Here is a 55455-nt window from a genome sequence, read left to right as displayed (position 1 = left end):
GGTACGCCGAGTAGCCGGTGATCTTCAGTTCCCCGGTGACCCGGGGCGCGGCCGGGTCGGTCAGGTCGACCGCGTAGAGCGGATCGGTGAGCCGGAACGTGACCACGTACGCGGAGCCGCCGAGGAAGCGCACGGAGTAGATCCGCTCGCCCGGGCCGAGGCCGGTGACCGCGCCCGTCCGGACCAGCGTGTGCCCGTCGGGACGCAGCACGTGGACGGCGGACTCCGAGTTCGGCCGGGTGCCCCAGGCGTCGCCCGTGGTGGTGGCCACCCGCAGGTGCCCCTGCCACTCGGAGAGGGCGTACTGGTTGATGAGCGACCCGGGCACCGAACCGGAGGCCACGTAGCGGGGACGACCGGGCGCGCCGGTGTCGAACCGGTGGATCTCGGTGACCTGCGGGCCCGGCCGCCGGACGTCCCCACGGAACGAGCCGGGCCTGGGCGGCACCGGCCGTTCCCCGGCGAGGTAGAGACTGCTCCCGGTGCCGTAGACGGTGGTGGCGTCGGCGGCGACGCTGACCGGGTCGCCGTCGCCGAGACGGTCGCCGGCGAGGTCGAAGCTCAGCACGGTCAGCATCGACGTGCCGGACCAGGCGGGCGGCCGGCTCAACCGGTCGCAGCCGACCCGGCCGGTGTGCCGTTCCGCCCCGGCCGTCCACTCGTACGCCGGCAGCCACGCCTCCACTCCGGCGGCGGCGATCACCGCGCGGTTGGCGGCGGTCCGCGTCGCGTCGGTGCCCCGTTCGGCGTACGGGAAGACCAGTTGGGGGCGGCTGCGGACCACGACCCGGGCGGTGGCCCCGGTCTGCCGGGCGTCGACGAGGCTGCCGTCCATCCGGTAGGTGCCGAGCACCCGCGGCGTGCCCGCGAGGTCGACCAGGATCAGGCGCGGCGCGGTGCGGGCCCGCGCGGCGCGGGTCGTCGACTGGAGTTCCGCGCCGATCTGGGTCAGCACCAGCGCCCGGTCGCCGTGCAACAGCAGGGTCGCCTGCTCACCCCACGTCAGCTCCGGCAGCGTCCGCGTGAGGTCGAGGCGGCCCGTCTCCCGGCGGGCGGCCGGGTCCACCACCCGCAGCACGCCCCGGGTGACGGTCACGATCCGCCGCCCGTCGGTCTTGACCAGGTCGGGTTCGTCCGCGCCGGCCTCGTGCACGTTGGTCGTGGAGTGCTCCTGGGCGGGCTGGGCGGACTGGGCTGACGCCCGGGACCCGGACGCGTCCTTGGCCACGTCGCCGAAGGCGGCCCCGGTGCGCCAGCCGTTGCCGAAGCCCCACGGGCCCACGGACGCGTCGGCGGCGGCACGGAGCCCGCCCAGCGCCTGGGCGCAGGAGTCGTAGGAGACCAGCACGGGCGCGGTCGTCGGCTGCCTCGGGCCCGGTGGGTCGGGCGGCGCCGCCGGGATCGCGCTGCCGCCGAGCAGGGTGAGCGCGGCCAGCGTGCCGACCGCGAAGATGTGGGCTCCCCGTGTCATGGCCGGTTCGACGCGCCCGGCCGGCGGGTGGTTCCGGCCCTCCGCCGACCTTCCGCGCCGCGTTTCCCGCCGGGCCTGCCCCGGTCAGCGGGGCGAGGGGCCGACGCCGGGGGAGTCCACGAGCCGGGAGAGCACGATGGTGCTCCGGGTCGAGGTCACGAAGGACTCGGCCCGCAGCCGTTCCAGCGCCGCCTCCAGGTGCCCGATGTCGGCGGCCCGCAGGTGTACGAGCGCGTCGGCCTCGCCCGAGACGGTGTACGCGCCGACCACCTCGGGGTGCCGGCGGGTGGCGACCCCGATCTGGGCCGGGGTGGTCCGGCCGGCGCAGAACAGCTCGACGAACGCCTCGGTGGTCCAGCCGACGGCGGCGGGGTCGACGACGGCGGTGAAGCCCCGGATCACGCCGGCCGCCCGCAGCCGGTCCACCCGCCGTTTGACCGCCGGAGCGGAGAGCGACACCCGCTGACCGATGTCGGCGTACGAGGCGCGGGCGTCCGCGACGAGCAACGCAATGATCCGCTGGTCCACGTCATCTATCTGCAACGTTCCGCCTCTGGGAAGCAACGGTTGTGGCTGTTACCAAAGTTCGAGGGTACCTACCCTTGGTCATCGTGAACCAGCAGCGAGTCGCGCGAAAGCGGACATATCTCATGTGCTCGCCCGAGCACTTCGCGGTCGAGTACGCGATCAATCCGTGGATGGACGTGACCACCCCGGTCGACTCGCAGCTTGCGGTCAAGCAGTGGGACCGGCTGCGGGAGAGCCTGGTCGGTCTCGGCCACGAGGTGCACCTGCTGACCCCCGAACGGGGCCTGCCCGACATGGTCTACGCGGCCAACGGGGCGTTCGTGGTCGACGGCACGGTCTACGGCGCGCAGTTCAAGCACGAGCAGCGGGCCGCCGAGGCCGCCGCGCACCGGGCGTTCTACGAGTCGCAGGGCTGGCGGTTCATCGCGCCGATCGAGACCAACGAGGGCGAGGGCGACTTCGCGTACCTGCCGGAGGCACACGGCGGGCTGATCCTCGCCGGGCACGGCTTCCGCACCGAGCTGCCGGCGCACGCCGAGGCGCAGGAGGCGCTCGGCCGGCCCGTGGTGTCGCTGCGCCTGGTCGACCCGCGCTTCTACCACCTGGACGTCGCGCTCGCCTCGATCGACGACGAGAACGTCGTCTACTACCCGGGCGCCTTCTCCGCCGCCAGCCAGCGGGTGCTCACGCAGCTCTTCCCCGACGCGGTGGTCGCCGACGCCGAGGACGCCCTGGCCTTCGGCCTCAACCTGGTCAGCGACGGGCTCAACGTCGTGCTGAACAGCGAGGCGACCCGCCTGGCCGGGAAGCTGAAGGCGGCCGGCTACCACCCGGTCCCGGTCGAGCTGGCCGAGCTGAAGAAGGGCGGCGGCAGCGTGAAGTGCTGCATCGCCGAACTCCGCCACTGACCCGCCGCTCCGCCGCCCCACCGCCACCGGACGCGTGGGGGTGGGGCGGGGTGGTGGTTCAGCCGAGCGTGGCCAGCTCGGTCACCAGGACGTTGGACAGCACCTGGCCGTCGAGCTGGACCTCGCGCAGGTACCACCGCTGCTGCGGCGTACGGGGCTGGTTGAACTGCCACAGCCCGCGCGGACTGTCGATCTGGCCGATCTTGCCGAGGGCCAGGTTGACCTGCTGCGGGGTGGGTGACCCGCCGGCGATCCGGATCGCCTGGTCGAGCACCTGCGCGGCGTCGTACGAGGCCATCGCGTAGGTGGTCGGCGAGGTGCCGTGCTTCTTGCGGTACGCCGAGGCGAACCGGCGGTTGGCCGTGTTGTTCAGGTCGGACGAGTAGTTCAGCGCCGTCTGGATGCCCAGCGCGTCCTCGGCCTTGACGCTGCTCAGCACGGCGCCCTCGGTCAGGAAGCCGGGGGCGTAGACCTTGCCGGTGAACCCCTCGATGCGCAACTGCTTGATGAACTCGACGGCGGCCGGCCCGGCGAAGAAGCAGAACACCGCCGTCGGGTTCCGGCCCAGCGCCTTGCGGATGTCGGCCCGGTACGCGGACTTCGACGGGTTGGTGAAGACCTCCGTCGAGACCACCGCGTCCTTGATCCGGGGGTCGGACTCGCCGAACTCCTGCCGGAAGCCCCGCACCACGTCCTGGCTGCCGACGCTGTCCGGCGCGATGATCGCCAACCGCGCCGACGGCTCCAGCTGTTCGCGCAGGTAGCGGCCCAGCGCCCGGCCGGCCTCGTCGAGCACGTACGACGTCCGCCAGATGTAGACGACGCTCTGGAGGCTGGACGGCGAGGCGTTGGAACCGATCAGGGGCACCCGGGCCTGTTCGACGGTGTCCCGGATGCCGGACATGACGTTCGCGTCGACCACGCCGGTGAGGGCGAGCACGCCCTGCTTCAGCAGCCCCTCGACGGCGGCCTTGCCGGTCTTGACGCTCTCGCCCTCGTCGGCGGTGAGCAGGGTGGTGGGGTGCCCGCCCAGCAGCTTGTCGTTGAGATCGAGGAAGAGCTGGAAGCCGTTGGTGATCTCGTCGCCGATCGCCTTGAGGCCGCCGCTGGTCGGCGCCACGAGGCCGATCTTGATCGGGCTTCCCGTGCCCGCCTCGCCGTCGGCGTCGTCGGTGCCGCACCCGGCGACCAGTCCGGCCGTACCGAGAGCGGCCAGCAGTTGGAGGGCCCGCCTGCGGTTCATCTGCGACACCGAGTTCCTTCCGGGGAGCGTTGCAGGGCGGATCACGCCCCCTCGGCGTTCTACCCGGTCAGCGACGCTGCGTCAATGCTTAGCGATCTTTCCGCAGCGATCGGAAAGCAGCCGTGATCTCTGGCCATGCGGCGGACTCCGGATCGATGAGCCCGAAATGCTCGCATTCCGGCAGCTCAACGAGGTGAACGTCGCCGCCCGCCGCCCGGCCGGCGGCGACGAACTCCCGACTCATCCCGACCGGGACGTGCTCATCGAGTGAGCCATGCGCAACTACTGTCCGTGTCGGAATGGGCACCAATGAACGTGGATCCGCTGCGGCGTACCGCTCGGGGTGGTCCGCCGGGCCGCCGCCCAGCAGCGCGGCCACCGCCCCCTCGTCCAGATCCAGCCGGTACGCCTCCGCGAGGTTCGACACCGGGGCCAGCGCCAGCACGCCGCCGACGGCGTCCGGGGCGGTCGCCGCCACGTACAGCGCCAGGTGTCCCCCCGCCGAGTGGCCCACCAGCAGCGGCGGCCCGGCGGCGACCCGGCCGGGCAGCGCCTCGGCCGCGAGCCGGGGCAGCTCCGTCACGCCGGCCAGCACGTCGGTCAGCGTCGCGGGCCAGCCGCCACCCGGCTGCCCCGTCCGGCGGTACTCCACCTGCGCCACCGGGTGGCCCAGCTCGGCCAGCGCGGCGGCCAGCGGGTCGGTGTGCCGCCGGTCGTACCCGGCCCGCCAGAAGCCGCCGTGCACCACGACGACCAGCTGCCGGGCCGGGCCCGACCCGGCGGGGACGCGCAGGTCGGCGAGCTGGTCCGGGTGGTCGCCGTAGGAGACGGTGACGTCGGGGGCCGGAGCGGGGCGGCTGAGCACGTCGCGGGGGTCGGCGGGCATGGCGCGACCGTAGCGCGGATCACGCGCGGATCCGCCGCCGGGATCGGTCCCCGGGCGCATGGGCGCTCGCGGCTGGGTAAAGATGGGTCCCATGACCGAAGCGCACTCCGCTGGACAGAACGACGAGCCGGGCCAGGATGGCACCGGTCACTCCGGAACGGTGGTGGTGGTCGGCCCGGACGGGCGGCCCGTCGGCACCGTGCAGACCGACGAGGCACACGGCGAGGACCCGACCCGACTGGTCGAGCAGCCGGCCAAGGTGATGCGGATCGGCAGCATGATCAAGCAGCTGCTCGAGGAGGTCAAGGCCGCCCCGCTCGACGACGCCAGCCGGCACCGGATGCGGGAGATCCACCAGCGGTCGATCGTCGAGCTGAAGGAGGGGCTCGCCCCCGAGCTGCGCGAGGAGCTGGAACGCATCTCGCTGCCCTTCACCGAGGAGAAGGCGCCCAGCGAGGGCGAGCTGCGCATCGCGCACGCCCAGCTCGTCGGCTGGCTGGAGGGCCTGTTCCACGGCATCCAGGCGGCCCTGGTCGCCCAGCAGATGGCCGCCCGGGTGCAGCTGGAGCAGATGCGCTCCGGCCGGCAGGCGCTGCCCAGCGGCCCCGGCGCCGGAATGCTGCCGGGCATGCCGGGGATGGGCCAGCCGCCGCAGGGCGGCGAGGGGCACAGCACCGGCCAGTACCTCTGACCGCGCGGCCGGCCGGGGACGCCGGCCGGCCGCTCACCCCACCCCGAAGACCTTCTCCAGGTACGCCGCCACGCCGTCCGCCGAGTTCGCCGCCGTGACCTCGTCGGCGATCTCCAGGACGGCGCGGTGCGCGTTCGCCACCGCCACTCCCCGCCCGGCCCAGGTCAGCATCGGCACGTCGTTCGGCATGTCGCCGAAGGCGAGCACGTCCCGGGCGTCGATGCCGAGCCGCGCGCAGTACCACGCCAGCCCGGCCGCCTTGGTCACGCCGGCGGCGGAGATCTCCACCAGCCCCGAGTACGACGAGTGGGTCGCCTCGGCCAGCCCTTCGAGGGCCGCGGCCACCAGCGCGACGAACGCGTCCGGGTCCTGCTCGGCGGACCGGGCCAACAGCTTCACCGCCGGTGCCGCCAGCAGCTCCTCGGGGGTCTCGACCGCCCGGATCGCGTCGTGGTCGGCGTCCCAGCGCAGCGGGTAGTGCGCCTCGTGCCGCATCTGCCGGCTGTCGACGATCTCCACCGCGAAGCTGATCTCCGGCACCTCGGCGCGCAGCCGCCGGGCCACCTCGGCGAGCAGTTCCGGGGCGAGCGGGTCGGCCCGCTGCACCTCGTCGGCGACCGGGTCGTAGACCACCGCGCCGTTGGCGCAGATCGCCGGCAGCGGCTCGGCGAGCTGCTCGTACACCATCTTCAGCCAGCGGATGGGGCGGCCGGTGACCAGCACGACGGGCGTGCCCCGCGCGGACAGCCGGGCCAGCACGTCGGCGGTGTGCGGGCTGAGCGTGCGGTCGTCCCGGAGCAGGGTGCCGTCGATGTCGGTGGCGATCAGCCGTGGTGCCTCTCCCATCAGCGGGACAGTAGCCGATCGAGGTACACCGCCACCCCGTCGTCGTCGTTGCGCAGGGTCACCTCGTCCGCGGCGGCGCGGACCATCGGGTGGGCGTTGGAGACCGCGACCCGGGCCCAGCCGGCCCACTCGAACATCGGCAGGTCGTTGGGCATGTCGCCGAAGACCAGGACGTCGGCCGGGTCGACGCCGAGGCGCTGCGCCACCACGGTCAGCCCGGTTGACTTGTCGACCCCCGGCGGGCAGATCTCGACGAAGCCCAGCCCCGCCTGGGTGAGCGTGGCGACCTCCGGCGCGACGATCCGCCGGGCGACCGCGAGCAGTTCGTCGACGTGGTGGTCGGCGGTCCGGACGAACGCCTTGATCACGTCGCACGAGAGGCACTCGTCGCGACTGCGCGCCTCGAACTCGTGCTGGTAGGGCCAGCTCGGGTGGTAGTCGCCCCAGAGCGGGGCGCCGTGCTCGTCCGACGCCTCGACCATCACGGTCAGCGGCCCGACGGCCGCCTCCAGGTCGGCCAGCAGCGCGGTCAGCACCTCGGCGGAGAGGCGCTCGTCGCGCAGCACCACCGGCCCGGCCGGGTCGCTCTGGTCGACGACCCGGCCGCCGCCGGCCATCACCAGGAAGTCCGCGGCCCGGATGTCGTTGCGGGTCATTCCGGCCAGCCGGGGCCCGCGACCGGTAGCGCCGACCACCGGGATACCGGCGGCCCGCACCCGGTCGAGCACCGCGTGCGTGTACGCCGAGACGGTGTCGTCGCTGCGGACGAGCGTCCCGTCGAGATCCGTGGCGATCAGCTTGGGCAGGCCCGGGCGGGTCATCGTTCCTCCTTCGCCCGCCGCCGTCGCAGCCAGCCGTCTCGGTCCTCGGTGCCTCGACCCTGAGTGACGGCGGGCAGCAAACGTACCTCGCGCAACGGGCCCCCACCATGGCGTTGCGGCGAATGCCGTGCCAACGGTCGACGGCCCGCCGGTGTCCCCCTCCGGGGCCCTGCCGCGGGCCGTAGGGTGGGACGGGTGGGAGAGCGCGACTGGCCGGTGGCGGAGGCCGTCGACACCGAGCGGCTGCTGCTGGAGCCGCTCCGCGTCGACCACGCCGAGGAACTCGCCCCCCTCCTGGACGACCCGGCCCTGCACGAGTACATCGGGGGCAGCCCGGCCACCCCGGAGCAGCTCCGGGAGCGGTACCGCCGGCAGACGGTCGGGCGGTCGCCGGACGGCCGGGAGGGCTGGCTCAACTGGGTCGTCCGGCACCGGGACAGCGGCGAAGCGGTCGGCACCGTGCAGGCCACCGTGCGGCTCGACGGTGACCGGCCGGTCGCCGAGCTGGCCTGGGTTGTCCTGACGCCGCACCAGGGCCGCGGCTACGCCGGCGAGGCCGCCGCCGGCCTGGTCGGCTGGCTGGCGGAGCGCGACATCCGGGCGCTGGTCGCGCACGTGCACCCCGACCATCGGGCCTCCGCCCGGGTGGCCGAGCGGCTCGGCCTGCGGGCCACCGACGAGCGAGCGGACGGCGAGGTCCGCTGGGTGGCCCCCTGAGGGACGCCGGGAGCCCCGGCGATCGGGCACGGGAGGTGCCGAGGTCGTCCTCGTCGAGCCGGCGGGCTGACGTTCGTCACCCTGGTCGTCGGCGAACTGGCCCCAAGAGCGGTCAGTCCGGGAGTTCGGGGCGGGCGAAGGGGGCGGCCGGCCCGACGGTGAGGTCGGCCGGCGCGGGCGGCCCGTCGTCCGTGAGGTCCCGCGACCTGCGGCGGCGCCAGCCCACCGGCTCCGTCCCGGCTCCGCCGTCGGCCCCGGCTCCGCCGCCGGCCTCGGTCCCGCCGTCCGCTTCGGCTCCGCCGTCCGCCTCGGTCCCGCCGGCGGCCTTCCCGGCGAGCCGGGCCGTGCCGGCCGGGGCCAGCTTCAGCGCCGCCGCGAAGAGCGCACAGGCCAGGAACGCCGTCACCAGGCCCCGGCCGTACTCGACCTGGAACCCGTCGTCCGTCGAGTAGAAGAAGACGCGTTGGGCGGCCTCGTCGAGCGAGGCGGTGGCCGCGACCAGCAGCCCCAGCAGCGCCCCGGCCACGGCCAGCCCGGCGAGCCGGGCGTTCGGACGCACCGCGGGAGTGCCGCGCAGCGCGAGCACCACCGCGCAGACCAGGGCGAACAGCCCGACCAGGTAGCCCACCCCGAACCCGCCGACGTCGGACACCCCGCCCGGCACCCGCAGCGGCGTGTTGCCCTGCGGGCCGCCGTTGGGGATGGTCATCACCTGCCACTCGCCGAGCATCGAGGCGAGGGCGGCCACCGCGCCGAGCGCCGCGAGCAGCACGGGGAGCCGGGGGTCCCGGCGCAGCCCGGAGAACGTACGCCCGAACCGCCCCGGCCTGTCCGGCTGCGCGGTGCCCCACTCCAGGACGGCGGCACCGTCGGACCGGTGTTCCTGCCGGGGAATGGGGGAACTCTGGGACATCGGCCACCCTTCCGCGTTCGCGGGCCTGCCCCGAATCATGACACAGTACGCACCCGGTGACGCGGAGCGTGAACGGTCGCCGGAGGGTGCCCGTTGGGCTAGCGTCGGGTGCATGCCTATCCGTACCGCTTCCGCACAATGGCAGGGCAACCTCACCGAGGGGTCCGGCACGATCCGCACCGGCAAGGGCGGGCTGGAGGGGAACTACTCCTTCAAGTCCCGTTTCGAGGAGGGTGAGGGCACCAACCCCGAGGAGCTGATCGGCGCGGCCCACGCCGGCTGCTTCTCGATGGCGTTCTCCAAGGCACTCGCCGAGGCCGGCTCGCCGCCCACCTCCGTGGAGACCACCGCCAAGGTCCACCTCGACAAGACCGACGCCGGGATGGCGGTGACCCGGATCGAGCTGGACACCGTCGGCCAGGTGCCCGGCATCGACGAGGCGCAGTTCACCAAGCTCGCGGAGACCGCCAAGGAGAACTGCCCGATCTCCCGCCTGCTCGCCCCGGGCGCCCAGATCAGCCTGACCGCGCGCCTCGCCTCCTGACCGTCCCCGTCGTCGGCGTCGACCGCCACGGGGATCACGCTCCCCGTGGCGGCCCGCCGAGCCGGACCGGCGGCCCGACCGGCGCGGGCGGGCCGTGTCGTCGGGCAGAATGGGCGGGGTGCCGGTGGAGATGAGTCGCGAGCGCTTCGAGGAGCTGGTCGGCGACGCGCTCGACGAGGTGCCCGAGGAACTCCTCGCCCTGATGAGCAACGTCGTGATCCTGGTGGAGGACGACCCGCCCCCCGGCGAGGACCTGCTCGGCCTCTACGAGGGGCACGCCCTCACCGACCGCGGCTGGGACTACGCCGGCGTGCTGCCGGACCGCATCCTGATCTACCGCAATCCCATCCTGCGCATCTGCGACGACGACGAGGACGTCGTCGACGAGGTGGCGGTGACGGTGGTGCACGAGATCGCCCACCACTTCGGCATCGACGACGCCCGCCTGCACGAGCTGGGCTGGGGCTAGCGGGCGGCGGTTGCCCCGGTCGCCTACCGTCGGTCCAGGTACCGCGAACTCAGGAGGCACTTCCAATGCGCAGCGAGCTGTTCTCGGCGGAGAACCTTGAGAAGGAGTCCGCGCAGCCCGGCATGCGGCTGCAGAACTCCAAGATGTTGAAGGTCGAACTCAACGGCGAGATGATGGCCCGGGTCGGGTCGATGGTCGCCTACCAGGGGCAGGTGCAGTTCCAGGCGCTCGGCTCCGGCGGGCTCGGCAAGTTCCTCAAGCAGAAGCTGACCGGCGAGGGCGTCCCGCTGATGAAGGTCTCGGGCCGGGGTGACGTCTTCCTCGCCGACTTCGCCAAGGACGTGCACATCATCGACCTGGAGCCCGGCGACGCGCTCTCCATCAACGGCTCCAGCGTGCTGGCCTTCGACTCCACCCTGCAGTACGACATCCGGATGGTCGGCGGGGCCGGCATGGCGTCCTCGTCGGGCCTGTTCAACTGCGTCTTCAGCGGTTACGGCCGGATCGCCATCACCACCAAGGGCACTCCGGTGGTGCTCAGCGTCGACGCCCCCACCTACGTCGACCCGCAGGCGGCGGTCTGCTGGTCGGCCAACCTCCAGACCGGCTACCACCGTGCCGAGCAGCTCGGCCTCGGCACGCTGCTGGGCCGGAGCACCGGCGAGGCGTTCACGATGAGCTTCGCCGGCCAGGGCTTCGTCGTCGTCCAGCCCTCCGAGGAGCCGCCCGTCATGGGCAGCGGCTCCCAGGAGCAGCAGGGCGGTCTCCTCGGCGGCCTGCTCAGCTGATTCACGCCCCGCACCACCTCGCACCGCCCCCGCCCGCGTCGACCGGCCCCGCCGGATCCGACGCCGGTCGGGGGCGGTGCCGTTGCGGGGCCCGCAGTCGGCTCCGGGCCTGCCGTCAGCCGAGGTCGCCGGCGCGCAGGCGGGCCAGCCAGGCGGCCGCGTCGGCGTAGTCGGCGTCCGAGAGGCCGGCGGGGGCCGGGATCGGGCGGTCGCCCGTCCCGGGGAACCGGTGCCGGGGGTACGAGCCCAGGAAGCGCACGTCGGCGCAGACCCGGCGCAGCCCCTGCAACGCCTCGCCGAGGCGTACGTCCGCCACGTGCCCGGCGCAGTCGAGGAAGAAGACGTAGCGGCCGAGCGCCTCGCCCGTCGGGCGGGACTCGATCCGGCTCATGTTGACCCCGCGGACGGCCAGCTCCATCAGCACCGACAGCAGCGCGCCCACCCGGTCGTGCGCGATGTAGACCGCCAGGGACGTCACGTCGTCGCCCGTCGGCGGCGGGGGCGGCCCGGGGCGGGACACCAGCGCGAAGCGGGTCACCGCGTCCGGGTGGTCGGCGATCTTGTCGGCGAGCACGTCGAGCCGGTGCCGCCCGGCCCCGATCGGGGCGCAGATCGCCGCGTCGTACTCGCCGGTGGCGGCTCCGGCGGCGGCGGCGCCGTTGGAGAGCACGTCGACCACGACGGCGTCGGGCAGGTGCGCGCGCAGCCAACCCCGGCACTGGGTGGACGCCTGCGGGTGGGCGGCGACGCTGCGCACGTGCGGGAGGGTCGTGCCAGGCCGCGCGGCGAGCACGAACTCGACCGGCAGGACCACCTCGCGGGTGATCACCAGGGGTTCGCCCTCGGCGAGCTCGTCCAGGGTCACCCCGACGGCGCCGCCGATCGAGTTCTCCAGCGGCACCAGGGCCGCGTCGGCCTCCCCGGTCCGTACGCCCTCCAGCGCCTCCGGGACGCTGCGGGCCGGCGTGCGGCTGCCCCGCTCGGCGGCGGGGATGCTCTTCAACGCCTGCTCGGCGAAGGTGCCCTCCGGCCCGAGATAGACGAAGCGCGTCGGCGGTGTTCCCGGCATGGCGACAGCCTACGCACCCGGTACGCCGAGCGACCCGCCCTCGCAGACGCGCGTCCGGATACCGGGCGGCCCGGCGGCACGGACCTCGGCGGTGCAGACGTCGGTGCCGGCGGTGACCAGTCGCGGGGCGCCCGGCCGGCCCTGGGTGATCACCTGGAGCGTCTCGTGCCCGGTCACGTCGAGCACCGTGTAGTGCCACTCGCCGGCGCAGAGCGGCCCGGTCCGCACCCGGACCCGGACGCCGTTCGGCAGCACGCCACCCCGGCCCCGCACCAGGTCGACGATCCGCGCTCCCGAGGGGCCGTCCGGGCACGGGACCGCGACCAGGCCGGGGTCGACCGTGGGGGTGTTCCCTCCGGCGCCGGGCAGGCCGGTGGTGGGCGGGGGCGTCAGCGCGGCGCTGGGCGTGGCGGGGAGCACGGTGCGGGTCGGGGCGGTGGTCGGGGCGGGGCGGCGTAGCTCCGGTGGGGTGCCGCAGCCGGCGAGGGGCAGCGCGGCCAGCAGCACGACGGCTGCGAGGCGGCGGGCGTACGCCGGCGGGGCCGGGCGGGACGAGGCCCGTACGGGCGGCAGGGGCGGAGCAGACAGGGCGCACGGGCGAACCGCTCCGGGCCGGGCCGCGGGGCCGGGCGGTCGGGCGGGCGTGGCGGGGCGCGAGGGGGTGGGCGGCACGGCCGATCCTCGGGACATCGGGGAGCGTCACTGCGGCCGGGAGGCCGAGCCCATCCTAGGAGGAACCGGCGGGCGGGTGAAGATCAGCCGAGGACGCGATGGCCGGCACGCTCCAGCGCGGCGGTCGCCTCGCGGAGCCGCACGGCGGGAACCAGCAGGTAGTCGGTGTCGTAGGTGGAGAAGGCGACCACGCTGACCCGGGCTGCGGCGAGAGGGTCCACCAGCGCGGCGAGGGTGCCGCTGACCGCCAGGTCGAGCGGTTCGGCGACTCGCAGGCAGCGCCAGGCGGTCTCGCCGACGGCCTGCTCGGGCGCCCGGTCGGCCGGGCAGATCAGCGAGATCCCGTCGGCCGTCCAGCTCACCGTGACGACGTCGCCGTTGCTCAACCCGCCCGACAACTCGGGCGGCAGGGCGGAGCCGGCGGCCAGGCGGCACACGGCGTACTTCCCCGGCAGCAGAGCGATATCGAGCATGAGGGCACCTTACGGCCTCGGTGCGGGCCCGCCCCAGATTCGCCGCGTGCGGCGAACGCCACATCCCGCCGCTGGTCAGACCGGGGAGAAGAACGTGAGCGAACCGGCGACCGTCCCGCTGGTGAACACCGGGGTGGAGATCGCGTCGACGGTCGAGTCCGGCGAGTCGGTCGACGCGGCCTGGACCCGGAGCAGCCCTCGGGCCAGGCGCCCGGAGGAGAGCGCCAGCAGCGGCGGGATCTTGTCGATCTCGGGCTCGGTCAGCTCGCAGCGGTTGGCGGTGAAGTCGAGCAGCCGTAGCCCGCCGTCGAGCAGCGGCAGCCCGGTCACGTCCTCCGGGTCGCCCAGGAAGAGCAGCTCGCAGCCAGCGACGGAGACGGCGACGACCCTCGTCCCGGCGTCGATGAGCAGGCACGGCTCGTCGGCGTGGGAGACGGTCGACGACCACCGACCGAGGTTGTCGAACTCCTGCCCTGTCGGTGTTCCCGCCGCCGGCACGAACACGTCAGAGAGCGAGAGTTCGACGTGGGCCACCGCGCCTCCTATGTACACCGACGGTCCGTCCACGCTAGCCGGTCGTCGCGGGTGACGCCGACCGCGCGTGGTCGCCGGGCCGCCGGTGGGTGAGGGATGCCCTGACCAGACGGCCGGCGACGGCGCGACCGACGGGTGCCGACCGGCACCCGGGTGCGTGGCGTCGCCGGTGACGTTACCGTCGGTTGGCCGGCTTGTCAGCGGCCGTTCGGCCGCCCTCGTACCACCGGTAGTCCGCGGCCGGCCGGTACGCGCCGTTCACCCAGGTCTCCGGGTGCTGCGCGACCCGCGAGAGCTTCTCGGCCGTGGCCGGACTGATCCGGCTGCCCCCGGCGACGAGCAGGCGGTCCAGCTCGCGGTGGGTGGCCATGAGGCAGTCCTTCGGCAGGCCGTAGACGCTGATGACGCCGGAGCCGACGAAGGTCAGCACCGGCGTCACCGGGATCGGCAGTCCCACGGCGTCGGAGAGGGCCTTGCTGGCCCGCTTGGCGTCGCGGCGGGCCTCGGCCACGTAGGGCGGGCGCTTGCCGTTGATCTGGACCACGTCGCCGGCCACCAGCACCCGGGCCCGGCCGTGGTCGGCGATGGTGACCGCGAAGAGCCCGCTCGGCCCGATGGCGAGGAAGCCGGCGCGTTCGTCGCGCTCGTGGTCGAGCAGGAGATCGGCGGCGTCCGTGCGGGGCCACTCGATGACGTGCCACGCGGGCCCGAGATGGTCGAGCCGGCCGAGCGCCCGTGCCCCGGCCGCCTCCAGCCGCCGGGCGCCCCGCTCCGCCCTGCGGCGGCGGGCCCACTCCAACGGGGACGGACGGACGGGTGCGAGCACCCCCGGGGACTCCACGCGGGGGTGTGGCACCGCCGCGGGCGGCAGTGCCCGGGCGGACGGTACGGCTTGACGAGCGGGAAAGACAGTCATCGCGACCTCCGGCAAAAGGTCCCTCGAAGTTATGTCCTCACTACCCTACGTTGCCAGTCCCCTGTGTCGGCAAGTTGGAACGCCGGAGTGAGTGTGGATGAATGCCATATTCATCCACCCCTGTTTTATCGGATGCCGCCAAACCCTGCCCTACGCTGCGAGGGTGACCCACTACGTGGACAGCGAAGTCGGTCGGCTCGGGACGGTGCTGCTGCACCGCCCCGGTCCTGAGTTGGCCCGGCTCACCCCCCGGAACAACGACTCGCTCCTCTTCGACGCCATCCCATGGGTCGGACGGGCCCAGGAGGAGCACGACGCCTTCGCCGCCGCCCTGCGCGAGCGCGGCGTCGAGGTGCTCTACCTTGCCACCCTCCTCGCCGAGACGCTCGCCGTCGCCGACGCGCGGGCCGAGCTCACCGGGGAGGTGCTCCGTTCGCCCAGGCTCGGCGACTCGCTGCGCGCCCGGGTCGCCGACCACCTCGCGTACCTCGATCCCGTCGCGCTCGCCGACGTGCTCATCGCCGGGCTGGCCCACGAGGAGCTCCGGGTCAGCCGGGAGCGCCCGGGCGGCCTCGTCTACACCCTGATGGACCGGCACGACTTCGTCATCGACCCGCTGCCCAACCTGCTGTTCACCCGGGACTCCTCGTTCTGGGTCGGCGACCGGGTCGGGGTGACCAGCCTGGCGATGCCGGCGCGGCGACGGGAGACCACGCTGACCGACGCCATCTACCGGCACCATCCGCGCTTCGCCGGCACCGAGCTCGTCTACCAGCCCGGCCTGGAGCACCTGGAGGGCGGCGACGTGCTGCTGCTCGCGCCGGGGGTGCTGGCCGTGGGGGTGGGCGAGCGGACCACGCCCGCCGGCGCGGAACGCCTCGCCCGGCAGGTCTTCGCCGCCGGGCTCGCGCACACCATCCTCGTCGTCCCGATCGCCCAGGAACGGGCGACCATGCACCTCGACACCGTCTGCACGATGGTGGACGTCGACGCCGTGCTGATGTACCCGAACATCGCCCACACGCTGTCGGCGTACACGGTGATCGCCGGGGCGGACGGTGAGGACCCGCGGGTGGACGGCCCGGCGCCGTTCCTGCGGGCCGCCGCCGACGCGATGGACCTGCCCCAGCTCCGGGTCATCGACACCGGCCTGGACCCGGTGACCGCGGAACGCGAGCAGTGGGACGACGGCAACAACACCCTGGCCATCGCGCCCCGGCTCTGCGTGGGCTACGAGCGCAACACGGAGACCAACGCGCAGCTGGAGCGGGCCGGCATCGAGGTGATTCCGATCGCCAGCTCAGAGCTGGGCTCGGGCCGGGGCGGACCACGCTGCATGTCCTGCCCGCTGGTCCGCGAGCCGCTGGGCGCACCGGGGGAAGGAAGGGCCCCTTCCTGACGTGTCCGGTCCAGGAGGTCCCATTCTCACATCGCAGCCGCCGCGCGAGGCGGCTGCGATGTGAGGGCGGAGGGTGAGCGGGGCGTCCGGCTCAGCGCAGGGTGAGTTGGCGGCCGAGCAGGCCGTGGCGGGCCCGCCGGCCGGCGGCGTCCAGGGGGGTGGGCTCGGCGAGCGCCTCCGCGTAGCGCTTGGCGAAGTCGGCGACCGGCTGCTCCCAGTCGGCGGCCGGGACGTCCTCCGGCAGGTCCCAGACGGGCACCAGCCGGCCGTGGGCCCGGAACATGCCCGCGAAGCGGGTGTTCTCGCCGAGCACCAGCGTGCCGGCGACGCTCAGCCGGGACAGCGCGTCCAGCGCGGCGTCCTCGTCGTCGGGCAGCACCCAGCGCACGTGGGCCTTCTCCGGCACCTGGCACCAGTACGCGGCCCGGGCGGCGGCGAGCCGTACGGTGGGGTAGATCGCGGCGTTCGCCCGCTCCAGGGACGCCTGCACGTTCGGGTCGTCGCCGGCCCCCGGGTCGAGCCAGAACTCGAACCCGTCGTGCATGCCGACCTCCAGCGGGCCGTCGGCGAGGACGTTCTGCAACCGGGGGCCGGGGCCGGGCAGCGGCGGCACGGGCACCGGGCGGCCCGGCTCGGCCCGCAGCGCGCAGAGCAGCGCCTCGGCCAGGTCCCGGGAGACGTCGCCCGACTGGAGGTGACGCTGGAGCCCGATGAGGACCCGCCCGTCCGGCTTGGTCATGGCCGGGGTGGCCATCGGCAGCACGGTGGCCAGGGTGACCTCCCGGTCGCCGAACTCCTCGACCAGGGCGGGGGCCAGCCGCAGCGGCGCGGAGGCGGCCGGCACCAGTTCCCGCAGGGCGATCCACTCCGGCTCGTCGGTCAGCCCCTCGAACGGTCGGGGCACGAAGATGTCCCGTACCTTCTCCCGCTTGGGGGTGGCTTCGGCGGCCCGCTGGCTCTTTCGACGCTTGCTCACGGCGAGACAGCCTAGAGGCCCCGGCGGCCCGGCGGGGCGGGACCCGCCCTCGCGGTCGGTCAGCCGGCCACGGCAAGGTCCGACCGGGTGACGTCGGCAGGGTCGAACTCGGCCCACACGCTCTGGCCCAGGCCGTCCCGCTCGACGCCCCAGCGGTCGGCCAGCCCCGAGATGATGTGCAGCCCCCGGCCGTCGACGGCGTCGGTGTCGGTGATCCGCATCGTGGGGCCCGCGGCGGCGCCGCCGTCGGTCACCCGGAGCTGCACCTGCTGGCCGCCGGACGAGTCGCGCAGCCGCCAGGCCACCCGGACCACTCCGCCGGGCAGCGGGTCGGCGTGCCGGACCGCGTTGCCGACCAGTTCGGCGAGGACCGCGACGAGGTCGGCCAGGAGCGGCGGGGGTACGACGTCGGCCAGCTCCTCGGCGAGGCGTCGCCGCGCCACCCGCGCCCCAGCGGCGTGGTGGGGGACCACCACGCACCATGCCCGATCGGCAGCTCCCGTCGACACCTTCGTCCCTTTCACGCCCCCGTTGCCCGTCGCCGGTCACCCGCGGGGCAGCCGCACCTCTGCGACCGTACCGCCACCGGCCCTCGGCCGTAGGGATACCCATCCATTCTGCTGTTCAACGATCCGACGGACGAGATAGAGGCCGAGTCCGGCCCCGGCGTAGCGGCGGCGGTCGCCCGACTCGCCCTGCCAGAACCGGTCGAAGGCCCGCTCCACGTGCTCCGGCCGGATGCCGATGCCCTGGTCGCGTACCTGGAAGGAGACCGTCGACCCGTCCGCGTCGGCGGTGATCTCGATCAGCGAACCGGGCGGGGAGTACTTGCCGGCGTTCGTGCACAGCTCCGTGAGCACGGTGGCGAGGCTCAGCCGGTGGCCGAGCGCCTTGGGCAGGTCCGCGGGGAGGCGGAGGACGAGCCGCTGCCGCAGCTCCGCCGGGAGGTCGACCGCCGCCGCGCGCAGCGCGTCACCGAGGTCGTACGGGGCGGGAGGCTGGTCGCCCGGCCCCGCCTCGGCGGCGGAGGAGAGCAGCCGGTCCACCAGCCGGGCCAGCTCGTTGGCGCGTTGCCCGATCACGCGGGCGGCCTGCCGCCGGTCGGTCTCGGTCAGCGACTCCCAGTGGTCGGTGAGCGTGTCCGCATAGCCCTTGATCACGGTCACCGGCGTACGCAGCTCGTGGCTGGTCACCGCCACGAAGAGATCACGGTCGTGGTCGCGGCGCTGCTGGTCGGTGATGTCCCGGAAGGTGACCACCCGCAGGGTGCCGGGGCCGGGCAGCTCCCCGGAGGTGATCGTGAGCCAGCGGCCGTCCGGCATCCGGTGGTCACGCACCTGCCCGGACGGGGGCAGCGGGAAGGGCAACGGCTGGTTGAGCGCCTGGGCCACGGAACGGCCGGTGACCCGGGCGGCGGCCGGATTCCAGAGCCGGACGTGGTTGTCCCGGTCGACCACGGCCAGGCCGTCCGCCAGCGCCGCCACCACCGGCCCGTCGCCGTGCACGGGCAGCCCGGTCTGGTCGCCGTACATGTGGGCGATGCAGGAGGCCAGGTAGCCCGCGACGGCGTGCTGCTCGGCGTCGGGCGGGTCGTCGCCGTCGGGGTAGAGCACGTGCAGGCTGCCGACCGTCAGCCCGCCGATCTCCGCGCGGGAGACCACCATCCGGAGCAGGCCCCGTTCGGCGAGTTCGGCGCAGAGCCTGCCGGTCAGCTCGTCCGTGCGGACCTGGCGCACCCGCGCGCCGGAGAGCAGGCAGACGGTGGCGGGGTCGTCGGCCGGCACGGGGTGGCCGACGGCCCACTCGGCGGCGCCGGTCGCGGCGATCACCCGGCCGCCGGTCGGCGCGAACTCGACGAACGCCGTGCCCGCCGCGCCGAGCGCCGACCGGGCCACGCGGAGCAGGTGGGTGAGCACCGGAAGGCCGGTGCCGCCCGAGTTGATCATTTCGATCACCGTGGTGTGGCCGGCGATGAGAGCGGAGAGGTCGGTGCGCTCCGGCATCCTCCGAGTGTGCCCCGCCGGCCAGTCCGGGGACACCCCTGCCCGACCGGGCCTCCGCGCGCTGCCACCCCGGTCAGCGGCCCAGGCTGGCCAGCGTGTGCGCCGGCCGGTCGGTGATGATGCCGTCCACCCCGGCGGCCAGGACGAGGTCCAGGTCCGCCGGCTCGTTCACGGTCCACACGAAGACCTGGTTGCCCGCCGCCCGCAGGGCGGGCACCAACTGCGGGCGGGCACGCACCAGGGCGACGCCGGGGCCGGCGATCCGGATGCCGAACGGCAGCCGCCCCAGCCGCACCCAGCGCGGCAGCACATCCAGCAGCAGCACCGTGGGCAGCGCGGGGGCCAACCCCCGGACCCGGCGTACGGCCAGCGGCGAGAACGACATGACGGTGACCCGTACCGGATCGTCCGGTTTCGGCTCGGTCAGGCCGTACCTCCGCAGCATCGCGACGAGCCGGCGCTCGACGTTCCCGCCGTGGCGGGAGGGGTGCTTGGTCTCCACCAGTAGCCGCACCGGCCTGCCCGCGGCCAGCACCGCGTCCAGCAGCCGCTCCAGGGTCAGCAGCCGCGTGTGCGACTCGTCCAGCACCTCGTCGCCGTCGGCGGGCGCGCAGCCGGGGTGCCAGGAGCCGAAGTCCAGCGCCTCCAGCTCCGCGAGGGTACGGGCGCTGACCAGTCCCTGGCCGTTGCTGGTGCGGTCGAGCCGGCGGTCGTGCACGCAGACCAGGTGGCCGTCCCGGGTCAGCCGGACGTCGCACTCCAGCCCGTCCGCGCCCTCGTCGAGGGCCCGCAGGTAGGCCGCGAGGGTGTGCTCGGGCAGGTCGTGGGAGGAACCGCGGTGCGCGAAGACGAGAGGGGCGTCCATCCCGATCGTCCTAGAGGACCCGGCCCGGCTGCCCGTCCTCGCGGACCACTCCTCGCCCGGCGGCGGCCCACTCGCCCATCCCGCCCTCGACGTTGCGCACCTGGTCCCAGCCGTTGCGCATCAGGTAGGCGACGACCTGCGCGGAGCGCCCGCCGGAGCGGCAGATGACGGCGACGTCGCGGTCGGTCGGCACCTCGGCGATCCGGGCCGGCAGCTCCATCATCGGCAGGTGGTGCGCGCCGGGAGCGTGGCCGGCGTTCCACTCGTCGTCCTCCCGGACGTCGAGCAGGTACGCGTCGTCGGCGATCTCGGTCACGGTCACGGTGGGAACCTGGGATCCGAACACGGGCCAAGCCTAGATCCTCGCCCGGGCGGCCGGCGGCGGGCCGCCCCCGGGCGTCACAGCCGGGTGACCCACCGCGGGTTGGCGCGCGCCCAGTCCGGCACGCGGGTGCCGCGTACCGCCTCGAAGAGGCCGTTCCCGCCGTTGTCGAGCACCACGTACGACACCTGGTCGATGGTCTGGGGGTGGGAGGGGACCTGCACGCCGCGCAGCGCGTCCGCCGGCAGGTCGCGCAGCGCGAGGACCAGGTCCTCCAGCCGTACGCCGTTGGTGTCCACGGTCAACGAGCCGCCCACTGCGCGGATCACCTGGTCCAGCTTGACCGGGTTGGTCCGCAGCGACGTCTCGCTCGTGCGCTCCAGCACCGCCCGGAGCAGTTGCTGCTGGTGGGTCTGCCGGTCGTAGTCGCCGCCCGGCAGGTCGTAGCGCTGGCGGACGTAGTCCAGCGCCTGGCCGCCGTCCATCTGCTGGCAGCCGGGCGCGAAGACGCGGTCGGTGTGGATCGAGCGGACCTCGGTGTCCACGCACATGCGTACGCCGCCGAGCAGGTCGATGACCTTGCGGAAGCCGGAGAAGTCGATCAGGGCCGCGCCGTCGAAGCGGATGCCGGTCAACCGGGACAGGGTGGCCGAGAGCAGGCGGGTGCCCGGCTGGCCGCCGCCGCCGTGCTCGTACGCCGCATTGATCTTGTCCTGGCCGCCGCCGTAGCCGTTGCCGGCGGGGATGGCCACGAGCAGGTCCCGGGGGACGGAGACCAGGTACGCCTCGCGCCCGCCGGCGGGGACGTGCACGATGAGGATGGTGTCCGAGCGTCGGTCCGCGGCGCTGCCGCTCTGCCAGCGGTCGGTTCCCACCAGCAGGTAGTTCAGCGGCCCGTCGGGGTCGGTGCGCTTCTGGCGGGCGGTGGGGTCGAGCAGTTGCTCCCGGACGACGCTGCCCTCGTACCGGTCGCTCAGCACCTCCAGGCCCGCCACGGCGAGCCCGGCCAGCAGCACCAGGGCCAGGCCCAGGCCGAGCAGCAGCCGGGGCCAGCGGACGCGGGGCGGCCGGGCGGGCCGGGTGTCGGTCCCGGCCCGGCCCCGACCGTCGCCCGTCGATCTGGACGTGACGCCTCCCCGCGACCCGTACGTGAATCCCTCTCACGTCAGGTTACGAGTCGACCACGGCGGTCCGGGCCGCTTCGCCGACATCGCCCGGCGGGCCGCCCCGGCCGGCGCTACTCGCGGCTGGAGACCACCTCGGGGTTGGCGAAGACGAATTCGGCCAGCTTGTCCTGTTTCACCGCGCGGAACATGTCAATCGTCTGGGCGCTGAGCGTCTCGCGGCTGCCGTCGCTGTGGAAGGTGCCGCCGTTCGTCTTCAGCATCACGAGGTCGTTGCCGGTCACCCCGCGCATGGTGAAGACGAAGTCGGGGACCGGCACGCCGGCGGTGTCGAGAATGAATGCCTTGCCGGCCGCGTCGATCAGCTTGTTCAGCTTGATCGGGTTGGTCAGCGTCCCGTCCTGGGTGGCCTTCTTCGCCATCGCCTTGATCAGCTGCTGCTGGTTCTGCTGCCGGTCGTAGTCGCCGTTCTTGAGGCTCTTGCGCTGCCGGGAGTAGTCCAGCGCCGCCCAGCCCTCCATCTCGCGGCAGCCCTTCTTGTGCACCACGGGCGTCCGCTGCTTGCCGGTCTTCTTCGCGTCCGCGTTCCACATCGGCTTGCCGTCCACGTACGACATGTGGATCGACTCGACCTCCTGCTTGACGCAGATGCGCACCGTGCCGAGGGCTTCGATGACGTTCTTGAATCCGCCGAAGTTGATGATGGCCGCGCCGTCGAAGCTGATCCCGGTCATCTTCTTGATCGTCTGCGCCATCAGCTGGGCGCCGCCCTCCCAGCCGCCGCCGTTGCCGGCGCCCGCCTGGAACGCCGCGTTGATCTTGTCGACGCCGCCCTTGTAGCCGCTCGGCTTGAAGGCCGGGATCTGGGCCTCGGTGTCCCGCGGGATCGAGATCAGGTACGCCTGGTCGTGCGTCGCCGGGATGTGCAGCACGATGATGCTGTCGGCCCGCACGTTGTCGGCGGCCCACCGCTCCCGGGCGTCCACGCCGAGCAGCAGCATGTCGATCGGGCCGTCCAGGCTGGCGCCACCCTCGGCGTCGGTCTTGCCCGCGTCGCCGAGGAGGTTGCGTTGGGCGATGTTGCCGGTGGCGCTGCTGATCAGCGCCTTGCTGCCGACGATGGCCGCACCGCTGGCCACCATCAGCACGGCGCCGAAGATCAGGGTGAGTCGGGCCCAGAGCGGGTCCTTGCGGCGCGACCGCTTCTTCGCGGACCCGCCACCGGGCTTGCCGCCCTTGACGGGCTGCTTCGGGATGCTCGTGGAGGCCCGGACCGGGCCACGGGGGGACTCCAGCGCCGGAGGGCGACGGCTGGTCTGAACCGGCATGCGTGCTCCAGCTCGCGTTTGTCAGGGGGGCGGGATCACTTTACGGACGCTTTCCCGTCCTGGCGAGGTCGTCCGACCGTCAAATGCCGTTCGTACGGCCGTCATGCAGGAAAACTGACCGAACGGACAGATCGATACGGCTGGTCGGCGGTTGGCTCACAGGAAGCGGTCGGCCGGCCCTCCGAATCGTGATGACGTTCGTCGATCACGGGAGGGCCGGCCGGCGGAGCTGGTCAGTTTCCGGTGCCGTCCTTCTTCTTCTGGTTGGCCTCGACCCATGCCGTCATGGTGTCGGCCGACATCGCCTTGTACATGGCCAGCGCCTTCTCCTTGTCCGACACCACCACCGACTCACCGTCGATGGTCTGGCTGCCGACGTGCGGGCTGGTCACGAAGGTGAGGTTCTCGCCGCGCAGGTTGCGGAACTGGACCCCCATGTCGACAAGCGAGAAGCTCTGGTCGACGGTGACCGCGGCGGTGACCGACTTGAGGAAGTCGTTCAGCTTCTTCGGATTGGTCAGCGTGCCCGTGCTCGCCGCCTTGTCCATCAGGGCGCGGAGGAAGTCCTGCTGGTGCCGCATCCGGGCGAAGTCGCCGTCCGGGAACTGCTTGCGCTGCCGGATCCAGTCCAGCGCCTCGGCGCCGTCCATGTGGTTGGTGCCCTTCGTGAACGTCCGGTACGGCTTGTGGATCGAGGTGACGGTCCGCTCGACCTTCAGGTCGACGCCGCCGAGGGCGTCGGTGACCTGCTTGAAGCCGGCGAAGTCGATCGCCATCACGTGGTCGAGCCGCACGTCGGTGAAGCACTCCACCGTCCGGACGGCCAGCGGCAGCCCGCCGAAGGCGAAGGCGGCGTTGATCTTCCCCCGCTGCCCGCTGCCGCAGTCGGCGTTGGCGCCCTCCGGGATCGGCACGTAGAGGTCACGGGGGATGGAGACCAGATAGGCCTTCTGGTGGTCCGACGGGATGTGCATCACGATGATCGTGTCGGCCCGCCACTTGCTGGACTTGTCCACCGGGGCGTCCGGGTCCCGGGAGTCGCTGCCCACCAGCAGGATGTTCAGGGCGCCGTCCACCGCCTTGGCCGGGCGGCCCCCCGTGATCTCCGAGAACGGGTCGGTGCGGGCCAGGTCGTCGTCGAGGCCGCGGGCGTAGAACCAGGCGCCCACCCCGCCGAGCAGCGCGAGCACCAGCACGGCCACGCCGGCCACCAGGGCGATCCGGCCCCAGCGAGGGCGGACGCCGCCCCGGCCCGGCCGGTCCGGTCCGGTCGGTCCGCCTGGCCCGGCCGGTCCGCCCGGACCCGCGGGACCGCCCGGGCCGCCGGCCCGTGGCTCGTCCGCTGCCGGGGACCAGTGGGCCTCGGCCGGCCGGGCGCGTCCGGCGTCCCGGCCGGGGCCGGGCACCGAGGCGCGCCCGGCGCTGCGGTGCAGGTGCGGGAGTGGAACTCCGGCGGGCATGGTCGCTGACATGTAACTCAGGGTACGTACGCGTAGCCACTGTCGCCCTGTGGCGCCGCCGACGTGTGCGCCGGCGGCGGGCGTTCGCTAGACCATCCGCTCGCGGAAGTACTCGATCGTGCGGCGGAGGCCGTCCTCGGGCGCCACGGTCGGCTCGTATCCGAGCAGCTCCCGGGCGAGGGTCAGGTCCGGGCGGCGCATCTCCGGGTCGTCGGCGCTGCGGGTGATGTAGGTCACCTCGGAGCTGCTCCCGGTGAGCGCCACGATCGTCTCAGCCAGCTGCCGCATGCTCATCTCGTGCTCGGTGCCGCAGTTGATCGGCCCCGTCTCGCGGGAGTCGAGGAGCAGCAGGATGCCGTGCACCAGGTCGGACACGTAGCAGATCGAACGGGTCTGGTTGCCGGTGCCGTGCACGGTGATCGGCTCGCCGCGCAGCGCCTGCGAGATGAAGGTCGGGATGGCCCGGCCGTCGTCCGGGCGCATCCGCGGGCCGTACGTGTTGAAGATCCGGACGATGGCCGTGTCGAGCCCCCGGCTCCGGTGGTAGGCCATGGTGGCCGCCTCGGAGAAGCGCTTCGCCTCGTCGTAGACGGCGCGGATGCCGATCGGGTTGACGTTGCCCCAGTACGACTCGGGCTGCGGGTGCTCCTTCGGGTCCCCGTACGCCTCGGAGGTGGAGGCCATCAGGAAGCGGGCGCCGTCGGCGACCGCGCGCTCCAGCAGGTGCAGGGTGGCCACCGAGCCGACGCGGAGGATCTCCACCGGCAGCTTCTCGAAGTCGGTCGGGCTCGCCGGCGAGGCCATGTGCAGGATGGCGTCGAACCGCTCGGCCATCGCCGGGTGGTGGGTCGGCAGGCCGTCGGAGATGTCGGCCTCGACCAGGGTGAAGTTCGGCTCGTCCAGCAGGTGGGCGACGTTCTCCTTCGACCCGGTGATGAAGTTGTCGAGCGCGACCACGGTGCAGCCGCGAGCGATCAGGGAGTCCACCAGGTGCGACGGTACGAAGCCGGCGCCGCCCGTGACGAGGATGCGGTGACCGGGTCCGAAGCGGGCAACAGCGTTCATGCCGGTCAGCCTACCCACTGTCCCGAGTCGCCCTGACGCAAGGAAGGGTCCCTCGTCGCCCGGCGACGACGAGGGACCCTGCCCCGCATCTGTGGGAGGCCCGTCAGTGGGCGCCGGCGCCGGTGACGGAACGCACCTCCAGCTCCGCGTACTTCGCCTCGTCGTGCTCCTTGGAGATCACGGTGCCGATCCACCCGCACAGGAAACCGAACGGGATGGACAGGATGCCCGGGTTGGACAGCGGGAACCACTGCCAGTCGTGCTCGGGGAACATCGAGGTGGCCGCTCCGGAGACCACCGGCGAGAAGAACACCAGCAGTACGGCGGAGAGGAGGCCGCCGTAGATGGCCCACACCGCGCCCGAGGTGTTGAACCGCCGCCAGAACAGGCTGTAGAGGATCGCCGGCAGGTTGCCGGAGGCGGCCACCGCGAACGCCAACGCCACCAGGAAGGCCACGTTCAGGTTCTGTGCGTAGATCGACAGCACGATCGAGATCGCGCCGATCACCAGGGCGGAGACCCGGGCGACCCTGACCTCCTGCCGCTCGGACGCCTTACCGTCCTTGATCACGTTGGCGTAGAAGTCGTGCGCCAGGCTGGACGAGGAGGCCAGCGTCAGGCCGGCCACCACGGCCAGGATCGTGGCGAAGGCGACCGCCGCGATGACCGCGAGCAGGGTCGCCCCGCCGAGATCGCCGCCGAGGAATTCGATGCCGAGCGCCTCGGCGAGCTGCGGCGCGGCCGTGTTGCCGGCCTTGTCCTGCGCGGTGATCGCCTCGCTGCCGACCAGCGCCGCCGCGCCGAAGCCGAGGGCCAGGGTGAGCAGGTAGAAGGTGCCGATGATGCCGATCGCCCAGAGCACGCTCTTGCGGGCCGTCTTCGCCGTCGGCACGGTGTAGAAGCGGATCAGGATGTGCGGCAGGCCGGCGGTGCCGAGCACCAGCGCGATGCCGAGCGACAGCAGGTCCATCTTGTTGTAGAAGGTCTGCGTCGCGTCGCCGGCCACCTCGACCCCGTAGCGCAACCCCGGTCCGAGGAGCGCGTCGCCCTTGCCGGAGGAGGCCGCGGCGGCGCCGAGCAGCTCCGACAGGTTGAAGTTGTACTTCGCCAGCACCAGCACCGTCATGATTGTCGCGCCGCCCATCAGCAGGAACGCCTTGACGATCTGCACGTAGGTGGTGCCCTTCATGCCGCCCACCGTGACGTAGACGATCATGAGCGCGCCGACCATGATGATGGTGGCGACCTTGGCGGTGTCGGCGTCCATGCCGAGGAACGTCGTACCCGGCTTGATGCCGAGCAGCAGGGCGACCAGCGCGCCCGCGCCGACCATCTGCGCCAGCAGGTAGAAGATCGACACCGTGATGGTGGAGACGGCCGCGGCGGTCCGCACCGGGCGCTGGCGCATCCGGAAGGCCAGCACGTCGGCCATCGTGTACCGGCCGGAGTTGCGCAGCAGCTCCGCGACCAGCAGCAGCGCCACCAGCCAGGCGACCAGGAAGCCGATGGAGTAGAGGAAGCCGTCGTAGCCGTAGAGGGCGATCATGCCGGCGATGCCGAGGAACGAGGCGGCCGACATGTAGTCGCCGCCGATGGCCATGCCGTTCTGGAAACCGGAGAAGGACCGGCCACCGGCGTAGAAGTCGGTGGCGGTCTTGGTCTGCCGGCTGGCCCAGATGGTGATGGCCAGGGTCACCGCAACGAAGACCAGGAAGAGCGTGATGGTGAGGTTGCGGGCGGTGGTGCTGCCCGCCTCAGCCGCGAGGACCGTGTTCATTGCCCACCTCCCCGATCTCGGCGCGGATCCGGTCGGCGACCGGGTCGATCTTCCGGTCGGCGAACCGCGAGTAGAGCCAGGCGATGAGGAAGGTCGAGACGAACTGGAGCAGGCCGAAGACGAGGGCGATGTTGATGTTGCTGCCGAAGAGCTTCGTGCCCATGAAGTCCCGCGCGTACGCGGACAGGATGACGTAGAGCGCGTACCACAGGAAGAACGCGACGGTCATCGGGAAGATGAAGCCGCGCAGCGTGCGCCGCAACCCGGCGAACTCGTCCGACCGCTGCACGGTCAGGTACCGGTCCGCCGCCGAGGTCGACGGCGTGGACGCGGGTGTGTCCGTGGACATTCGTGGATCACCACCTTCACAGGCGTGGGGAGTTTCGCGCACGGTAGAAAGCGCGCTCCCCGCCGGGGAAGGGCGAGATCGACGCCGGTCGGCGGCTGCGCCGAACGGCACGGTGGCTGCGCCGAGTGACGCAGCTCACTCCGTTCACCGGTCGTCGATGTGGCCCCGGGTGGGCCGGACGGTCGCCGTCGACGCCGCCGGTGACGGTCGTCAGGTCAGCTCGCGGTAGCGGCCCCGGTAGTGCAGCAGCGGATCCGTCTCCCCGGTCAGCTCGACGGCCTCGATGGTGGCCTCCACCAGCAGGCCCCAGCCGTACTCGCGGGCGGAGTCGAGCCGGCACCCCGCCCAGCCGCCCGCGTCGGCCGGCACCGGGCCGTAGGGGGTGTCGGTCCACACGCCGGTGGCGAACAGGCCGCCGGGGGACGGGAAGAGGCCCGCGAACCGGTCGGCGAGCTGCCGGTGCGCCGGGCCCAGCGGCGCCACCGCGAAGCGGCCGGCGGACTCGACCGCCGCCCACAGGTCGGACTCCGGGTCGACCAGGCCGAGCAGCCGGTCCGGCTCGCCCTCCGCGACCAGCGTCGAGGAGACCGTCAGGCCCGCCGGCTCCGGCGCCGTCCAGAGCGTCACCGGCGACGCCAGCCGACCCCGCAGCCGGCGTACGGGCGAGCGTTGGTCGGCGGGCACGGCGAACGGGTCGATGTGGTGGATCTCGGCGCCCGGCTCATGATTCACGTGAAACATTGTGCGGCCTGCCCCGCCCCGACGGGCCCGGATGTGGCCCCTGGCGTCGTCAGACGGCGCGCCGCCGCTGTTGCCGGCGCGTCGGTGATGCGGTGCGGTGAGTGCCCGCCCTCGCGGCCCACGTCATCAGATCACATGATCTCAGCGGGCTTGATGTGCAGGTTCAGCAGCATGTCCTCGAAGGCCTCGGGGCCGAATCGCGCCGCCACCATGTGCACCGGTGAGCAGATCATGTCCAGTGTCGCGACGCCCACGGGGCGCCTCTCGACGCCGGTCACCACCAGGGTCGTCCCCCGTACGGTGACGTCCTCGATCGTGACGTCGTAGCCCAGCACGGGGCGGGTCCCCACCGAGAGCATGATGACCGTCTCACGTGCGAGGTCCACCAGCGGCGGTGGCGGGACAGGCTGCACTCCCCGATTGACCGATGCCCGGTGCTGCGCCCACGACCCTGATCGGCGGATCAGAAACAGGCCGTAACTCGAGCCGGCACCGGATGCCTGCCCGTGGTACAGGGTGCGGAAGTTCGCGCGGCTCACCCGCTGACCCTACCGGCACCGACCCTCGGTGCAGCCGTCGAGATCTTGGACGTTCTGCGCCCCTCCAGGGGCCGTTCCCTGCCAAGATCTCGGCAGGGTGCGCGTACCGCTGGGGGTCAGTCGTCGGCGGTCAGTGACCGGCGGGCGGCGGCCAGCACCTCCGGGTCGGTGCAGCCGGCGGCGTACCCGGCGATCCGGCGGCGGATGTCGCGGCCGAGCAGCCAGGAGCCGATCCGGTCCGCGACCGGGCGGAGGAACGCGGGCCGGCAGCGGAAGCTGTACCGCCAGGTGGCGATGGCGTGGCCGGGCTCCGGGGCCGGCGCGAACCGCCAGCCGCCGGCGAACATCTCGAAGAACCACGGCCCGCGCACCATCTTCATCCCGACGTGGCTCGGTGGGGCCCAGGAGACGTACTCGCTGACCATCGCCAGGCCGTGCCGGGACCGGGTGAAGGTCCGCACGCCCTTGCCGGGCCGGGTCGCCCCGTCGGTGAAGTGCTGCTCCCGCACGAACGGGTCCCACCGGTAGCGCACGGGCGCCGTGGTCTGGGAGACCGCGAAGGCCAGTTCGGGTGGGACCGGCACGGTGATCACCGCTTCGACGACGGGCATCAGGCCATTGTCCTGTTCGATCGTCAGCGGCGCGGGGTGACCGTGGCGAGCAGTTCCGGCATCCGGCGGTCCAGCACGTCGCCGGCCAGGTACGCGCCGAGCAGCGCCGCCCCCAGGCCGTACGCGGCCCCGAGCGGCAGGGCCAGCCAGAGCCAGACGTCGCCGAGCAGCCCGGCGGCCACCACCATCGGCACCGCCGCCACCGCGGTGGCGAGCATCGCCAGCAGGGTGAGGAAGCTCTTCGCGATCCCGGCACCGGTGTTCAGCGCGAACGGGTTGCTCGTCTCCGGCAGCGAGTACGCCCCGAGCACCGAGACGAAGCAGTTCACCGCCAGCCCCGCGCCGTACGTGCCGAACAGCGTGCCCGCCATCAGCCCGATCCAGCCGGGCTCGCCGATGACCACCGCGACGACCACGGAGATCACCGCCAGCATCGGCAGGACGTAGAGCGAGAACGCGGCCATCCGGGCGCGCAGCTCCTGCTGGCCGGAGACGCCCGCGACCACGTTCGCCGCGTACGCGCTGCCGTCGAAGCCGAACTGGTTGGCCAGGGTGACGGCGGCGAGCAGCCCGACGAAGAGCATCGACAGGCTGGACAGCACCGGGGACGGGTCGGAGCTGGCCGTGAACCCCTCCGCGCCGTCGATCGTGAAGCCCGAGCCGCCCAGGTTGACCATGACCGGCACGAAGAGACCGACGACCGCGACGGTGATCAGGTTGGCCCGGCGTCGGGCGTCCCGCCACCAGTAGCGGGCCTCCCGGGCGACGAGAGCGCCGAACCGGTCCCGCCGGGCCCAGCCGAGGACCCTCGGGAAGAGCTGGGCGACCGCCCCGCCGGTCGTACCACGCTGGGCGCGGGCCGGCCCGGCACTGGCCGTGCCCACCATCGCGGACTCGAGCGAGCGGGACCACCAGGCCAGCAGCGCGACGATCGTCGCCGCCGTGATCAGCAGCTTCACCGGCGCGGCCCAGACGCGGCCCTCGGCCACGTCGATGCCGGCCGTCCAGGGAGCGCCGAACGGGGTCCAGGCGACCACCTCTGCCACCCCCTGGAGGCGGTCCCAGTCGGCGTCGGAGAGGGCGGCGATGCCCAGGAGCTGCAACGGCCCGAGCAGCGCGGCGAGTACGGCGAGCAGCACGGCGGCGAGGTCGCGGACCCGGCGGGACCGCAGCGCGGTGGCGAAGGCGCTGGTCACCGCGCGAGCCGCGGCGACGCAGAGCAGCAGCCCGCCGACCACCCCGACGAAGGCGACCGCGGCGGCCGACCAGCCGCCCAGCGCCCCGGCGGTGACCACCAGCCCGCACAGGGCCAGCAGCACCGAGATCGTGGGGACGCTGACGAAGGCGGCGGCGAAGAGCCCGGTGACGAGCGTGCGGCGGGGCAGCGGCAGCAGCGCGAACCTCGCCGGGTCCAGCGTCTCGTCCACCCCGAAGAAGACCAGCGGCAGCAGCAGCCAGCCGAGCACCGTCAGGCCACCGCCGAAGGCAGCCACCATCAGCGCGTAGCGGCTTGAGTCGGCCAGGCCGGGCGCGGCGAAGAGGAAGAAGCCGGTGCCGGCGAACCAGAGCCCGAACACCGCGCCGCCCACGAAGAGGGCGACCCGCCAGCCCTGACCCCGGAAGTTGTTGCCCATCACCCGCAGCTTGAGCCGGACGAAGTGCCGGGCGGAGACCCGCCGGGCGGGCTGGGCGGAGACGGTCGGTCCGGTCACTGCGACAGCCACGCCAACTCCTCGCCGGTCGCCGTACGGCCGCCGACCACCTCGACGAAGACCTGCTCCAGCGAGCGGCCGCCGCGCACCTCGTCGATGGGACCGACCCGCTTGATGGTGCCGGCCGCCAGGATCGCCACGTGCGAGCAGAGCCGCTCGACGACCTCCATCACGTGGCTGGAGAAGACGACGGTGCCACCCCCGGTCACGTACCGGTGCAGGATGTCCCGGATCAGCGCGGCCGACACCGGGTCGACCGCCTCGAAGGGCTCGTCCAGCACCAGCAGCCGGGGCCCGTGCAGCAACGCACAGGCCAGCCCGATCTTCTTCTTCATGCCCGCCGAGTAGTCGACCACCAGCGTCCGGCCGGCGTCGCCGAGCGCGAGCACGTCCAGCAGCTCCGCCGCCCGCTGGTCGACCACCGCCGGGTCCATCCCCCGCAGCAGGCCGTGGTACGCGAGCAGCTCCGCGCCGCTGAGCCGGTCGAAGAGCCGTACGCCGTCGGGCATCACGCCGAGCAGCTGCTTCGCCCGCACCGGGTCGGCCCAGACGTCGTGACCGAGCACCCGGGCACCGCCGGCGTCCGGCCGGAGCAGCCCGACCGCCATCGACAGGGTGGTGGTCTTCCCCGCGCCGTTCGGGCCGAGCAGGCCGTAGAAGGAACCGGCCGGCACGTCGAGGTCGACACCGGCGACGGCGACCTTGCCGTCGAAGTGTTTCGCCAGGCCACGCAGGGAGAGCGCCGGGTGCTCAGCAGTCATGCGTCGACCGTATCCGGCCCGGACCAGCGGCTGCTCCGGCCGCAGGATGATCCCCGGTCATCCCCGAGTCGGACCCGGGCTTCCCCACCGGCGGAGCGTCGACCGCCGGCACCGGACCCGCTGCAACCCGTCGCCCCGCTGCGGGGTGACCAGAGGGCAGGATCGCGACGGGGAGGGACATTGCAACCGGACGACGGCTTCGAGGAGTTCTACCGCACCACCAGACACCGGATCGTCACCGTGCTGTACGCGCTGAGCGGCGACCTCGGCGAGGCGCAGGACGCGGCCCAGGAGGCGTACGTGCGGGCCTGGCAGCGCTGGCGCCTGGTCGGCGGGTACGGCGACCCCGAGGCGTGGGTCCGCACCGTGGGCTACCGGCTCCTCGTCAACCGGTGGCGCAAGATCCGTAACGGGATCACCGCCTACCGCCGGCACGGTCCGGTCCCCACGGTCGGGCCACCCTCGGAGAACACGGTCGCCCTGGTGGCGGCGCTGCGGCAGTTACCGGCGGAACAGCGGCAGGCGATCGTCCTGCACCACCTGGCCGACCTCTCGGTCGCCGACATCGCGACGCAGACGAACACCCCGACCGGCACCGTGAAGGCCCGCCTCGCCCGGGGTCGCAAGGCTCTCGCCGCCCTGCTCGACACCACCCTCCCCGAGGAGGTCAGCAATGCCTGATCAACCCTTCACCGACCTGTACCGCGACACCGAGAACCTGACCTGGGCGCCGGTCGAGCAGGTCCGCCGGCGCGGCCGGCAGCGCACCCTGCGTACCCGGGCCGCGGCGACCCTGTCGACGGTCGTGGCCGTGGCCGCGGTCGCCACCGGCGCGGCGGTCCTCGCCGACGGTCGGGACGCGACACCGCCTCTCCCGCCCGCCACCGGCGCGCCGACCCCGACGCCCCCGGCCACCCCGACCCCCGCCTCCTCCCCGGCCCCGACGGAAGACGCGACGTCCGAGTCTCCGGCGTCCGGGCCCGCGGGCCCCGCGAGCCGGGAGGTCCCGCCGGCCGCCCTGCTCGCGGCGGGGGACCTGCCCGACGGTTTCCGGAAGGTGCCCTGGACCGACGGCGACTGGTCCCTCGATGCAACCTCCACGCGCTGTCGCAACGCGGCGCCCCCGCTGACCGTCAGGAAACAGGCCGAGCGGGGCGCGGCCTTCCGGGCGGCTCCCGAGGAGGCGGTCGTCGAGCGGGTGAGGCGCTACGCGTCGGAGGACGCGAAGGTGACCATGGATCGGGCGCGCCGGCTGGTGACGGGCTGCCGGCCCCACGATCCGGAGCAGTCGCTGGCGATCGTCGACTCGGGCTTCGCCGGGGACGAGTCGCTCCTGGTCGCTGCGACCGGCGACGGCACGCCGAGCCGCTGGCTCCTGGTCCGGCGGGGCGACCTGGTCGCGGAGGTCTGGCTGAAGGGCGAGGACGATCCGGCCGAGGCGCGGCGGATCGCGCAACGGGTGGCCGAGCGGCTCTGCGCCGGCACCGAAGCCTGCTGAACGGCCGGATCGTCCGTCGGGAGGGCATTTCCCGCACCGCGCGTGACGGCGCGGGCCCCTCCTCACAGCCGCAGCGCCTCCGGGGCGTGCAGGCGGAGCATGGTGGCGCCGACGTCGGCCGGCGCCCGGCGGCGGGTCGCCATCGAGACCGCCACCATCACGGCGAAGGCGAGCGGCACCGTCCAGGCGGCCGGCTGCGCGGTGAGCGTGGCCGGCCAGCCGGACAGCGGCGGGCCGAGCACCGTGACCAGCACCGCCCCGACCGCCGCGCCGCCGCCGACCAGGATCCCGGCGGCGGCGCCGAGGTCGGTCAGGCCCCGCCACCAGATGCCGAGCACCAGCAGGGGGCAGAAGCTGGACGCGGCGACCGCGAAGGCCAGCCCGACGACCTGGGACACGTCCAGCCCGGCGAGGTTGAGCGCGAGCACCGTCGGCACGGCTCCGGCGATCACCGTGGCGAGCCGGAAGCCGCGTACCGAGCCGCGCCCCAGCACGTCCGTGGAGATCACCCCGGCGACGCTGGTGAGAAGCCCCGACGAGGTGGAGAGGAAGGCCGCGAACGCGCCGGCCGCGACCAGCGCGGCGAGCAGCCGGCCGGCGGTGCCGTCGCCGAGCGCCGCGCCGGGCAGCAGCACCACCACCGCGTCGGTCTGCCCGCTGAGCAGCAGTTGCGGGGTGTAGATCCGGCCGAGCACCCCGTAGATGGTGGGCAGCAGGTAGAACGCCCCGACCAGGGCGAGCACCACCAGCGTGGTGCGGCGGGCGGCGGCGCCGTCGGGGTTGGTGTAGAAGCGGACCAGCACGTGCGGCAGGCCCATCGTGCCGAGGAACGTCGCCAGGATCAGCGAGTAGGTGGCGAACAGTCCCCGGTCGTCGTCCCCGGCGGCGCTGGGCAGCAGCCAGTCGGCGGCGTCCGTGGCCACCCCGGACACCTCCGGCACCGCGTCGCCGGCGGCGAAGGACAGCTCGTCGCCGGGGCGTACCTCCTGGATCCGGCCGTCGGGGTGGGTGAGGGTCGCGCGGTGCTCGACCACGACGGTGGTCGCGGTCCGGAACGCCGGTCCGTCGGGCGGGGTCACCGCCGGGCGGGCGTCGGCCTGCCACTGCAACGCCAGGAAGATCGCCGGTACGGCCAGCGCGGTCAGCTTCAGCCAGTACTGGAAGGCCTGCACGAAGGTGATCGCGCGCATGCCGCCGAGCGCGACGTTCGCGGTGACCACCACGGCCACCAGCAGGGCCCCCAACGGGTACGGCGAGCCGGTCACCGTGGCCAGCGTCAGCCCCGCCCCCTGGAGCTGCGGCACCAGGTAGAGCCAGCCGATGAAGATCACGAAGACGGTGGCGAGGGTGCGCAGCCGGCGCGACCCGAGCCGCAGCTCGCAGAAGTCCGGCAGGGTGAACGCGCCGGAGCGGCGCAGCGGCGCGGCCACGAAGAGCAGCAGTGCGAGGTAGCCGGCGGCGAAGCCGACGGGATACCAGAGCACGTCGACGCCGTACTTGAGGATCAGCCCGGCGACCCCGAGGAAGCTCGCCGCCGACAGGTACTCCCCGCCGATCGCGGCGGCGTTCCAGGTGGGGCTGATCGCCCGCGAGGCGACCAGGAAGTCGGAGGTGGTCCGCGCCAGCCGCAGCCCGTAGAAGCCGATGCCGACGGTGACCAGGGTGACCGCCACGATCGCCGGTACGACGTAACCGTTGCCCACCTCAGCGCTCCGGCCGCTGGACCAGGTCGGTGAAGTCCTGCTCGTTGCGTTCGGCCAGCCGCACGTACGCCCAGCCGACGGCGATCAGGAACGGGAACGACGCCACCCCGAGCAGCAGCCAGGGCAGGTTGACGCCGAGCACGGTGACCCGGCCGACGGCGGGCGCGACGGCGAAGAGCCACGGCAGCCCGCCGAGCCCGATCGCCACCACCAGGGAGAGCCGCAGGGCCAGCGCGAACTGGGCCCGGACCAGCCCCCGTACGAGCGCGTCGCCGACCCGGGTCTGCTGGGCCAGCTCGGCGCGGGTGCGTTCCGCCCGGTCCTCGCGGCGGGACACCTCGGCCAGCACGATCCGGGTCCGGGGCTGGGGTGGCGTGGGCCGCCCCGGCACCCCGGGCCGGCCCGCGTGCCCGGGCGTCCGGCTCGCGTGCTCGGGCGTCCCAGACCCGCCCTGCCGGGGCGCGGGGACGGGATCGTCGGCAGCGGCCACCCCGGCAGTCTCGCCCGATCGCCGCGAATGTCAAGGGCAGTCGTCGGCGTCACGCCCGCCCGGGCCGGCTCGGGCGAAGCCGTCCACACCGGGCTGTGGACAACCTGTGGAGAACGGGTCACGCCTGTGGATAACTCGTGGCGGGCGCGGCGGGGCAGCCGGTGGTCGGTCACCCCACCGCGCGGCACTCACTTCGTGTCGACGTGCTCCAGGCCGACGCGCTCCGGGCGGGCGGAGGCGGAGCCGAGCCAGGTGTGCGGGTTGCCGTACCAGCACCAGCCGAGCTTCGGCGCGCCCTGGCTGATCCAGAGCGCCGGCACCCGCTTGTCGCCGCAGCGGGAGCCGACCAGCGAGAAGCACTTGTTCTTCGCCAGCGCCTCCGGGTACAGGGTGACGAAGGCGAGCCCCTCGTCGATGGTGAGCGGCAGCCGGTCCTGGCCGGTGATCACCTCCATGGCGACGGCGGGCGCGAGATTCAGCGTCTCCTCGCCCCGGTCGACGTCGAAGAGCAGGTACGCCGGCCCGGCCGGCACCTCCAGCTCCTTGATCGGGTCGAACTTCGGCAGGTCGCCCTCGGCGTAGTGCCGGTCGACGATCCCCGGCTTCCGCTTGCCGGCGAGGGTGGTGAGCGCGACGCGCTCCTCCACCGGCACCAGGTCGCGGGTGACCACCAGGAGGAAGGGCACCCGCCCCTCGGCCGGGGCGGGCAGGTCGGCCGCCCCGGCGACGGCCGCCGCGCGCAGCGGCGCGACCAGGTCACGGAAGGCGTCCTCGGTCAGCTCGGCCAGGGCCGGATAGCCCAGCTCCACCAGCCGGTCGAGCTGGCGGTCGAATTCGGTCGCGGCGTCGAACAAGGCGGCCTCCAATTGTCGTACGGAGTACCGTACAGCGTACGCCGAAGCGCGCGTATTCCCGACCCGCGAAGAAGATCGGGGTCAGCGGTTCCAGTCCTGCTTCGCCGCGCGGACCAGCTTGTCCTTCAGCTCGCGGGTGTGCCGACGGCTGACCGGCAGCTCCGCCGAATCGACCACCACGACGTAGCCGGAGTTGACCAGCCGCAGCTCCGCGATCAGCTTGAGCTGCACCAGGTAGGACCGGTGGATGCGGACGAACCCGGCGTCCGCCCAGCGCTCCGCGAGGGTCGCCAGCGACACCCGGACCAGGTGCGAGCCGTCGGCGGTGTGCAGGCGGGCGTAGTCGCCCTGCGCCTCCACCCAGCGCACCGCCGAGCGGGGCAGCATCCGCGTCGTACCGGCCAGCTCGATGGGGATGGTCGGGTCCTCCTCCGCCCGGGCCAGCGCCGCCGGGTGCGACGGCACCACCCGCGCGCCGATCACCCGGCGCAGGGACTCGGCGAGCCGCTCGGCGCGTACGGGCTTGCGGACGTAGTCGGTGGCGCCCAGGTCGAACGCGTCCACCGCCCCGTCGTCGTACGCGGTGACGAAGACGATCGCCGGTGGCCGGGCGAACCGGCGCAGCACCCGGGCCAGCTCCATGCCGTCCAGCCCGGGCATCCGGATGTCGAGGAAGACCACGTCCACGTCGCCGTCGCGGAGCACCCGCAGCGCCTCCGTCGCGTCCCCCGCCGTGTGCAGCCGGGCCACCCGGGGGTCGGCCCGCAGGTGGTACGCCAACTCGTCCAGCGCCGGCGGCTCGTCGTCGACCGCCAGCACCCGCAGGAACCCGGCCGCCCCCACCTCCGCGGCCCGCTCGATCACGAGCCGGCCCGTACGCCGGGATGGAACTTCGGCACCCGCATGCTCACCTTCGTGCCCGAGCCGAGGCCCGTCTCGACGACGAGGCCGAAGCCGTCCCCGAAGACCGACCGGAGCCGCTCGTCGACGTTGGAGAGCCCGACGTGCTGGCCCGGGTCGTCCCCCACGCCGGCCAGCGCGGCGTCGCCCGGGTCCCCGGCGGCGCCGGCCAGCTCGGCGATGCCGGCGGTCAGCGTGCTCGGATCCATCCCCACTCCGTCGTCCTCCACGGTGATGTGGCACTCGGTGCCCGCGTCCCGGGCCTCGATGCTCACCATGCCCGTGCCCGGCTTGCGGGACAACCCGTGCCGGACGGCGTTCTCCACCAGCGGTTGCAGGCAGAGGAAGGGCAGCGTCACGGGCAGCACCTCCGGGGCGATCTGGAGGCGCACCTGGAGCCGGTCGCCGAACCGGGCCCGCTCGATGGTCAGGTAGCGGTCGATCGAGCGCAGCTCCTCGGCCAGCGTGGTGAACTCGCCGTGCGCCCGGAACGAGTACCGCGTGAACTCGGCGAACTCCAGGATCAGCTCCCGGGCCCGGTCCGGGTCGGTGCGGACGAACGAGCCGATCGCGGTCAGCGCGTTGTAGATGAAGTGCGGGCTGATCTGCGCGCGCAGGGCGCGTACCTCGGCGCGGGCCAGCCGCTCCCGCGAGGAGTCCAGCTCGGCCAGGGCGAGCTGGTTGCCGGCCCAGTGTGCCGTCTCCAGGGTGGCCTGCACCAGGCCCGGCTCCGGCTGGCCGTCGGCGACCGCGACCAGCACCCCGACCCTGCGCCCGTCCGCGCCGGTCAGCGGGGCGACCACCGCGCCGCGTACCGGGCAGTCGACCCGGTCGCAGTGCAGCTCCGGCTCGCCGAGGACGGTCGAGCGGCCCGTTGCCACCGCCCGCCGGGCCGCCGCGACCAGTTGCGCGTGGTGGTGCCCGCCCCGCCCGTCGAGGGCGAGCAGGCTCTCCCGGTCCGTCAGCGCCAGCCCGGCCGCACCCACCAGCGCCCGCAGATGGCGTACGGCCTTCGCCGCGTTCGCGGCGCTCAGTCCCGCGCGCAGCTGCTCGGCGGCCAACCCGGCGGTGTGCAGCACCTCGTACGTGGCCCGCTGGGTGGCCGTGGCGATGCCCCGCCGCGCGCGCAGCCGGACCACCGCGAACAGGGCCGCACCCAGCGCGGCGAGCAGCGAGACGACGCCGAAGACGCCCGAGAGGTTGCCACCCACGCAGCGATCCTGGCCCCTGCCGGCCCGTACGCCAAGGGTCAGTACGCGCCCTTGCGGGCGAGCACCACCCCGACGGTGCGCCACAGGATGCTCAGGTCGTACGCCAGCGACCAGTTGTCGACGTAGTAGAGGTCGAGCCGGACCGCCTCGTCCCAGGACAGGTCGGAGCGGCCGGAGACCTGCCACAGCCCCGTCATGCCCGGCCGGACCAGCAGGCGGCGGCGCACGTCGCCGAGGAAGTCGCCGTCGTCGGCGGGCAGCGGGCGCGGCCCGACCAGCGACATCTCGCCCTTCAATACGTTGATCAACTGCGGCAGCTCGTCCAGCGAGGAGGCGCGCAGGAAGCGGCCCACCGGGAAGACCCGGGGATCCTCCTTCATCTTGAACAGCATGCCGTCGGTCTCGTTCCGGTCGACCAGGCTGGCCAGCCGGTCCTCCGCGTTCACGTACATGGTGCGGAACTTCCAGACCCGGAAGGTGCGGCCCTCGTGGCCCACCCGGGGCTGGCGGAAGAAGACCGGGCCCGGGTCGGAGATCCGGATCGCGACCGCGATGAACAGGAAGACCGGGGCCAGCAGCAGCAGGCCGAACCCGGCGGCCACCCGGTCCATCAGGTTCTTGGCCAGCAGCGCCGGCCCGGAGAGGGTCGGCTCCTCGACGTGCAGCAGCGGCAGGCCCTCGATCGGCCGGATGTGCACCCGGGGGCCGGCGATGTCGGTCAGCTGCGGGGCGACGACCAGGTCGACGCCCGAGCCCTCCAACTGCCAGGCCAGCCGGCGCAGCTCGCCCGGCTCGGAGCTCGCCGAGCCGCAGACCGCGATCGTGTCGCCGCCGACCTCCCGGACGAGGGCGAGGACGTCGCGGCCCGCGTACACGGGGACCGGGGTCTCGATGCCCTTGGCCGCCGCGTAGCCGTCGGTGATGTGGATGGCGACCGGCATCAGCCCGGCGGCCGGGTTGCGGGTGACCGCCGTGTAGACCTCCAGGCACTCCGGCAGGGTGCCGATCAGCACCATCCGGTGGCCCGCCTGGCTGATGTTGCGCCGGACCACGTGCAGCACGAACCGGCAGAGCATCCGGTTCAGCAGGATCAGCAGCAGCGCCGCGAGCAGGGCGGTGCCGACCGTGTAGCGGGACAGGTCGGTCTTGGTGGCGAAGGCGAGGAAGGACACCGTCGCGGCGACGGCGACTCCGGCCCGGATCACCCGCTTGTACTCGTCGGGGCCCAGCCCGAGGTAGCGCCGGTCGTAGGCCCGGTTGGCCCAGAGGCTGACGAGCCAGCCGAGCGGCAGGAGCCCGAACGCCACCGTGTGGAACCACGTCGGGTCCTGCTCGGCGTTGTAGAAGCCCGCCCGCGACTGGTCGAACGTCTCGATGGCGATCAGGCTGGCGACCGCGGCGGCTGCGAAGTCGAGCAGCAGCAGGAGCGTGATGTAGGGGCGGTGCCAGCGGGACACGCGACGGCGCGCCCGAGCCCACGCGGACCGGGGTACGCCGTTGTGGGACGGCGGTGCCGGCGGCTGGATCTCGAAGCTGTCGACGTGCCGCACGAGTTTGCTCCGGCCTGTGTTGGTTACCGGGCGCTGGAGGCTTGTCGTCACCTCACCCATGTCCTCCCGCATGACACGAGCCGCTCACTCACCGTGAGGGCCCGGTCGCCCACCGTCCCAGTCTCCCACGCGGGCACCGACCCGTGCGCTGACCCGAGGGACAACGCGCCGGGTGTGGTGCCGCCGGGCGTCTGGCCGGCTCCGCGCCATTTCAGAAGCCGGGGACCGAGCCACTATACCGATGGATGACGGGCCCGGTAGAGCCGCAACTCAGACCTTCGGCGCGGGATGGCCGATTCCGTTCCGTAGTCGGCAGTGTCGTCACTCACCGTACGAGCCGCGACAACCGGCGGTCAGCGAGCGGCTTGCCGCCGGTCTGGCAGGTCGCGCAGTACTGGAGGCTGGAATCGGCGAACGAGACCTCGCGGACGGTGTCCCCGCAGACCGGGCAGGGCTGCCCCGTCCGGGCGTGCACCTTCAGCCCCGAGCGCTTCTCGCCCTTCAGCTCGGCCGCCTTCTGCCCGACCGACCGGCGCACCGCGTCGCCGAGCACCTCCCGCGTCGCCCCGTGCAGGGTCGCCAACTGGTCGTCGGTCAGCCGGCTGGTGATCGCGAACGGGGACAGCTTCGCCGCGTGCAGGATCTCGTCGGAGTACGCGTTGCCGACGCCGGCCAGCACCGTCTGGTCGGTGAGCACCCCCTTGACCTGGCCCTTGCGGCTGCGCATCCGCTCGGTGAAGGTGGCCAGGTCGGCGGCGAACGCGTCGGGGCCGAGCCGGGCCACCCCGGGCACCGCCTGCGGGTCGGTGACCAGGTAGACGGCGAGGCTCTTCTGGGTGCCGGCCTCGGTCAGGTCGAAGCCGGAACCGTCGTCGAGGCGTACCCGCAGCGCGATCGGGCCCTTGCCGGGGCGCAGCGGGGCGGCGGACGGAAACGCCTCCCGGTAGTGCAGCCAGCCCGCCCGGGCCAGGTGGACCACCAGGTGCAGGTCGCCGTCGAGCACCACGTCGAGGAACTTGCCGTGCCGGCGGGCGTCCGTCACGGTCCGCCCGGCGGCGGCGGTCGGCGCCGGGTCGTACGTCTTCAGGGCGCTGATCGCGGCGACCTCCAACCGGTCGACCCGCCGCCCCACCGCGCGCTCACGCAGGTAGTCCGTGAGCGCCTCAACCTCCGGTAGTTCGGGCACCAGCCAACGGTAGCCTTCTTTCCCGTGAGCGCGAGGAATGAGCTTGCGAGTCCCGCAGTCGCGAACGAAAGGCAAGCTGCGTGAGAATCGTGGTGGCGCACAACCGGTACCGGGAGGCTCAGCCCTCCGGTGAGAACACGATCGTCGACGCGGAGATCGCCCAGCTCACCGCAGCCGGGGTGGAGGTGCTGCCGTTCATCCGCAGCTCGGACGAGATCCCGACGATGTCGAAGTCGGCCAAGGCGCTGCTGCCGATCTCGCCGATCTGGGCGCCCCGCGCGCAGGAGGACCTGAGCCGGCTCATCACGGAGCACCGGCCAGACGTGCTGCACCTGCACAACCCGTACCCCCTGATCTCGCCCTGGATCGTGCGGACCGCGCACCGGCACGGCGTGCCGGTGGTGCAGACGGTGCACAACTACCGCCAGGTCTGCTCCTCGGGGCTCTACTTCCGGGACGGGATGATCTGCCAGGACTGCCGGGGCCGGGCCCTGGGGGTGCCGGCGATCGTGCACCGCTGCTACCGGGGCTCGCGGGCGCAGAGCGCCCTGATGGCGACCACGCTGGCTGTGCACCGGGGCACCTGGCGCTCGGTCGACCGCTTCGTCGCGCTCACCTCGGCGGTCGCCGACCACCTGCGCGACTACGGCATCCCCGCCGAGCGGATCGTGGTGAAGCCGAACGGCATCCCCGACCCGGGAACGCCCGCGCCGCTCGGCGACGGCTTCCTCTACATGGCCCGGCTCTCCCCAGAGAAGGGGCTGGACCTGCTGCTGGACGCCTGGCGGCGGCACCCGGACGGGGCGCTCGGCCCGCTGCGCATCGCGGGCGACGGCGAGCTGCGCCCGCTGGCCGAGGCTGCCGCCGCCGAGCGCGCCGACGTGACCTACCTCGGGCCGCTGGACCGCGCCGGGGTGCGCGCCGCGGTCGAGGCCAGCGCGGTGATCATCGCGGCCTCCACCTGGCACGACGTGCTGCCCACCGTGATCATCGAGGCGTTCGCCGCCGGCCGCCCGGTGCTCGGCACCGCGCTCGGCGGCATCCCGTACCTCGTCGGCGCCGACGCGCCCCGGGAGCCGGCCGGCACCGGCCCGGCCGCCGTCGCCACGGCCGTGCCGGGAGAGGGCCGCGTCGCGCTGCCCGCCGGCGTGCAGGCGGGCGAGGCGGGCTGGGTGGTCCCCCCGGAGCCGGCCGCCATGGCCGCCGCCCTGCCGGTGGCCCGGGCGGGGGCCGCGACGCTGGCCCCGGCGGCGCGCGCCCGCTACGAGCGCACGTTCCACCCCGACGTGGTCACCAAGCGCCTCCTTGACGTGTACGCGGGCGTCGCCCGCCGCCACTGACCGACGCCCGCGGGCAGAGCGATCGCCGTGCTGCTGCGGGGTTCGGGGCCTGACCAGAAGCCGCTCCTGCCCTCCGGGAGCCCCGTCCCAATCCTTAGGACCTCCGGAGATCTTGGTAGCTAGCGGCCCCTATAAGGGCCATTGCGTACCAAGATCTCCCGTTGGCCGGAGGACGGCGCGGCCAACGTGCCGGTGATCAGCACGAGGGTGATGGAGCGGCTACGACATCGGCTCGACAGCGTGCCGCGTGCGGACCCTCGGCTGGCCGGAGACGCCTTGGCGGATCGTGACGGCTAGGCGCTAGCGGAGGGAGGCGCGGGCGGAGAAGGCGATGCTGGCCAGCAGGAAACCGCCGTTGACGATCGTGAACGCGACCATCACCCAGAGGACGAGGGCGGGGGCGAAGGCCAGCACCAGGCCGGCGGCGAAGATGACCGCACCGTAGTCGCGGACCAGCTTCACCAGGCGTACGGGCAGCGAGGTCGAGGTGACCATGCTGGCGGCGTTCGGGCCGGCCTGCATCACGGAGGTCACCAGGTTGACCATCCAGGTGCCGGCGAAGACCGCGACCAGCCAGCTCGGCGTCGACGGCTCCTGCGCCACGGCCGTCGCCGACAGGGCGGCGACCAGGGCGATCTGGGCGGCCACGTCGCAGAGCACGTCGACGCGGGCGCCCGCCGCGCTGCCCTGCCCCGTCACCCGGGCGAGCTGACCGTCGGCGCAGTCCAGGCAGTACGCCACCTGCCAGCCGACCAGCGCGAGTAGGCCGACCGCCCAGGCCGGCACGTCGCCGGCGGCGACCCGCCCGGCGAGCGCGACCACGGTGATCGAGGTGGCCAGGCCGAGCACCAGGTTGGCGATGGTCAGCGCGGTCGGGCGCAGCCCGAGGCGCTGGGCGACGAGCGCGAAGACCGCGCCCAGCCACTGGCTGATCGATTCGCTGAACAGGCCGCCGCCCCGGTTCACCCGGTGGAAGTCGGCGACGGTGGGACGGGGCTCAGCCAAGGTGGTCGCGGATTGCACCGGCGTAGTCTGCCAGTCGCTCCCGCGTCTCGGTAGGCGACATCGCCAGGTGTTCGAGGATCGTGTAGCGGTCCGGTCGGGTCCGGGGCGCGAACTGCACGGCATCGACGAACTGCTCGTCGGTCAGGCCCAGGTCGCCAGGCGTGGTGGCGAGGCCGTGCCGGTGCAGGCAGTGGGCGAGCCGGCCGAACCGGTCGGTGTCGCCGCGCAGGAACGTGCAGAAGAGGGCGCCGAGCCCCACCTGCTCGCCGTGGGCGGCGGTGCCGGGGTGCAGCCGGTCGATCGCGTGGGAGATCTCGTGGTCGCCGCCGCTGGCGGGGCGCGTCGACCCGCACACCGAGCTGGCGATGCCGCCCATGATCAGCGCCTCGGCCAGCGTGGTGAGGAAGGCGTCGTCGGTGATCTTGCCGGGATGGTTGAGCAGCGCCTCGGCGCCCGTCCTGGCCAAAGTCACCGCGAGCCCGTCGATGGGCTCGCCGCGTACCTCGTGGGCCAGCTCCCAGTCGGCGCAGGCGTTCAGGTTGCTCACCGCGTCGCCGATGCCGGCCTGGGTCTGCCGGTCCGGGCCGTTCTCCACGAAGTCGAGGTCGACGATGACCGCGATCGGGATGTGCACCCCGTAGGAGCCCTTGCCGCCCTCGTGGTCGAGCGAGGCGGTGGGGGAGGCGATGCCGTCGTTCGCCAGGCTCGTCGCCACCGTCACCATCGGGATCCCGTAGCGGGTGGCGGCGTACTTGGCGGTGTCGATGGTCTTGCCGCCGCCGATGCCCACCACGGCGTCGTAGTGGCGGCGGCGCAGCCGGTCACCGAGGTCGTTCGCCGCGTCGATGGTGCCGCCGGCGACGGTGAAGACGTCGGCCGCGCCGAGCGACGGCCGGCACAGCTCGACGATCCGTTCACCCTGCCCGGGGCCGACCACGACGGCCACGTCCCCGCCGGCCGAGATCCGCCGGTCGGCCAGCAGCGGCCCGAGGTCGGCCACCGCACCCCGCCGGACCTCGATCACCAGCGGGGTGTTGACCGTACGGGCTAGTAGTGGCACGCGATCTCCCGCGCCCGGGCCAGGTCGGCGTGGTTGTCGACCTCGACCCAGGAGACGTCGCCGATCGGCGCCGCCCGCACCTCGCCACCCCGGTCGGCGAACTCCTGGTAGCCGTCCTCGTAGTAGAGGTTCGGGTCACGTCGCCACGTCGCCTCCAGCGCGTCGGCGAGGGCGTCGGCCACCTGCGGCTCGATCAGCGTCGCGCCGATGTACTCCCCGTACGCCTCGCCCGGGTCCATGATCTTGGTAATCCGGGTGAGCTGGCCGGCGGCGTCGAAGGTGGTCTTCATCTCCTCCTCGGCCAGCGGCTTGATGGTGTCGACGGCGAGCAGGATGCCCGGGCCGCGCTCGGCCAGCAGGGTCTTCTCCACGCTCACCGGGTGCACGGTGTCGCCGTTGACCAGCAGCACTCCCCGGGCGAAGTGCTCCCGGGCCAGCCAGAGGGAGTACGCGTTGTTCCACTCCTCGGCCTTGTCGTTGTGCACGAGGGTGAGCGTGACGCCGTACCGCTTCTCCAGGTCGGCCTGGCGGGAGACGACCGCGTCGGCGGCGTAGCCGACCACGATCACGATGTCGGTGAGCCCCACCTCGGCCAGGTTGCGCAGCGCGATGTCCAGGATGGTGGTGTCGCCGTCCACCGGCACCAACGCCTTGGGCAGGGTGTCGGTGTACGGGCGCAGCCGGCGCCCCGCCCCGGCTGCGAGCACCATCCCGATCATTGAGGCGTCCTCCCTCGTACGACTCCCGGTCACCGCTGGAGGATAGCCCCGCGCGGCGGCACCCCTGCGGCCAACCGGGTCAGCCGGGCAGCGCCGCCAGGTCGGCCAGCACCGCCAGCCGCTCCTCGGCGGTCAGCACGGCGTACGGGGCGGCGGCCCGCCGGTCGGTCTCCAGCTCGATGGCGAGCTGCTCGGGGCCGGGCGGCAGGGCGGCGGCGCTCGCCGCGCTGTGCCCGGCGGCCGTCCACGCGGCGGCGTGCGCGTCGGCCCGGTGGTAGCGCATCGTGCCGAGCCGGTTCAGCAGCAGCACGCCGGTCGTGGTGCCGTCCGGCTCGTAGGGCGGCGCCGTCGCGGCGAACGCGGCGCCCGCGTCGGCGCCCTCCTCGTCGGCCAGCACCAGCGCGCACGTGAGTACCCGGCCGAACGCCTCGACCAGCCGCAGCACCCGCTCCTCGTGCCCCGCCCAGAGCTCCTCGGTGACCTCCGCGTGCACCTGCCAGATCTCGGCGAGGAAGGCCAGCCCGCGCTCGGTGGCGGTGAGCCCGCCCTCGGGGCTGCGGTGGATCATCCCGTACGCGACCTGCTTGTCCAGGGCCCGCCGGCACTCGACCGGGTCCCGGTAGCGGGTGACCGCGGCGAAGCCGGCCTCGTCGACCGTCCCGCCCGGCGCCGCGAGGCGGGTGCGGAACTCCAGCAGGAAGCCGGTGGCCGCCGGCCCGCCGTACCGCTGGCTCAGCTCGGCGCCGCCGCCGTCGCGGCCGGCGAGGATGCCGGCGACGAACGCACGGTCCACCGCCGGGGCGACCAGGCCGGCGAACCGGTGCGGCGCCAGCTCGACGGTGTCGTTCACAGACCGATCGAACGCAGGGCGGCGAAGCCTTCGGCCGCGATCCGGCGGATGAGGCCGTCGTTGACGTCGCGGTGCTCGTCGAGCAGGTCCAGCTCGTCGGCGGCGAGCCACCGGAACTCGGTGTGCTTGCCCGCCTCCAGCGTCGGCCGGGCCAGGTCGCCGTCGACCCGGACCAGCCAGTCGCGCTCGACGCGGGCCAGGCCGTCGTCGGCGACGTAGCGGTACTCCCCGACGTGGCCGAGCACGTGCGACACCGTCCAGCCGGTCTCCTCGGTCACCTCCCGGCGCAGCGCGTCCATCCAGTCCTCGCCCGGTTCCAGATGGCCGCCGACGATGTCCCAGCAGTTGGGAAAGATGCGCCGGTGGGGAGACCGTCGCTGGACGAAGAGTCGACCGTCGTCGTCGACGATCAGCGCGCCGGCGCAGCGTAGAGGCTCGGTGGACACGCCACGACAGTAGCGAGCGGTGGCCCCCTCCGGCGACGCCCGGCCTCGTCGCCGGTGCGTGGGCGGCCCCGATGGCCGGGCCGGCCGGAACGCCGGCACGCGCGATGGTGTGGCGGGCCGATCGACGGGTAAGGATTCCGTGCGGGCACGGACGGGCCGTGACCCGCGACGGAGGTCCTCATGCGTGGCGCGGATCGGCTGGTCGAGCAGCAGTACGCGATGCTCCTGCGGCGGGACGTGGCCCGGCTGCCGGACCTCTACGCGGCCGACGCCTTCTACTCGATGCCCGGTGTCACGGTGCGTCCGATCGAGTTGCCCGCCCTGCTGCGCACCTGGACCGGGGCGTTCCCGGACCTGTTCGTCGACCCGCTCGGGTCGGTGCAGACGGCCGGCGGCGCTGCCGTCGAGCAGCGGCTGACCGGCACCCACACGGGGGTGTTGCACACCCCGTTCGGCACCGTCGCGCCGACCGGCCGGCTGGTGAGCTGGGACGTGGTCGACGTCGTCCGGGTCCGGCGCGGACGGATCGCGGCCTGGCGGTCCTACTTCGACTGGGGGCAGCTCATCGCGGCGCTCGGCCTGCACGTGGACGGGCTCTCCCGGGAAGCGCAGCACGACCCGCTCGGCCTTCCGGTCTGACCTGTCGCCGACCGGTCGACGCCGGTCACCCGTCCCGGTGGCTCAGGATGCGGACATCGCCGTGCCTTCCGCGCGCACCCCGTCGCCTTCCGTACGCTGAACAGCCATGACCGCCGAGCAGCTGATCTCCTTCGCCCGTGGCGCTCCCTCCCTGGACATCGTCGATGTCGAGGGGCTCAAGGCCGCCGCCGTCCGCGCGTTCGACGCCGACCCCGCCGGGGTGACCGCGTACGGCACCTCCGTCGGCTACCTCCCGCTGCGGAAGTGGATCGCCGAGAAGCACGGGGTCTCCGCCGACCAGGTGCTGATCACCAACGGGTCGTTGCAGGCGGACGCGTTCCTCTTCGACCACCTGGTCCGCCCCGGCGACGCGGTGGTGGTGGAGCGTCCGACGTACGACCGGACGCTGCTCAACCTCCAGCGGATGGGCAGCGAGCTGCACGGCGTCTCCATCCAGCCGGACGGACTCGACACCGCCGAGCTGCGCAAGCTGCTGGAGTCCGGGGTGCGTCCCCGGCTGGCGCACGTCATCCCGAACTACCAGAACCCGGCCGGCGTGACGCTGAGCCTGGAGAAGCGCCGGGAGCTGCTCGACCTCGCCGCCGAGTACGAGTTCACGATCTTCGAGGACGACCCGTACGCCGACATCCGGTTCCGGGGCGAGGCGCTGCCGTCGATGCTCTCGCTGGACACCCGCAACGTGGTGGTGCACGCCTCCAGCTTCACCAAGACGGTCTGCCCGGGCGTACGGGTCGGCTACCTGGTGGGTCCGGCGGACCTGATCGGCGACATCGCGAAGAAGGCGACCAGCCTCTACATCTCGCCGGGCATGGTCTCCGAGGCGATCGTGCACCAGTTCTGCGTCTCCGGCGACATCGAGCGCTCCATCGAGACCGTGCGCGCCGCGCTCGGCGAGCGGGCCCGGGTGCTGGCCGAGTCCCTGCGCCGGCACATCCCGGAGGCCCGGTTCGTGGAGCCGGACGGCGGCTACTTCCTCTGGGTCGAGTTGCCCGAGGACGTCGAGGTCGACAGGCTCGCGCCGGCCGCCGCCGAGCGCGGGGTCGCCGTGGTCAAGGGCAGCGACTTCGTCGTCGACGGCGGGCGGCACGCCCTGCGGCTGGCGTACTCGGCGGTGACCGCCGACCGCATCGACGAGGGCGTACGGCGCCTGGCGGAGGCCATGGCGGCCGTACGGAGCTGAATTTCTGTCAGATTCCTGACAGTTGGACGATCGTGGCCGCCCCGGGACTCCCGCCGGGGCGGCCGACGGCCCACAATGCTGCGAGCGTCACTCACCACGTGTAGCGGAACTCACCGCCCGGTGCCGGCCCCCGCCGCGCCCGGCGACCGGACCGGGCCAGCCCGACCGGCGGCACGTGGGGCGGCGCGACCAGCACAACCCCCGCCCCCAAAGGGCGCCGGGTGGGCCGTGTCGTCCCCTCACCCCCCTGAAGCGACCCGGCCCACCCGGCGCCACCCTCCCGCCGGTCGTCACCGGCGGTGATCATCGACGGCGGCGTACTGTTCACCGGCGGCAGCGCGTGGGGAGGGGGCGTGATGACGGACCGGGAGCGGACGACCGCGTCGAACGGCGGACGGGTGCTCAGGCCCCGGGACTGGGTGGCGCCGGTGCGGGCGATGACCCGCCGGCTCAACTCCGACACCCCCCAGCAGGCGTCCCCGCCGACCGGCCCGCAGCGCAGCGCGGTGGTCGACTGCGCCCTCTACGTGGACGGCCGCCGGCAGCCCGGCGACTGGCGGTACGCCGAGGCGCTCGCCGCGGCCCGCCGCGAGGAGCACGGCTTCGTCTGGCTCGGTCTGCACGAGCCGGAGCTGGTTGAGATGACCGCCATCGCCGCCACGTACGGGCTGCACGAACTGGCCGTCGAGGACGCGGTGAAGGCGCAGCAGCGCCCCAAGCTGGAGCAGTTCGGCGAGGTCAGCTTCCTGGTGCTGCGGACCGCCCGGTACTGCGAGCACGCCGAGCTGACCGAGCACTCCGAGGTCGTCGAGACCGGCCAGGTGATGCTCTTCATCGGCCCGAACTTCCTGATCAGCGTGCGGCACGGGGACGCCTGCCGGCTGGCCCCCGTCCGCGCCGACCTGGAGACGAAGCAGGACCTGCTGCTCCAGGGGCCCTGGGCGGTGGCGTACGCGGTGACCGACCGGGTGGTGGACATCTACCTGGAGGTCGCCGACCGGCTGGAGGACGACCTCGACACGCTGGAGGCCGACGTGTTCGACCGCCAGTCCACCGGCCGGATCCAGCGGATCTACCAGATGAAGCGGGAACTGGTGGAGTTCAAGCGGGCGGTCATGCCGTTGCAACGCCCGCTGATGACGCTCACCGCGCAGATGAACCGCGACGTGCCGAAGGAGATCCGCCGCTACTTCCGCGACGTGCAGGACCACCTGAGCCGCACCGTCGAGCAGGTCAACTCCTACGACGACCTGCTCAACTCGATCCTCCAGGCGCGGCTGGCCCAGGTCACGGTCGACCAGAACAACGACATGCGCAAGATCGCCGCGTGGGCCGCCATCGCCGCCGTGTGGACCGCCATCGCCGGCATCTACGGGATGAACTTCGAGGTCATGCCCGAGCTGCGGATGACGTACGGCTATCCGGTCGTGCTCGCCCTGATGCTCGCGATCTCGCTGGCCCTCTACCGCTGGTTCCGCCGCAACGGCTGGCTCTGACGGTCCGGGCCTGACGCGCAGCCGCCGCCGGGCGCGGACCGGGCGCCGTGGCCCCGCCGGGCGCGGAAGCGCCGGCGGTGCGGCGGGGAGCCGCTTCGCCGGCGCTTTCCGGAACCGACAGGGGTGTCAGCGGCGGCCGTTCTTGGCGCCGCCCTTGCCGAGCGCCTCGGTCAGGTCGTCCGCCGGGCGGCCCGAGGTGTCCTTGGCGCCCTCGGCCACCGACGGGACCTTGTCCGTCGCGTGGACCGTCGGCTGCTTGCCGGGGGTGGTGGTGGAGGCGCTGTCGCCGCCGGCCACCGCCGAGCTGCCGGCGCCGGTCGGGCCGCCGGCCACGCCCGAACCGCTCGACACCGTCGAGGCGTCGGTCACCGGGGTCCGGATCTCCATGGTCTCCACCTCGTCGCGCATCGGCTCCAGGGTGCGGGTCGGGTCGTACTCGGCCCACTCCTGCTGCTCCCGGCGCCGCCGCATCGCCACCGCGGCGACCCCGGCCACCGCGCCGGCCGCGAGCAGACCGGTCATCATGGACCCGCCCCGCCGGGAGCTCTTCTTCCGGGAAGCCTTCATGTTCTTCGCCTTGACCTTCCTGCCGGCCGCGACCTGCTTGGCTGCCAGGGCCTTCCTGCCGGTGACCGCCTTGCCCGCCGCCTCGGCCTGCGCCTTGCGGACGGCCAGGGCCAGCGGCGCGAGCGCGGCGACCGTGGACGCGAGGCCGCTGGACGCGCGGTCGCGCACGATGACGGCCGTCGGCGCGACGGCGCCCCGGGCCGCCTGGACCCGCGGGGCGACGGTGGCGCCGGCACCCCTTGCGGCGTACGTCGCGGCCTGCCTCAGGTGACCGAGGCCCTGGTTCAGCTCCACCTTGGCCAGCTGCCCCTGGGTCTTACGCCGCCCGATTCCAAACACGGTCCCACCTCCTGGGAGTTGTTCCTTCGTCATCCTCCACCTTCGGATGCCTCCGCACTGCCAGATCGGGCACATGGGAGGATCCGCATGGAACTGACCAACGAGTGAGGAGTACCCGTGGCCGAGGCTGTCTACGCCACCTTGCACACCAACGCTGGCCCGATCCGGCTGGAGCTCTTCCAGAACCACGCCCCGAAGACCGTGAAGAACTTCGTCGAGCTGGCGGAGGGCAACCGCGAATACATCGACCCGCGTACGGGTCAGCCGGGCAACGGGCCGTACTACGACGGCACGATCTCGCACCGGGTGATCAGCGGCTTCATGATCCAGATGGGCGACCCGACCGGCACCGGGCGCGGTGGCCCGGGCTACAAGTTCGGTGACGAGTTTCACCCGGAGCTGCGCTTCGACCAGCCGTACCTGCTGGCGATGGCGAACGCCGGGCCGGGCACCAACGGCTCGCAGTTCTTCATCACCGTGTCGCCGACGCCGCACCTGAACAACCGGCACACCATCTTCGGGAAGGTGGCCGACGAGCAGTCCGTGAAGGTCGTCGACGCGATCGCCAACACCCCGACCGGTCCGAACGACCGGCCGCTGCAGGACGTCGTCATCGAGCGGGTCGAGATCGAGCGGACCGCTGCCTGAGCGGTCCGCGAGGTACCTTTGCCGACATGACTGAGCGCTCCGAGGGCCGGAACCGGTTGGTGGTCCGCGCGATCCGCGACGGCGGGCTGGCGTGGTGAGCGAGTCACCACCCACCACCCCGGTCTGCTACCGGCACCCCGATCGGGAGACGTACGTCCGTTGCACCCGCTGCGACCGGCCGATCTGCCCGGACTGCATGCGGGAGGCGTCGGTCGGATTCCAGTGCCCGGAGTGCGTGGCGGAGGGACGTCGTAGCGTGCGGCCGGCGCGTACCGCCTTCGGTGGCGGTGCCGCCGGCCGCCACGGCTACGTCACCAAGGCGCTGATCGCGCTCAACGTGCTGATGATGCTGCTCTCCATCGCCTCCGACCGGGGCGGGGACGCGGCGGTCGGCGGCTCCGGCTTCGGCGGTCTGATGGGCGGCAGCACGCCGCTGACCGACTGGGGCTCGGTGCTCGGCGGCGCGCTCTTCCCGGACGGCACTGTCGGCGGCATCGCCGAGGGCGAGTGGTACCGCCTGGTCACCGCGATGTTCCTGCACTACGGCGTGGTCCACCTGCTGCTGAACATGTGGGCACTGTGGGTGCTCGGCCGGTCGCTGGAGGCCAGCCTCGGGCCGCTGCGGTTCCTGACGCTCTACCTGGTCGCCGGGCTGGGCGGGAACGTCGCCGCCTACCTGTTCAGCGCCGAGAACCAACTCACCGCCGGCGCCTCCACGTCGATCTTCGGCCTGTTCGCCGCGCTGGTGGTCATCGAACGGAAGATGGGGCGGGACATCTCCCAGGTGCTCCCCGTCCTGGTGATCAACCTGGTCTTCACGTTCACCGTGCCGGGCATCTCGATTCCCGGGCACCTGGGCGGCCTGGTGGTCGGCGCGCTGCTGGCGCTCGTGTTCGCGTACGCCCCACGGTCGCGCCGGACGCTGGTGCAGTTCGCGGGCGGCGCGTTGATCGTGGTGGCGTTGATCGGCCTGGCCATGGTCCGTACCGCGGCCATCGTCGGCGGCTGACCCTCCGCCCGGATGCGCGGGCCCGCTCAGTGCGGGCGGGCCTCGCGCAGGGCCTCGGCCACCTCGGCGGGATCCGCGCCGAGGTCGTGGCGGCCGAAGAGGTGCAGCGAATCCCCCGCGTCGATCTCCAGCAGCTCGCTGGTCAGGCCCCGCCGCGCGCGGCGGTCCACGGTCACCTTCTCGACGGCCGACCAGGGCAGCCGCCGGTGTCCCGCGAAGCCCCGGACGACCGTGATCCCGTCCGGGTCGACCGCGAGCCGGACGGGCGCGACCAGGTCGCGCGCGGCCCAGCCGGCGAGCGCGGCGGCCGTGAGCACGGCCAGCGCCAGCCGGATCGGGTCGCTCCCGTCGAGGAGCAGGGCCAGCGCGAGCAGCGCGACCGCGCCGGTCAGCTTGAGCGCCGGCAGGGTGGGCGGCACCCGCCACTGCCGGGTCGGGGCCGGGTGTGCAGCCATCCGTTCAGCATGCCAGGGCACCGGGGGAGGACGCCCGACCCGCCGACGACGTAGGATCGGGGCCGGCCCAAGTTACCGGGGAGTAGTCATGAGTGACGCAGTCATCGTCGGCGCGGTACGCACCCCGGTGGGGCGGCGCAAGGGCAGCCTGGCCGCCGTGCACCCGGTCGACCTCTCGGCGCACGTGCTACGTGCCCTCGCCGAGCGCACCGGCATCGATCCGGCGCAGGTCGACGACGTGGTCTGGGGCTGCGTCTCCCAGGTCGGCGACCAGTCGTGGAACGTCGCCCGCAACGGCGTGCTCGCCGCCGGCTGGCCCGAGTCGGTGCCCGGCACCACGCTCGACCGGCAGTGCGGCTCCAGCCAGCAGGCCCTGCACTTCGCCGCCGCCACCGTCCTCGCCGGCCAGGCCGACCTGGTCGTCGCCGGTGGCGTCGAGTCGATGACCCGGGTCGCGATGGGCTCCAGCGTGGCCGGCGGGTCGCCCTTCAGCGACCAGCTGCGCGACCGCTACCGCGGCGTCGAGGGCTTCGCCGACGACGCGCCGCTGCCGTTCAACCAGGGCGTCGGGGCGGAGCTGATCGCCGAGCGCTGGCGCTTCTCCCGCGCGCAGCTCGACGAGTTCGCCCTCGCCAGCCACGAGAAGGCCGCCGCCGCGCAGGACGCCGGCGCCTTCGAGGCCGAGATCGCCCCGGTCGCCTTGGCGGACGGCGGCAAGTTCGCCGCCGACGAGGGCATCCGGCGGGACACCTCGCTGGAGAAGCTCGGCGAGCTGGCCACCCCGTTCCGCCCCGACGGCGTCGTCACCGCCGGCTCCGCGTCGCAGATCTCCGACGGCGCGGCGGCGCTCGCCGTCACCACCAGCGAGTGGGCCAGCCGGCACGGCCTGCGCCCGCTGGCCCGCGTGCACACCGCCGTCGTCGCCGCCGACGACCCCGTCACCATGCTCACCGCGCCCATCCCGGCCACCGCGAAGGCGCTGCGCCGCGCCGGGCTGGGCATCGAGGAGATCGGGGTGTACGAGGTGAACGAGGCGTTCGCGCCGGTGCCGCTGGCCTGGCTGGCGGAGACCGAGGCGGACCCGGAGCGGCTCAACCCGCGCGGCGGCGCGATCGCCCTCGGCCACCCGCTCGGCGGATCCGGCGCCCGGATCATGACCACCATGCTCGCCCACATGCGGGACAATGACATCCGCTACGGCCTCCAGACGATGTGCGAGGGCGGCGGCATGGCCAACGCGACCATCGTCGAGCTGCTGTAGGGCGCACCGTCGAGCTGCCGTGGGGCAACGGGAAAACCCGTGGTCCCGCGGCACGGGCGGCGGCTAGGTTGCCCGGCGTGACTGAGTTGCCCGGCGTGACTGACGCCACCACGCCGCCCGCCGACCGGGCGACCACGCCGCCCGCCGACCGGGCGACCACGCCGCCCGCCGACCGGGCGACCACGCCACGCGCCGACCGGGCGACCACACCACCTGTCGACTGGGCGGACCCGCACTGGCGGGATGCCGCGCTCGGCTGGGTCGGCGACCAGCTCGGCCGGCTCGGGCGGCGGATCGTCGGGCCGGTCGAGCCGCGGGTCCGACCCTGGTCGCTGGTCTGGCGGGTGCCGACCGACGCCGGCGACGTCTGGTTCAAGGCGAACAACCCCGGCACCCGGTACGAGGCGGCGCTGCTGGCCGCGTTGGCCCGGCTCGCCCCCGGCCGGGTGCTCGACCCGGTCGCCGTGGACGCCGAGCGCGGCTGGTCCCTGCTGCCCGACGGCGGCCGGACGTTGCGCGACGCGCTGGGTGGCGACCGGAGCCTGCTGAGCCGCTGGGAACGGGTCCTGCCCGAGTACGCCGACCTTCAGCGCGTGGTTGCGCCCGGGGCCGGCGAACTGCTCGCCCTCGGCGTGCCCGACTACCGGCCGGAGATGCTGCCGGAGCTGTTCGAGGCGTTGCTGGACGACGAGGAGTCGCTGCTGCTCGGGGCGGCGGACGGGCTCACCGCCGAGGCGTACGGGCGGCTGCGCGCCCACCGGCCCGCCTTCGCCGAGGACTGCCGGCGGCTGGCCGCGTCGGGCCTCACGCCGACCGTCCAGCACGACGACCTGCACGACGGCAACGTGTTCGTGGCCGGCGACGGGCACCGCTTCTTCGACTGGGGCGACGCCTCCGTGGCCCATCCGTTCGGCACCCTGCTGGTGACGCTCAACTCGGTCGCGGACGCGTTCGGGCTGCCCGAGGGCGACCCGGCGCTGACGCGGCTGCGCGACGCCTACCTGGAGCCGTGGTCGGACGGGCACGACCGGCCGACGCTGCGCGAGGCGGCCCGCCTGGCCGTCCGCGTCACCCGGGTCAGCCGGGCGCTCTCCTGGCGCCGCGCCCTCCGCAGCGCCGACCCGACCCGGGCGGAGTACGCGGCCGCGGTGCCCGGCTGGTTGCAGGAGCTGTTCGCGCCGGATCCGGTCTGAGCCGACGCGGACGTCGGCGGGTGCGGGTGTCGGACGTGCCGGTGTCGGCGCGACGCCGGCCGACCGGCCCTCCTGCGGCCGGCGCTCAGGCCGCACAGGCGGTGCGTCGGGTGGTTTTGGTGCGTGGGGTGGTGTGGTGGCGTCGAGTGGTGTGGTGGCGTCGAGTGGTGGTGGTGCATGTGTTGTGGTGCGTCGAGTGGTGTGGTGCGTGGGGTGGTGTGGTGCGTCGGGTGGTTGTGGTGCGTCGTGGTGGGGGTGTGGCCCGCCGTGCCCGGCTCCGGGCGGTCAGGCTTGATCCCTGCGCCGGGCACGGC

The 55455-nt window shown here is 73.4% G+C and carries 58 protein-coding genes and 1 pseudogene (1 of these 59 only partly in view); 17 read left to right on the top strand and 42 right to left on the bottom strand.

Going from position 1 to position 55455, the window contains the following annotated elements:
- Together ABZ573_RS15900 and ABZ573_RS15895 are read right to left on the bottom strand one after the other, a co-directional pair.
- A protein-coding gene (locus ABZ573_RS15900; RefSeq protein WP_358118732.1) for a beta-propeller domain-containing protein crosses the window boundary here: on the bottom strand, positions 1–1471 show its 5' portion. The gene continues 413 nt to the left of window position 1, outside the view; 1471 of the gene's 1884 nt are visible here — the first part of the coding sequence; its start codon is at positions 1469–1471; its stop codon lies beyond the left edge, outside the window.
- An 84-nt stretch (positions 1472–1555) separates the two neighbouring features.
- Positions 1556–2014 carry an Lrp/AsnC family transcriptional regulator gene (locus ABZ573_RS15895; RefSeq protein WP_132240496.1) on the bottom strand — a complete coding sequence of 153 codons (459 nt, stop codon included), beginning with the start codon at positions 2012–2014 and terminating at the stop codon, positions 1556–1558.
- A 59-nt stretch (positions 2015–2073) separates the two neighbouring features.
- Here ABZ573_RS15895 and ddaH point away from each other — a divergent pair, with 59 nt between their 5' ends.
- Positions 2074–2907 (top strand): dimethylargininase, encoded by an 834-nt coding sequence (gene ddaH / locus ABZ573_RS15890; RefSeq protein ID WP_358118729.1) that lies wholly within the window; start codon positions 2074–2076, stop codon positions 2905–2907.
- Between the two features lie 58 nt (positions 2908–2965).
- On the opposite strand, the gene ABZ573_RS15885 is transcribed toward ddaH, so the two are convergent.
- Positions 2966–4159, bottom strand: coding sequence for an ABC transporter substrate-binding protein (locus tag ABZ573_RS15885; protein WP_151453986.1), 1194 nt, complete (start codon positions 4157–4159; stop codon positions 2966–2968).
- 79 nt (positions 4160–4238) lie between these two features.
- Positions 4239–5036, bottom strand: a complete 798-nt coding sequence (locus ABZ573_RS15880) for an alpha/beta hydrolase (RefSeq protein WP_358118727.1) — start codon at positions 5034–5036, stop codon at positions 4239–4241.
- Between the two features lie 82 nt (positions 5037–5118).
- On the opposite strand from ABZ573_RS15880, the gene ABZ573_RS15875 reads away from it, so the two are divergent.
- Positions 5119–5727 (top strand): bacterial proteasome activator family protein, encoded by a 609-nt coding sequence (locus ABZ573_RS15875; protein WP_132240499.1) that lies wholly within the window; start codon positions 5119–5121, stop codon positions 5725–5727.
- 33 nt (positions 5728–5760) lie between these two features.
- Here ABZ573_RS15875 and ABZ573_RS15870 read toward each other — a convergent pair whose 3' ends face one another.
- Both ABZ573_RS15870 and ABZ573_RS15865 read right to left on the bottom strand, forming a co-directional pair.
- A complete protein-coding gene (locus ABZ573_RS15870; RefSeq protein ID WP_151457319.1) occupies positions 5761–6573 on the bottom strand; it encodes an HAD family hydrolase in 813 nt (270 codons plus the stop codon).
- A complete protein-coding gene (locus tag ABZ573_RS15865) occupies positions 6573–7394 on the bottom strand; it encodes an HAD family hydrolase (protein ID WP_358118725.1) in 822 nt (273 codons plus the stop codon). The genes ABZ573_RS15870 and ABZ573_RS15865 overlap by 1 nt, the downstream gene beginning before the upstream one ends.
- 195 nt (positions 7395–7589) lie before the next feature.
- On the opposite strand from ABZ573_RS15865, the gene ABZ573_RS15860 reads away from it, so the two are divergent.
- Positions 7590–8111 (top strand): GNAT family N-acetyltransferase, encoded by a 522-nt coding sequence (locus ABZ573_RS15860; protein ID WP_358118723.1) that lies wholly within the window; start codon positions 7590–7592, stop codon positions 8109–8111.
- 112 nt (positions 8112–8223) lie between these two features.
- On the opposite strand, the gene ABZ573_RS15855 is transcribed toward ABZ573_RS15860, so the two are convergent.
- On the bottom strand, positions 8224–9024 hold the full coding sequence (locus ABZ573_RS15855; protein ID WP_358118721.1) for a hypothetical protein: 801 nt from the start codon (positions 9022–9024) through the stop codon (positions 8224–8226).
- Between the two features lie 112 nt (positions 9025–9136).
- On the opposite strand from ABZ573_RS15855, the gene ABZ573_RS15850 reads away from it, so the two are divergent.
- The 3 genes from ABZ573_RS15850 (at position 9137) to ABZ573_RS15840 (ending at position 10825) form a co-directional block, all read left to right on the top strand.
- Positions 9137–9568, top strand: a complete 432-nt coding sequence (locus tag ABZ573_RS15850) for an OsmC family protein (protein WP_132240504.1) — start codon at positions 9137–9139, stop codon at positions 9566–9568.
- Positions 9569–9692: 124 nt separating this feature from the next.
- Positions 9693–10037, top strand: coding sequence for a metallopeptidase family protein (locus ABZ573_RS15845; protein WP_192581591.1), 345 nt, complete (start codon positions 9693–9695; stop codon positions 10035–10037).
- A 65-nt stretch (positions 10038–10102) separates the two neighbouring features.
- Complete coding sequence (locus ABZ573_RS15840) at positions 10103–10825, top strand: AIM24 family protein (RefSeq protein WP_358118719.1); 723 nt, start codon at positions 10103–10105, stop codon at positions 10823–10825.
- Between the two features lie 115 nt (positions 10826–10940).
- Here ABZ573_RS15840 and pheA read toward each other — a convergent pair whose 3' ends face one another.
- The 5 genes from pheA to ABZ573_RS15815 all read right to left on the bottom strand — a co-directional run bounded on the left by pheA (position 10941) and on the right by ABZ573_RS15815 (position 14489).
- Complete coding sequence (gene pheA / locus ABZ573_RS15835; RefSeq protein WP_327029996.1) at positions 10941–11894, bottom strand: prephenate dehydratase; 954 nt, start codon at positions 11892–11894, stop codon at positions 10941–10943.
- A gap of 9 nt (positions 11895–11903) precedes the next feature.
- A complete protein-coding gene (locus ABZ573_RS15830; RefSeq protein WP_358118936.1) occupies positions 11904–12401 on the bottom strand; it encodes a hypothetical protein in 498 nt (165 codons plus the stop codon).
- 248 nt (positions 12402–12649) lie between these two features.
- Positions 12650–13039 (bottom strand): ACT domain-containing protein, encoded by a 390-nt coding sequence (locus tag ABZ573_RS15825; protein WP_121397477.1) that lies wholly within the window; start codon positions 13037–13039, stop codon positions 12650–12652.
- A gap of 75 nt (positions 13040–13114) precedes the next feature.
- Positions 13115–13573 carry a hypothetical protein gene (locus ABZ573_RS15820; RefSeq protein ID WP_151455392.1) on the bottom strand — a complete coding sequence of 153 codons (459 nt, stop codon included), beginning with the start codon at positions 13571–13573 and terminating at the stop codon, positions 13115–13117.
- A 175-nt stretch (positions 13574–13748) separates the two neighbouring features.
- Positions 13749–14489 (bottom strand): hypothetical protein, encoded by a 741-nt coding sequence (locus ABZ573_RS15815; RefSeq protein WP_327029993.1) that lies wholly within the window; start codon positions 14487–14489, stop codon positions 13749–13751.
- A gap of 163 nt (positions 14490–14652) precedes the next feature.
- Here ABZ573_RS15815 and ABZ573_RS15810 point away from each other — a divergent pair, with 163 nt between their 5' ends.
- Positions 14653–15888, top strand: a complete 1236-nt coding sequence (locus tag ABZ573_RS15810; RefSeq protein ID WP_151455390.1) for an arginine deiminase — start codon at positions 14653–14655, stop codon at positions 15886–15888.
- 91 nt (positions 15889–15979) lie between these two features.
- Here the strand turns inward: ABZ573_RS15810 and ABZ573_RS15805 are convergent, their stop codons facing one another.
- From ABZ573_RS15805 to ABZ573_RS15730, 16 genes and pseudogenes are all read right to left on the bottom strand, one after another.
- Complete coding sequence (locus ABZ573_RS15805) at positions 15980–16864, bottom strand: DUF5926 family protein (RefSeq protein ID WP_358118715.1); 885 nt, start codon at positions 16862–16864, stop codon at positions 15980–15982.
- Between the two features lie 59 nt (positions 16865–16923).
- Positions 16924–17373: an ATP-binding protein gene (locus tag ABZ573_RS15800; protein ID WP_358118713.1), complete on the bottom strand. Its 450-nt coding sequence runs from the start codon at positions 17371–17373 to the stop codon at positions 16924–16926.
- 36 nt (positions 17374–17409) lie between these two features.
- Positions 17410–18867, bottom strand: coding sequence for an ATP-binding protein (locus ABZ573_RS15795; RefSeq protein WP_151455387.1), 1458 nt, complete (start codon positions 18865–18867; stop codon positions 17410–17412).
- Between the two features lie 73 nt (positions 18868–18940).
- Positions 18941–19732, bottom strand: a complete 792-nt coding sequence (locus tag ABZ573_RS15790) for a glycerophosphodiester phosphodiesterase family protein (RefSeq protein ID WP_358118710.1) — start codon at positions 19730–19732, stop codon at positions 18941–18943.
- 10 nt (positions 19733–19742) lie between these two features.
- Complete coding sequence (locus ABZ573_RS15785) at positions 19743–20078, bottom strand: rhodanese-like domain-containing protein (RefSeq protein WP_132240515.1); 336 nt, start codon at positions 20076–20078, stop codon at positions 19743–19745.
- A 53-nt stretch (positions 20079–20131) separates the two neighbouring features.
- Positions 20132–21070, bottom strand: coding sequence for an LCP family protein (locus tag ABZ573_RS15780; RefSeq protein WP_358118708.1), 939 nt, complete (start codon positions 21068–21070; stop codon positions 20132–20134).
- A gap of 221 nt (positions 21071–21291) precedes the next feature.
- Positions 21292–22506, bottom strand: coding sequence for an LCP family protein (locus tag ABZ573_RS15775; RefSeq protein WP_358118706.1), 1215 nt, complete (start codon positions 22504–22506; stop codon positions 21292–21294).
- Positions 22507–22739: 233 nt separating this feature from the next.
- Positions 22740–23978, bottom strand: coding sequence for an LCP family protein (locus tag ABZ573_RS15770; protein WP_358118704.1), 1239 nt, complete (start codon positions 23976–23978; stop codon positions 22740–22742).
- Positions 23979–24053: 75 nt separating this feature from the next.
- A complete protein-coding gene (locus ABZ573_RS15765) occupies positions 24054–25031 on the bottom strand; it encodes a UDP-glucuronic acid decarboxylase family protein (RefSeq protein WP_327029986.1) in 978 nt (325 codons plus the stop codon).
- 103 nt (positions 25032–25134) lie between these two features.
- The gene (locus ABZ573_RS15760) at positions 25135–26808 is read right to left on the bottom strand and encodes a cation acetate symporter (RefSeq protein WP_327029985.1); all 1674 of its coding nucleotides are present in this window, start codon (positions 26806–26808) and stop codon (positions 25135–25137) included.
- Positions 26786–27157, bottom strand: a complete 372-nt coding sequence (locus ABZ573_RS15755) for a DUF485 domain-containing protein (RefSeq protein ID WP_358118702.1) — start codon at positions 27155–27157, stop codon at positions 26786–26788. The genes ABZ573_RS15760 and ABZ573_RS15755 overlap by 23 nt, the downstream gene beginning before the upstream one ends.
- Before the next feature lie 210 nt (positions 27158–27367).
- Positions 27368–27907: pseudogene (locus ABZ573_RS15750) on the bottom strand (flavin reductase family protein); the annotation flags it as partial.
- Between the two features lie 122 nt (positions 27908–28029).
- Positions 28030–28437, bottom strand: coding sequence for a hypothetical protein (locus ABZ573_RS15745; RefSeq protein WP_358118700.1), 408 nt, complete (start codon positions 28435–28437; stop codon positions 28030–28032).
- A 116-nt stretch (positions 28438–28553) separates the two neighbouring features.
- The gene (locus ABZ573_RS15740; protein WP_327029983.1) at positions 28554–29048 is read right to left on the bottom strand and encodes an SRPBCC family protein; all 495 of its coding nucleotides are present in this window, start codon (positions 29046–29048) and stop codon (positions 28554–28556) included.
- A gap of 23 nt (positions 29049–29071) precedes the next feature.
- Complete coding sequence (locus ABZ573_RS15735) at positions 29072–30772, bottom strand: ABC transporter permease (protein ID WP_358118698.1); 1701 nt, start codon at positions 30770–30772, stop codon at positions 29072–29074.
- Positions 30757–31521, bottom strand: a complete 765-nt coding sequence (locus ABZ573_RS15730; RefSeq protein WP_311409885.1) for an ABC transporter ATP-binding protein — start codon at positions 31519–31521, stop codon at positions 30757–30759. The genes ABZ573_RS15735 and ABZ573_RS15730 overlap by 16 nt, the downstream gene beginning before the upstream one ends.
- 180 nt (positions 31522–31701) lie before the next feature.
- Here ABZ573_RS15730 and ABZ573_RS15725 point away from each other — a divergent pair, with 180 nt between their 5' ends.
- Both ABZ573_RS15725 and ABZ573_RS15720 read left to right on the top strand, forming a co-directional pair.
- Positions 31702–32202, top strand: coding sequence for a SigE family RNA polymerase sigma factor (locus ABZ573_RS15725; protein WP_151455373.1), 501 nt, complete (start codon positions 31702–31704; stop codon positions 32200–32202).
- Positions 32195–33019, top strand: a complete 825-nt coding sequence (locus ABZ573_RS15720) for a hypothetical protein (protein ID WP_358118695.1) — start codon at positions 32195–32197, stop codon at positions 33017–33019. Before ABZ573_RS15725 ends, ABZ573_RS15720 begins: the two co-directional genes overlap by 8 nt.
- 62 nt (positions 33020–33081) lie before the next feature.
- Here the strand turns inward: ABZ573_RS15720 and ABZ573_RS15715 are convergent, their stop codons facing one another.
- The 7 genes from ABZ573_RS15715 to ABZ573_RS15685 form a co-directional block, all read right to left on the bottom strand.
- Complete coding sequence (locus tag ABZ573_RS15715) at positions 33082–34722, bottom strand: cation acetate symporter (RefSeq protein ID WP_151455579.1); 1641 nt, start codon at positions 34720–34722, stop codon at positions 33082–33084.
- 1 nt (position 34723) lies between these two features.
- On the bottom strand, positions 34724–35113 hold the full coding sequence (locus ABZ573_RS15710) for a DUF485 domain-containing protein (RefSeq protein WP_151455584.1): 390 nt from the start codon (positions 35111–35113) through the stop codon (positions 34724–34726).
- A gap of 287 nt (positions 35114–35400) precedes the next feature.
- Positions 35401–36066, bottom strand: a complete 666-nt coding sequence (locus ABZ573_RS15705) for a DUF5701 family protein (RefSeq protein ID WP_358118692.1) — start codon at positions 36064–36066, stop codon at positions 35401–35403.
- A gap of 81 nt (positions 36067–36147) precedes the next feature.
- Positions 36148–36909 carry a LytTR family DNA-binding domain-containing protein gene (locus ABZ573_RS15700; protein WP_151455582.1) on the bottom strand — a complete coding sequence of 254 codons (762 nt, stop codon included), beginning with the start codon at positions 36907–36909 and terminating at the stop codon, positions 36148–36150.
- A gap of 17 nt (positions 36910–36926) precedes the next feature.
- The gene (locus ABZ573_RS15695; RefSeq protein ID WP_151455576.1) at positions 36927–38177 is read right to left on the bottom strand and encodes a histidine kinase; all 1251 of its coding nucleotides are present in this window, start codon (positions 38175–38177) and stop codon (positions 36927–36929) included.
- A 38-nt stretch (positions 38178–38215) separates the two neighbouring features.
- On the bottom strand, positions 38216–39787 hold the full coding sequence (locus ABZ573_RS15690) for a sugar transferase (RefSeq protein ID WP_151455581.1): 1572 nt from the start codon (positions 39785–39787) through the stop codon (positions 38216–38218).
- A 265-nt stretch (positions 39788–40052) separates the two neighbouring features.
- Positions 40053–40913, bottom strand: coding sequence for a DNA-formamidopyrimidine glycosylase family protein (locus tag ABZ573_RS15685; protein WP_151455575.1), 861 nt, complete (start codon positions 40911–40913; stop codon positions 40053–40055).
- Between the two features lie 80 nt (positions 40914–40993).
- Here ABZ573_RS15685 and ABZ573_RS15680 point away from each other — a divergent pair, with 80 nt between their 5' ends.
- Positions 40994–42253 (top strand): glycosyltransferase, encoded by a 1260-nt coding sequence (locus tag ABZ573_RS15680; protein ID WP_327029979.1) that lies wholly within the window; start codon positions 40994–40996, stop codon positions 42251–42253.
- A gap of 300 nt (positions 42254–42553) precedes the next feature.
- On the opposite strand, the gene ABZ573_RS15675 is transcribed toward ABZ573_RS15680, so the two are convergent.
- From ABZ573_RS15675 to ABZ573_RS15655, 5 genes are all read right to left on the bottom strand, one after another.
- Entirely contained in the window at positions 42554–43276 is a 723-nt protein-coding gene (locus ABZ573_RS15675; protein WP_327029978.1) for a CDP-alcohol phosphatidyltransferase family protein, read from the bottom strand.
- Positions 43251–44318, bottom strand: coding sequence for an iron-containing alcohol dehydrogenase family protein (locus ABZ573_RS15670; protein ID WP_151455572.1), 1068 nt, complete (start codon positions 44316–44318; stop codon positions 43251–43253). Before ABZ573_RS15670 ends, ABZ573_RS15675 begins: the two co-directional genes overlap by 26 nt.
- Complete coding sequence (locus ABZ573_RS15665; RefSeq protein WP_151455571.1) at positions 44306–45037, bottom strand: phosphocholine cytidylyltransferase family protein; 732 nt, start codon at positions 45035–45037, stop codon at positions 44306–44308. The genes ABZ573_RS15670 and ABZ573_RS15665 overlap by 13 nt, the downstream gene beginning before the upstream one ends.
- 79 nt (positions 45038–45116) lie before the next feature.
- Positions 45117–45887 (bottom strand): hypothetical protein, encoded by a 771-nt coding sequence (locus ABZ573_RS15660; RefSeq protein WP_151455570.1) that lies wholly within the window; start codon positions 45885–45887, stop codon positions 45117–45119.
- A complete protein-coding gene (locus ABZ573_RS15655) occupies positions 45884–46333 on the bottom strand; it encodes an NUDIX domain-containing protein (protein WP_089002894.1) in 450 nt (149 codons plus the stop codon). The genes ABZ573_RS15660 and ABZ573_RS15655 overlap by 4 nt, the downstream gene beginning before the upstream one ends.
- Before the next feature lie 180 nt (positions 46334–46513).
- Here ABZ573_RS15655 and ABZ573_RS15650 point away from each other — a divergent pair, with 180 nt between their 5' ends.
- From ABZ573_RS15650 to corA, 3 genes are all read left to right on the top strand, one after another.
- Positions 46514–46972: an ester cyclase gene (locus ABZ573_RS15650; protein WP_151455569.1), complete on the top strand. Its 459-nt coding sequence runs from the start codon at positions 46514–46516 to the stop codon at positions 46970–46972.
- A 106-nt stretch (positions 46973–47078) separates the two neighbouring features.
- Entirely contained in the window at positions 47079–48173 is a 1095-nt protein-coding gene (locus tag ABZ573_RS15645) for a PLP-dependent aminotransferase family protein (protein WP_121397512.1), read from the top strand.
- A 356-nt stretch (positions 48174–48529) separates the two neighbouring features.
- Positions 48530–49669, top strand: a complete 1140-nt coding sequence (gene corA / locus ABZ573_RS15640; RefSeq protein WP_358118933.1) for a magnesium/cobalt transporter CorA — start codon at positions 48530–48532, stop codon at positions 49667–49669.
- 126 nt (positions 49670–49795) lie between these two features.
- Here the strand turns inward: corA and ABZ573_RS15635 are convergent, their stop codons facing one another.
- The gene (locus tag ABZ573_RS15635) at positions 49796–50608 is read right to left on the bottom strand and encodes a hypothetical protein (protein ID WP_327029976.1); all 813 of its coding nucleotides are present in this window, start codon (positions 50606–50608) and stop codon (positions 49796–49798) included.
- 84 nt (positions 50609–50692) lie between these two features.
- Here ABZ573_RS15635 and ABZ573_RS15630 point away from each other — a divergent pair, with 84 nt between their 5' ends.
- Positions 50693–51223 (top strand): peptidylprolyl isomerase, encoded by a 531-nt coding sequence (locus ABZ573_RS15630; protein ID WP_151457296.1) that lies wholly within the window; start codon positions 50693–50695, stop codon positions 51221–51223.
- A gap of 94 nt (positions 51224–51317) precedes the next feature.
- Positions 51318–52232: a rhomboid family intramembrane serine protease gene (locus ABZ573_RS15625; protein WP_151457295.1), complete on the top strand. Its 915-nt coding sequence runs from the start codon at positions 51318–51320 to the stop codon at positions 52230–52232.
- Between the two features lie 26 nt (positions 52233–52258).
- On the opposite strand, the gene ABZ573_RS15620 is transcribed toward ABZ573_RS15625, so the two are convergent.
- On the bottom strand, positions 52259–52687 hold the full coding sequence (locus ABZ573_RS15620) for a PH domain-containing protein (protein WP_358118687.1): 429 nt from the start codon (positions 52685–52687) through the stop codon (positions 52259–52261).
- Positions 52688–52775: 88 nt separating this feature from the next.
- On the opposite strand from ABZ573_RS15620, the gene ABZ573_RS15615 reads away from it, so the two are divergent.
- Positions 52776–53948 carry an acetyl-CoA C-acyltransferase gene (locus ABZ573_RS15615; protein WP_358118685.1) on the top strand — a complete coding sequence of 391 codons (1173 nt, stop codon included), beginning with the start codon at positions 52776–52778 and terminating at the stop codon, positions 53946–53948.
- Positions 53949–54025: 77 nt separating this feature from the next.
- Complete coding sequence (locus ABZ573_RS15610; RefSeq protein WP_358118683.1) at positions 54026–55141, top strand: phosphotransferase; 1116 nt, start codon at positions 54026–54028, stop codon at positions 55139–55141.
- The last annotated feature ends 314 nt before the right edge of the window (positions 55142–55455 follow it).

Origin of the sequence: Micromonospora sp. NPDC007220 (assembly GCF_040634035.1) — a bacterium.
Lineage (GTDB): Bacteria > Actinomycetota > Actinomycetes > Mycobacteriales > Micromonosporaceae > Micromonospora > Micromonospora reichwaldensis.
The sequence above is the reverse complement of the archived record's forward strand: the minus strand, read 5'-3'. Positions and strand labels throughout refer to the sequence as shown.

Bases quoted from the DNA above. Each gene is read 5' to 3' on its own strand.
- ABZ573_RS15880 (WP_358118727.1), bottom strand. From the start codon at position 5,036: ATGCCCGCCGACCCCCGCGACGTGCTCAGCCGCCCCGCTCCGGCCCCC.
- ABZ573_RS15875 (WP_132240499.1), top strand. From the start codon at position 5,119: ATGGGTCCCATGACCGAAGCGCACTCCGCTGGACAGAACGACGAGCCG.
- ABZ573_RS15870 (WP_151457319.1), bottom strand. From the start codon at position 6,573: ATGGGAGAGGCACCACGGCTGATCGCCACCGACATCGACGGCACCCTG.
- ABZ573_RS15865 (WP_358118725.1), bottom strand. From the start codon at position 7,394: ATGACCCGCCCGGGCCTGCCCAAGCTGATCGCCACGGATCTCGACGGG.
- ABZ573_RS15855 (WP_358118721.1), bottom strand. From the start codon at position 9,024: ATGTCCCAGAGTTCCCCCATTCCCCGGCAGGAACACCGGTCCGACGGT.
- ABZ573_RS15850 (WP_132240504.1), top strand. From the start codon at position 9,137: ATGCCTATCCGTACCGCTTCCGCACAATGGCAGGGCAACCTCACCGAG.
- ABZ573_RS15840 (WP_358118719.1), top strand. From the start codon at position 10,103: ATGCGCAGCGAGCTGTTCTCGGCGGAGAACCTTGAGAAGGAGTCCGCG.
- pheA (WP_327029996.1), bottom strand. From the start codon at position 11,894: ATGCCGGGAACACCGCCGACGCGCTTCGTCTATCTCGGGCCGGAGGGC.
- ABZ573_RS15825 (WP_121397477.1), bottom strand. From the start codon at position 13,039: ATGCTCGATATCGCTCTGCTGCCGGGGAAGTACGCCGTGTGCCGCCTG.
- ABZ573_RS15815 (WP_327029993.1), bottom strand. From the start codon at position 14,489: ATGACTGTCTTTCCCGCTCGTCAAGCCGTACCGTCCGCCCGGGCACTG.
- ABZ573_RS15795 (WP_151455387.1), bottom strand. From the start codon at position 18,867: ATGCCGGAGCGCACCGACCTCTCCGCTCTCATCGCCGGCCACACCACG.
- ABZ573_RS15790 (WP_358118710.1), bottom strand. From the start codon at position 19,732: ATGGACGCCCCTCTCGTCTTCGCGCACCGCGGTTCCTCCCACGACCTG.
- ABZ573_RS15775 (WP_358118706.1), bottom strand. From the start codon at position 22,506: ATGCCGGTTCAGACCAGCCGTCGCCCTCCGGCGCTGGAGTCCCCCCGT.
- ABZ573_RS15770 (WP_358118704.1), bottom strand. From the start codon at position 23,978: ATGTCAGCGACCATGCCCGCCGGAGTTCCACTCCCGCACCTGCACCGC.
- ABZ573_RS15765 (WP_327029986.1), bottom strand. From the start codon at position 25,031: ATGAACGCTGTTGCCCGCTTCGGACCCGGTCACCGCATCCTCGTCACG.
- ABZ573_RS15760 (WP_327029985.1), bottom strand. From the start codon at position 26,808: ATGAACACGGTCCTCGCGGCTGAGGCGGGCAGCACCACCGCCCGCAAC.
- ABZ573_RS15755 (WP_358118702.1), bottom strand. From the start codon at position 27,157: ATGTCCACGGACACACCCGCGTCCACGCCGTCGACCTCGGCGGCGGAC.
- ABZ573_RS15740 (WP_327029983.1), bottom strand. From the start codon at position 29,048: ATGCCCGTCGTCGAAGCGGTGATCACCGTGCCGGTCCCACCCGAACTG.
- ABZ573_RS15730 (WP_311409885.1), bottom strand. From the start codon at position 31,521: ATGACTGCTGAGCACCCGGCGCTCTCCCTGCGTGGCCTGGCGAAACAC.
- ABZ573_RS15720 (WP_358118695.1), top strand. From the start codon at position 32,195: ATGCCTGATCAACCCTTCACCGACCTGTACCGCGACACCGAGAACCTG.
- ABZ573_RS15690 (WP_151455581.1), bottom strand. From the start codon at position 39,787: ATGGGTGAGGTGACGACAAGCCTCCAGCGCCCGGTAACCAACACAGGC.
- ABZ573_RS15665 (WP_151455571.1), bottom strand. From the start codon at position 45,037: ATGATCGGGATGGTGCTCGCAGCCGGGGCGGGGCGCCGGCTGCGCCCG.
- ABZ573_RS15650 (WP_151455569.1), top strand. From the start codon at position 46,514: ATGCGTGGCGCGGATCGGCTGGTCGAGCAGCAGTACGCGATGCTCCTG.
- ABZ573_RS15645 (WP_121397512.1), top strand. From the start codon at position 47,079: ATGACCGCCGAGCAGCTGATCTCCTTCGCCCGTGGCGCTCCCTCCCTG.
- corA (WP_358118933.1), top strand. From the start codon at position 48,530: ATGACGGACCGGGAGCGGACGACCGCGTCGAACGGCGGACGGGTGCTC.
- ABZ573_RS15635 (WP_327029976.1), bottom strand. From the start codon at position 50,608: ATGACGAAGGAACAACTCCCAGGAGGTGGGACCGTGTTTGGAATCGGG.
- ABZ573_RS15620 (WP_358118687.1), bottom strand. From the start codon at position 52,687: ATGGCTGCACACCCGGCCCCGACCCGGCAGTGGCGGGTGCCGCCCACC.
- ABZ573_RS15615 (WP_358118685.1), top strand. From the start codon at position 52,776: ATGAGTGACGCAGTCATCGTCGGCGCGGTACGCACCCCGGTGGGGCGG.